The organism is Klebsiella sp. HC6 (assembly GCF_022605325.1).
GTDB lineage: Bacteria > Pseudomonadota > Gammaproteobacteria > Enterobacterales > Enterobacteriaceae > Klebsiella > Klebsiella terrigena.
The window spans coordinates 57672-112334 of record NZ_CP093277.1 but is presented as its reverse complement, the minus strand read 5'-3'; the positions used below and the strand labels follow the sequence as shown (position 1 = coordinate 112334).

The window sequence follows — 54663 nt, the reverse complement described above, 5'->3', positions numbered from 1 at the left end:
CCGGCGAATACAATACTCGTTGAGGTCCAGTTCTGATTCGGTGTAATCGGCTGCAGGGGAGGGGAAGCCTGCCGCGCATCGTTCAGTGAAAAGCGGAAGAGTAAGTATTCCGGGGTTGAGTGCTGCAGATGTGAATTTCACCGTTTTATTCCCTTTACTGTACATATATACAGTAATTATTTTACCGGCTGCTTGTTTTTGCAAGCCTCTTTACGCCTCCCCACGCTAACTCCCTGCTGTGATGGCGAAAAAAAGTGTCATGTAACAAAAACGCATGCCAGGACGGCACTGACCCCGTTATCCTGTAATATACTAATATCAAATGCATTTCATTCCCGAAGAGGTCTTTATGTCACCCGGCTTCAGAAATGTTCTCCGGTTTGCCGGCGTCCCGGTCGACAGCAGTGAACCTGTACGCAGAAAATACGGCAGTCAACTGATTGGCATTGTCACCGTGTGCCTGCTTCCGCTTCTGGTGTTCGACGTCCCGCTGTGGATCTTCGTGTTGTCACAGGTTATCTGGGGGGCGGGGGTTTATATCGGCCTGTCCCTGGTCGGAGACAAGCCCCGGCCACGCTGATATTCTTTTCACTCTGCTCAAAAAAAGAATAGTTAACGCGACGCCTGCCTTATGGCTCTTCTCCGCCAGCTGCCTCCAGGTTATCCACAGAGTTAAACAGACGCTCTGTGGATAGCGGGTTCCCGAAAGTTTCTTCCGCCGTTCACCCGTTCTCCTGTGCGTCCGCTGCCGCACGGTGCCTGTGTGGGCGCCTTTACCTTTCCTGCCCGGTACTTCAGAAAATAATGATGTCGCGCTGCTCCGCATCGATGCCGCGCCTGGCGCGGGAATAGTCACTGCCCGGAGCCAGTGTGCCGCGCCCGGGCGGACACGGGACGGGCGGCTTTTCCGCTCCTGTCCGGCGTTGTTGTGATTTTACGCCATCCACTCGCCTTTTGAGGAGCGCCCTTCAAGCCGCTTTCGCGGCATAGCCTTGCCGTCGGAAAGCCTGACGGCTGCGGTATTCCACGGTCAGCTTGACCCGTTACCGGTCGCGGCGTACAGGCTCCGGGCAGCAGGGAACGGACGTCGTACCGACGTCCTCCTGGGTGCCCCCTGTCACCACGAGGTATCCTTATGTCCCGTTTTATCCTGGGTAACTGTATCGATATTATGGGCGGCTTTCCCGATCGCGCCGTCGATTTCATTCTGACCGATCCCCCGTACCTGGTCGGCTTCCGTGACCGCGCCGGCCGCACCCTTGCCGGGGACAAAACCGACGAGTGGCTCCAGCCTGCCTGCAATCAGATGTATCGCGTACTCAAAAAAGACGCGCTGATGGTCAGTTTTTACGGCTGGAACCGCGTCGATCGTTTTATGGCCGCATGGAAAAGCGCCGGGTTCAGCGTGGTCGGGCATCTGGTGTTCACCAAAACGTACTCGTCCAAATCCGCGTTTGTCGGCTACCGCCATGAATGCGCCTATATCCTGGCGAAAGGGCGCCCGCCGCTGCCGCAGGACCCGCTGCCGGACGTGCTGAGCTGGAAATACAGCGGCAACCGCCACCACCCGACCGAAAAACCCGTTACCAGCCTGCAACCTCTGATCGAGAGCTTCACACACCCGAACGCCATTGTTCTCGATCCGTTTGCCGGCTCAGGCTCCACCTGCGTGGCAGCCCTCCAGTCTGGGCGCCGTTACATCGGCATTGAACTGATGGAGCAGTACCACAAAGCGGGGATTGCCCGCCTGTCAGCGGTACAGCGCGCCATGCAGCGCCCGGCCGCCAACGACGTCTTTTATCCGGAGGCCGCGTAATGAACTACGGCGGACACGAAACCCTGCGCCGCGATATGGCCGGGCTGGCGAACAACCTGTGCGACCTGAAAACCACCCTCACTGTGCTGGAAGAAAAGTATCACTACCGGCATGACGGGCTGCCTGAACGGCTGGCTGGCATGAGTCTGCGGCGTATCAGCGAACTGCTGGACAAGGCATTCAATATCGCCCTGATTCTGGATGAAAGTTTTCAGGACTGACAGCGGGCGGCGGTGCCGCCCCACAGAATCAACGGAGAAAAAATATGTACGGAACCTGTGAAACCCTCTGCCGGTTGCTGAATGAGCACTATCCCGCAGAAACCCCGCTGAACCTGATTGTCTGGTCCCCGGAGGATATCGAAGCGCTGGCCGGCGGGATGGAATGTGTCGTTTCTGAACAGGACATAAAGGCGGTGCTGGAGCGCATGGACGCCATACCGGAAGACCAGCGGCTTGAGTCGGGTGTGTCTGCCGGTGCGGTGATGGGCCTGATCGAGGAAGTGAAAGAGGCCGTTGCGGGAGTCCTGGTGCCGGCTGACCTGCTCGAAACCCTGCTGACGACCGCCGAACAGGCGTTATGGCACAGGGAATGGGCCGCCCGGGATGATAACCATCCGGTGCCGGAAAGCGTGACCCGTCGCCTTTCTGATACGGCGAAAGTGCGCGCATTACTGAAAAACTGAAATCTGCACGCCGCCCGGGCGGCGTGTCATTAACCTGTTTCGAGGACGATACCATGCAGGAAACCACCACACTAAACGCCCTGGTGATGCGCCGCGCGCGTGATCTGATAGCTGATTATGGATGGCCTGACCATACCGATGTTGATCAGCGTGATCCGGTAAACAAACCCGGATGGATAAGCATGTATGTCCGTCTGGATGCGGCAAATATGGTTCATCTGCTTCCTTTGCTTTGTACCGGTGGCGTACCCGCAGAGCTGCAAACTGCCATGACAAAAATAGCCGGGACGCCCGCGCAGATTATTTTATCCGGCAGCCGTTATGCAGACGCACCACAGCTTCCGGAGGACGGGACACAAATATCCTTTCCCTGGGCCGGGGAATGGCTGACGGAGCCGGAAATTCACGCTGTAACCGATTGTCTGTTTCATGCCGTCCGGAATATCTCCCGGCAGGTTCGGGAGGATGCTCGCCGGATAGAGGCCGCGCTGACCACTCGCGGGGAAACGCTGTTTTACCGCCAGACACGAAATTTCCGTCTGGTTGTGAAAGAAAATGATATGCCCTGCTGGCTGGACGAGGATGACGACAATGTACCGGTGGTGCTTGATGCCATCCTCAACAAAGGCGCGCGCTACAGTGCCGTTGAGTTCTTTGTTATCAGCGACAAAGTGGATCAGATCCTGGCGTGTGGGCAGATGTGCGATGTGTTACGTACTCCGGGAGAGCCTCCGCGCCGGTGGATGGATTTAACCCTGCTACATGAGGTCATGGCAGAAGCGCGCGCAGAAATCACCCTTGTCTGCAATGCATTTTCAACAATCCGATCAGTGTAAGGAACCGCCGGGGGGAGGAAAGGGGAGTCCTTCCCTTTTTTGCCTGCCGGCGTAAGAGGACCAGTGCTAAAAGGATGTCCCCGTGCCGGCTCCGCGTTCACCCGGCCCGGTTTCCGGGCCTTATCGGTGAAAACCACTCTCTGATATCACTGTGGCGTATGCGGGCTGTGCCGTGCCTCCATCGTAGCCGGGCTGTCGCGAATGCAAGGGTGCGCTTCGCCGCGGCGGTCACCCGGTCCCTCCTTCCCGTCAGCCGGGTTCTTCCGGTCGTTCGCCCGCTCAGTTTTCACGGACTCACCCTTCAGCTCCCGCCTGCCGTGTGCGTCAGGCTGCGGCTTCCCTTGCGCCCCTGCATTCCCGACTGACCGCCCGTCTGTTATGGAGGCACGGCACCGCCCGGTGTCGCAGTCCATGTGATTACGGAGGTTTTTACCATGCAGTTGAAAACGCGCGCGGTCCTGAATGTTGAAGAGTCCGATCGACTTTCCTTCCTGCCGTACATGTTCGGCAATGATTTTATGATCGCGGAGTTACAGGTGTACGCCCTGGCGAAAAAACTGATGCCGGAGTATGAAGGTTGTTTCTGGTACTTCATTCGGCTGCCGGAAGGCGGTGGCTACATGATGCCGGATTGTGGGCGAGTACATCTGGTTCACACGGAAAACTGGTTCGATCGTGCCGTCAGTGCCGACGCGGCGGGCATTATCCTGACCAGCCTGGCCGTTAACCGTCGTCTGGCGGCCTGGCATGATTGCAATAACCCGGCCCTGACCCACCTTTACATGCTGCGTGATGCCCAGCTCTGGAATCACATTACCTTTCACCCGGAATGCCACGCCATTTACGCCGCGCTGGAATGATTAACGACCTGGATGGCATGTTTTCAGAGACTGCATAATGCACGGCGGGGGAATCCCGCCGGTTAAGGATGATACGGATGAATATTGCGCCAGAATCCCGCGAAATACTGCGACAGTACAAAGCCCTGAACAATGCCCGCCGCCGTGATTCCGGCCAGCGGGAACTGACAACCGCGCAGGTCATGGATGAAATCTGCGAATATATGACCTGTCAGTGTGCCGTGTATCTCGGCGGTCATTTCATCTTACAGGGTGGAAAAGAACAGTAGACTGGATGCCAGGCGTCGGGCAGGAGGGCGCCTGTCAGCCCGCGCGAAAACCCGGGCAGGCCGCGCCTGCGGCGCCGCACTCGCGCTCTCCGTTACCAGGCGACAGGATCGGCGAAAGGGTATACTCTCCGCTAAGTTGTTTCTTACCCGGTAATGCCGATGTCAAAGTGGAATATCGCCTCTTTCTCAAAAGAAGATCAGGACAAAGTCTCCGTCGATAAAGCGGCCGCTGCCGTCGCATGGCAGGAGCGTATGAACAAGCCTGTTGTGCCCGAGCTCGCGGCGCGTGAACAGCCAGAGCATCTCCGTGAACATTTCCAGGAGAGATTGCGTATTCACAGGCTGAACAGCCAGCAGCTGCCGCGCGCAAATGCACCTGAATATCAGAAGCCAGAAGAAGGTTAAGGAGAGTGGGCCAGTGGAGGGAAAAAGTATGCGTATGTCAGTCATGTTTGCTGTCGTTGCTCTGTTTACCGGGATTAACCTTTTGTATAACCCGTTTCAGCCTGTCCCCGCATTATGGGGGGCAACCCTGGCCGTTGCTTTTGTCCTGATAAACGTAGTGGCAGATAAAATGCGTCTCTGGACTGGCGTGGCATGGATTATCGTTGCCGGCATCGTCATGACGATGATGCTGAAGGGGAAAGAACCGGGTAACGAATTAAGAATGGTGATTAACGTTTTTGCTTTCCTGAGTTCAGCCTGGTACAGCGTTGCGCTGTACAGAAAAGAAAAACATTTTCGTTCCTGACGTGCCCGTTTGCGTAATTGTATGTGACCTCACTACCCGTTTGCATTTTACTTGACCTTCGCCAACACAATGCAACCAGGTTGACAGGCAGCTAAGAGCGAAAAGCAGACGCCTGCATGAAGTGAACAGACGCCCGTTAAAATTACTTAACCCGTTTCCCTGTTTCGTCAATGACCTTTTCGCCATCTTCTTTGGTAAAAGCGCTTTTCTGAGCTTCAGGCAGAATATCCAACACAATTTCTGAAGGGCGGCAAAGACGAGTTCCAAGCGGCGTTACTACAACCGGTCGATTAATCAGGATCGGATGCTGAAGCATAAAATCAATCAACTGCTCATCAGAAAATTTGTCTTCATCAAGACCCAACTGCTCATAGGGTTCGACGTTCTTACGCAGCAATGCACGTACTCCAATATCCATATCTGAAATCAGTTTGATAAGTTCATCACGAGTCGGGGGAGTATCGAGATAATAAATAATGGTTGGTTCGTTACCGCTGTTACGGATCATCTCCAGCGTGTTACGTGAGGTCCCACAGGCCGGATTGTGATAGATGGTAATGTTGCTCATATCTGTATCTCATTACAAAGTGACGGAGAGCCGCAACGCCAGCGCGGCCAGAGTGACAAACAGCACGGGCAGAGTCATGATTATGCCGGTGCGGAAGTAATACCCCCAGGTGATGGTCATGTTTTTCTGTGCCAACACATGAAGCCATAACAGGGTTGCCAGACTGCCTATCGGGGTGATTTTAGGACCTAAATCGCAGCCAATCACATTGGCATAAATCATCGCCTCTCTGGCTATGCCGGACGCAGTGCTCCCGTCTATAGACAATGCGCCAATGAGTACCGTCGGCATATTGTTCATCACAGACGACAGGAACGCAGTCAGGAAGCCGGTACCGAACGTAGCGGCCCATAAACCTTTGTCTGCCAGCATATTGAGTACGGCTGAAAGAGACTCAGTCAGTCCAGCGTTACGCAGGCCGTAGACGACCAGATACATACCCAGCGAGAAAATCACTATCTGCCAGGGCGCACCGCGCAGCACTTTCCCGGTATTTATGGCATGACCACGCTTTGCTACCACGAAAAGCACCGCAGCCCCAACTGCTGCTATCGCACTTACAGGGATCCCCAGCGGCTCCAGAACAAAGAAACCGGTCAGCAAGAACAGTAAAATAACCCAGCCCGCCCTGAACGTCGCTGGATCTTTAATCGCGCTGGCAGGCGTTTTGAGCAGTGAAACGTCATATCTGGCCGGAATATCGCGGCGGAAGAAGAGATGGAGCATGGCCAGCGTTGCAGCGATGGCCGCAAGGTTCACAGGGACCATCACGGAGGCGTACTGCGTAAAGCCCAGATCGAAGAAATCCGCCGAGACAATATTCACCAGGTTGGAAACTATCAGCGGCAGGCTGGCGGTATCGGCAATAAATCCCGCAGCCATAACAAAGGCCAGCGTCGTCGCCTGGCTGAACCCCAGTGCGAGCAGCATTGCAATCACAATTGGCGTCAGTATCAGCGCGGCACCGTCGTTAGCAAACAGAGCAGCAACAGCTGCGCCAAGCAGTACTATCCAGGTAAACAGCAGGCGGCCGTGCCCGTTACCCCATCTGGAAACATGCAGCGCGGCCCATTCAAAGAAACCGGACTCATCGAGCAGCAGGCTGATGATGATCACCGCAATGAATGCCGCTGTTGCGTTCCAGACGATGTTCCAGACTACAGGGATATCATGAATGTGGATAACTCCCGTTCCCAGCGCCAACACTGCTCCGATACTTGCACTCCAACCGATGCTTAGACCTCTGGGCTGCCAGATGACCAGGACCAGCGTCAGTATAAATATACTCCCTGCCAAAATCATTTCAGGTTCCTTTGTATATGGTTATGTGTATGTGATTAAAAATTCTCAGCATGATGTACAGGCTGATTTTGACAGCCATTCACCCACATCTTCTCTCATACATTGCCAGGTCGTCGTGATCGTCTCAGCCGCCCACGCTGGCATGTGGGGAGACAGACGGTAGTGAATCCATTTGCCTTCCCGGCGGTCAAGCACTAACTCTGCTTCACGTAGGATAGCCATATGGCGAGATATTTTGGGCTGTGACTCAGTAGTGACCGCACATATATCGCATACGCATAGTTCGCCGGACTCCCGGAGAAGCATGACAATGGCGAGACGTGTTTCATCCGACAGGATTTTAAAAAGCTGAACAGGCTGTAGCATTGATTACTCCGTTCCCTTTAGAATATACATATGGTAAACCATATGCATTAGCTTTGAAATCACCGGAATATCCCGGAGGAGAAATAATGGAACACTTTCCTGCACTGAACGCTGATTGTTTCGATAAAAAGATTGCTGAGCACCTACAGCTCAATGAACCTCCACGCATTCTGATTCTGTATGGCTCGGTAAGAGAGCGTTCGTACAGTCGTTTTGCAGCAGAAGAGGCGGGTCGCCTGCTGACGGCGATGGGGGCGGAAGTCAGGCTGTTTAATCCTTCAGGTTTACCCCTGCCGGATGATGCTCCGGATACACACCCAAAAGTCATAGAGCTGCGCGGACTGGTCAGATGGTGTGATGGTATGGTGTGGAGCTCTCCTGAGCGGCATGGGGCAATGAGTGCGGTGATGAAGGCCCAGATCGACTGGATCCCGTTAAGCGAAGGCGCGGTCCGCCCTTCTCAAGGCAAAACTCTCGCTGTAATGCAGGTATGTGGCGGCTCGCAGTCTTTTAATGCGGTGAACCAGATGCGAATTCTTGGCCGCTGGATGAGGATGTTCACTATTCCTAACCAGTCTTCAGTCGCTAAAGCCTGGCAGGAATTCGATGAAAACGGGCGAATGAAACCTTCGTCCTGGTATGACCGCATTGTCGATGTCGCCGAGGAGTTATTTAAAATCACTCTCCTGCTCAAGGGGCAAAGCAGTTATCTTGCCGATCGCTACAGCGAACGAAAAGAGAGCCATCAGGAACTTTCGTCACGCGTCAATCAGGAGAAAATATAACTTTAGGGAGTTCAAAATGTCCGCTTATGGCACTGAGCGGACTGCCGCACAGAGTAAAATGTCACCTGCTCCCAGAGGGGGGAGGTGCTCATATCATTACCTGTAAGTTGGACGACAGCGTGCAAAGCTGGGCTTTGTGCGCTGTTGTCTGCAGGCAAACCGCAGGTGCGTCGCGGCAGATTCACATCCAATTCAGATAATGATTCTTTTCAAGGAAGCTGATCCACTCATGTTAGCCAGAACTGATTTAGCCCAGTGATGGCCAATATGTTGAATTAATGCAGCCGACTTCAATTTCTGCTTAGAGCGAACATTGCCCGCTATGAGCGATCAGCAGACATTAGCCTAACACTGACATAATCAGTTTGTTGGAAGATATCTAAAAGTGATTGGTTAGGATTACAGGGATACTTAGCTGACGTAGTTAACATCCTGTTGCATTAATAAATAGTGTGCACGTCAGATCATATTGGTAATGTCGATTGGCCACCAAACGAACCAGAAGAAAAGTTTTGGTGATATCGATACTAACAACTCTGATCATTTTCATGTGATGTTTCTCCCAGATTAATGTAGTCAGCAAAAGTATTGCATTGGCTACTTTAGCAAGGGCGTCCACTGCATAACTACACTCTTGAACGGGCAAGAAAATTGGTTAAACCGTCGCTGAAATACAAAACGCCCGATGCAGTTCATCAGGCATTTTACAGGCTGGTAAGTGCCAACCTATATCAGGGCTGGTCATGCCGATTGTGCAGGAATAATTCTATTCCCCGGTTTGAACATTTAGCGGGCTTCGACGAGGTTCACAATTCTGCTTTGCTTAACCAATTAAAATTGCACGTATATCATTAACATTCGTCAATGTTGGCCCCGTTTTAATAAGGTCATTGATTCCTGCGAAGAAAGTGTAGCTGTCGTGTTCAGCCAGCATATTTTTCCCGCTTAGACCTCTTTCAATTGCACGGGCAAGCGTGCTCGGGCTGACAAACGCACCGGCCGCATCCTCTGTTCCGTCGATTCCATCACTATCTCCGGCGAGAGCCCAAATATGTTCTTCACCTGCCAATGCATTCGCAAGGCTCAGCAGGAACTCAGTATTTCGGCCACCCTGCTTCGCAACGCCTGACCCAATTGTGACCGTCGTTTCACCACCGGACAGCAATACCGCAGGTGCCGTTACAGGTTGTCCGTGATATTTAACAGAACGCGCTATTCCAGCCATCACAATGCCCAGTTGCGCACTTTCACCTTCAAGTGCATCGCCGAGAATGATAGGTGTAATCCCCATCCGACGCGCAACTTCAGCTGCGGAATGTAGCGCTTTGGCCGGTGTCGCAATCATCCGCACATCAGTCTCAATGTCCCTTTCACTCACGGCATAGCGTTCTTCTCTCAGCACATGCGCCACAGACTCCGGCAATTCCATGGAATAGCGTCTTAGAATATCTAAAGCCTGCTCATAGGTGCTCTGATCGGGTACCGTTGGTCCAGAGGCAATATACTCAGGCTGGTCGCCTGGAACATCACTGATAACTAAGGTTACAACCTTCGCGGGAAGCGCGGCATATGCCAGCCTTCCCCCTTTAATATCAGACAAATGCTTCCGTACGGTGTTCATTTCCTGAATGGTGGCACCGCTTCGTAATAACGCTTTGTTGACAGCCTGTTTTTCGGACAGCGTAATACCATTACGCGGCAACGCCATCAAAGCAGAGCCACCACCTGAAATTAGGGCGATCACCAAATCATCTGACGTCAGATTTTTTACAGCGTCCAGGATAAGCATCGAAGCCACTTCACTCATCGAATCAGAAACAGGATGTGCGGCTTCTATAATACGAATGTGTTGCGTTGCTACGGCATGCCCATAACGGGTGACAACCACACCAGAAATCGGCACATCTGACCATGCCGATTCCAGTGCTGCTGCCATTGCGCCGGAAGCCTTACCGGCCCCCACCACAATGCATCGCCCCTTGGGTGGTTCTGGCAATGCAGCAGATAAATTCACATGAGGATCGGCACTTCTCACCGCAGCATTGAACATCTCAAGCAATGCACCTCGTGCCTTTTCGTCATTCCACGTTGCCATCTTCATCCTCTGTGCCTCAAGCTTTCATAATGGCAGAGATAACCGCGTCGGTAACATCTTGTGTTGTCGCTTTCCCACCCACGTCCGGCGTTTTAATACCGGCAGCACAAACTTCCTCTACTGCCTGCATCAGACGTTGTGAAGCTTCGTGTTCACCCAGATGATCCAGCATTTGTGCAGCAGTCCAGAAAGTTGCGACCGGGTTGGCAATACCTTTACCGGTGATATCAAATGCAGAACCGTGAATTGGCTCGAACATTGACGGGAAGCGGCGTTCAGGATCGATATTGGCTGTAGGCGCAACACCCAGGCTGCCCGCTAACGCGCCGGCGAGATCGGACAAAATGTCAGCATGCAGATTTGTAGCAACAATGGTATCAAGGGTTTTTGGATGCAATGTCATGCGATGCGTCATGGCATCAACCAACATTTTGTCCCACACCACATCTGGGAACTCTTTCGCCACTTCAGCCGCGATTTCATCCCACATCACCATACCGTGACGCTGAGCATTGGATTTCGTCACAACGGTGAGTAGTTTACGCGGACGTGACTGCGCAAGTTTGAAGGCGTAGCGCATGATGCGGGTAACCCCAACGCGGGTGAAGATTGAGACTTCGGTGCCCACTTCTTCCGGTAATCCGCGATGTGCACGGCCACCAATACCAGAATACTCACCTTCTGAGTTTTCACGAACAATCACCCAGTCGAGATCACCCGGGCCAGCATTACGCAGAGGAGACTCAATACCCGGAAGAATTCTAGTCGGACGGACGTTTGCATACTGATCAAAGCCCTGGCAGATTGGAAGGCGCAAACCCCATAAAGTGATATGGTCCGGAACGTCCGGCGCACCTACGGCACCAAAATAAATCGCATCAAAATTTTTCAGTGTTTCCAGGCCGTTCTCCGGCATCATCACACCATTTTTTTTATAATAATCAGAACCCCAGTCAAAATGCTCAATCTGGAAAGTGACATCGCCCAATTTTTTTTGCAGGGTTTCTAAAACACTTACGCCTGCGGCAATCACTTCAGTACCAATACCATCAGCAGGAATAGCCGCAATTTTGTAGTTACGCATGGTAAGACTCCTAAGTCTGATTATTTTGTGTTTTTTAAAAAAAAAGTTATATTTTGACAAAAAACGTTGTGCCATCCGTCGGTGCTATTATTAAATCTCTGTCACAGTTTCGGTGGATGTCATTAATAACTCATAGAGGACAACTATCATTATCCATAAAAAGTAATTAGTATCAGCAGCATCGGTTTATACAAAAAAATGATATAATCCTTGGGGGAATTTATGGAACTTACACAGCTTCGATGCTTCATTACCGTCGCAGATGAACTGCATTTCGGGCATGCCTCGCAGAAGCTGGAGATGCATCCGTCTGCACTCGGGCGTTATATCAAATTGCTCGAAGCCAGCCTCGGCACAAGGTTGTTGTCTCGTTCCACCCGCAACGTGGCCCTGACCGCTCACGGAGCACTATTTCTTGAAGAAGCACGAGAAATTGTCTCGAGAGCCGATCAACTCCAGCTACGTTTTCAGAAACTTGCCCGGCAGAATTCCGGACGTTTGCGTATTGGTGCCATCGACAGTGCTGCAATCAGTTTAATCCCTCTGCTCCTGCATATATTCCGTGAAAAATGGCCAGACGTTGAAGTTCAAATCATGGAAGACAAAACATCAAAACTGTTGCCCAAGCTGAAATCAGGACGTCTGGATTTAATATTTATTCGTCCACCGGAAAAAATGGATAGCGAACTGGAAAATAAATTCCTGTTTTATGAAGATGTCGTTCTGGCAATATATGAACAACATCCTCTTGCGCAGAAGAATGAAATACATGCTGACGATCTTATTAACATTCCAATGATTGTTCCTGAAAGAAAAATCCGCCCCCACAGCTATGATTTAACTATGGATTTATTTAATGATGTTGATTTTAAGCCACAGTTAATAAAAATTTCTGATGAAAAGCAGACCATTATTAATATGGTTGCCGCCGAATTGGGTGCTGCTATTATGCCGCGCTGGGTCAGTCGTATGTCGGTCCCGAGTGTGAAGTTCATTCCACTGGCGAAAGAATACGTCAGCATAAGAAAAAAATTACCGATTTCTGCTGTCTGGGTTAAGGATTCCCGTGATGAAACTCGCGATAACATGATGGTCATCGTCATGCAGGAACTTGAACGTATCTCGCGGCAATATTAAAAAAGTGCCATCAGGATGGCGCTTTATCATCCTCCACGTGACCTGCCCTTTGACTAACACACCATGATTTTAGTCATCCCTTCATAAGCAACATGAGGACATCACCGTAACTCATGTGTCAATATTTGAAGTACTTCACAGATATAAACGATATCACTGAATTTTATTTGTTAGCTTTCAAGAAGATTTTGGTTAAAAACACGTTACCAATCTCATTTTAATATCCATATTTTTGATCCGTGTTGTATTTTTCAGGGGAAATGGCACTCTACGGGTCAGTATTGCATTTTTTTATATAATCACAGTGGGATGATCCCGTCATTGGCCCAGCGCATATTTGATGCCACACCCTGCAGCTAAATGTAAGTGTGACATGACGCAACTTATTATTAATTAATAATACTGGAAGGTATGCCATGACAAATTCATTAGAACTATCTGCCCTCAAAAAAATAACATGGCGAATAATGCCATATGTAATGCTGGTTTATTTCATTGGTTTTTTTGACAGGATTAATATTGGTTTTGCTGCGATGACGATGAACCAGGAACTTGGTTTTTCAGATGCCGTTTTTGGCCTTGGCGCAGGACTGTTTTTCCTTGGGTATTTCTTAACTGATGTCCCATCTAATATCATTCTGCAAAAAGTTGGACCACGCATCTGGTTAGCAAGAATCCTGTTGAGCTGGTCAGTCATTACGTATTTTATGATGAATGTCGAAACGGCTACGGAATTTTATGTCCTCCGGTTCTTGTTGGGGGTTGCTGAAGCGGGATCCTTCTCAGGGATTATCCTTTATCTCAGCACCTGGTTCCCTATTAAACGTCGCGCACAAATGATTGCCGTATTTATGGCCGCAGCGCCAATATCTGCAGTGTTGGGTTCACCTTTAGCGGGAACTATTTTAACTCTGGATGGCGCATTTGGTTATAAAGGCTGGCAGTTAATGTTCCTGTTCTGCACAGTAGCAGCCGGTGTAGTGGGCATATTCACATTGTTCTATGTGAATGACCGTCCAGAAAAAAATAAATGGCTGACAGAACCAGAAACGAAATGGCTGGTAGATACGCTGGCTGCAGAAAAACAAAACCAAAATACAACTATTAAAACGAGCATCTGGAAAGGGTTGACAGATATTCGTGTGCTGACGCTGGCCGTTGTTTATTTTGGAACATCCGCCGGGTTGTATTCTCTTAATATCTGGTCACCACAATTTATAAAAACCTTTGACCTAAGCATGATGCAAGTTGGATTTGTTAACGCCATTCCACCTGCGTTTGCGGCCGTCGCTATGATTCTGTGGGCCAGACATTCTGATAAAACCAAAGAAAGAACCTGGCATGTTGTTGGCGCCTGTTCCCTGGCGTGTATTGGGTTTGTATTAGCTGGAGTTGCTCACTCATTCCCTCTCGCTATTTTAGCGTTGGTCATGGCAAATATGGGCATCTCTTCATGTAAACCGCCTCTGTGGAGTATTCCATCGCTGTTCCTCACTGGTCCAGCCGCAGCTGCAGGGCTTGGAGCAATAAATGCAATCGGTAATTTGGGTGGGTTTGTTGGCCCAGCCATGATCGGTTGGCTGAAAGAAACAACGGGCGACTTTAGTTACGCGCTGTATTTTATTGCTGGAATGCTGGTTATTTCCGCACTACTAACACTGTCCATTGAATTCAGGCGCCGTAAATTAGAAAAACAAATTGCCTGTTCATAACGTGGTTAATTGAATTTAATAAAGGAGTTTCATTGTGAGTAATCAGAAATCTATATCCCTGTTACAGGATGTTATGGCCCGGTTCACCGGTTATATCGGAAAACGCTTACCGGCTGATGTTATTAAAAAACTGGAAGAGCTGCGCGCTAATGAAGACGCGACACTGGCTAAAGTGGTGTATGACTCCATGGCCGAAAACCAGAAAAGAGCGGATGAGCTGGATCGTCCCTGCTGTCAGGATACGGGCGTCATTCAGTATTTCATTACCACGGGCGCGAATTTCCCTTATCTCGGGCAACTGGAAGAGGTGTTAAGAAACGCCACACTGGAAGCGACCAAAAAGTCACCATTGCGCCATAACGCGGTGGAAACCTTTATCGAAAAAAATACCGGCACCAACACTGGCTCGCGGATCCCGTGGCTCGACTGGGAAATTATTCCCGATGACGACCACTGCACCATCGAGGTGTATATGGCCGGTGGGGGTTGTTCACTACCCGGTGCAGCCAAGGTACTGATGCCAGGCCAGGGATACGAAGGCGTAAACCAGTTTGTGTTTGACGTGATCACCTCTTATGGGGTCAATGCGTGCCCGCCGCTGCTGGTTGGTGTGGGCGTGTCAACATCCGTGGAAACGGCTGCGCGTCTGTCCAAAAAAGCCATTTTACGCCCGGTGGATTCACAGCACCCGAATCCGGATGCGGCAAAAATGGAAAAGTTACTGGAAGATGGGTTGAACAGGGTTGGACTGGGTCCGCAGGGTCTGGGCGGGAATGCGTCAGTGATGGGGGTCAATATTGAGTCCTCGGCTCGCCATCCTTCCACCATCGGTGTCGCCGTGTCGACGGGCTGCTGGGCACACCGTCGTGGCGCAATCCGTTTTGCTGCTGATCTCTCCTATGAAATTCTGTCCCACGAGGGTGTTGTACTATGAAAAAAATCCTGACCACGCCAATCAAAGATGAAGATTTACTGTCACTCAGAACCGGTGATGTGGTGTACCTGACCGGGACATTAGTGACCTGTCGCGACGTTGCTCACCGTCGTCTGATTGAACTGGGACGTGAACTCCCTGTTGACCTGAAAGGGCTGGCGATTTTCCATGCCGGACCTATCGTGGTGGAAAAGGGTGAAAATGAATTTGAAATGATCTCGATTGGCCCGACCACCAGTATGCGCATGGAGAAGTTTGAAAAAGAGTTCATCGAGCAAACTGGCGTGAAACTGATTGTTGGAAAAGGCGGTATGGGACCGAATACCGAGGAAGGATGTCGCCGCTTTAAAGCCGTGCATGCCATCTTCCCTGGCGGCTGTGGGGTTCTGGCGGCAACCTGTGTCGAAAAAATAGAAGATGCCCAATGGCGTGATCTGGGGATGCCAGAAACCTTATGGGTCACCCGGGTAAAAGAGTTCGGGCCGCTGATTATTTCCATTGATACCGAGGGGAATAATTTGATTGAAGAGAATAAGAAAGTCTACAACGCCCGAAAAGTTTCTATTATCGAAGAAATAAATCAGCAGATTAAATTCATCAAATGATCATGGCAGCAAACGTGTTGTTACAGGAATAAATTATGAAGTTATTAAGTTTCATCAATCCGCGTTCCGGTAAAAAAACCTGGGGACATGTTGAAGGCGACCAGGTTTATGATTTTAGCAAACGCCTGTCTGCCTATTTCCCTGATTTGAAATCAGCAATTGCCGGTAATGCACTGAATGAACTGACACATATGAAAAAAGGGGAACCGGATTTCCATCTGAGTGAAATTCGTTTTCTTCCGGTGATTGAAAACCCGAGCAAGATATTCTGTGTCGGCATGAATTACATGGAAAAGCGCGTTGAGTTTGAGCAGACCATTGATGCACCAACGTTGTTTATTCGTTTCCCTGATTCACTCTGTGCCCATGGTGAAGCGCTCTATAAACCCGAAAGCAGTAATGAATTTGATTATGAAGGTGAGCTGGCCGTGGTGATTGGCAAGCGTACCGACAACGTCACACGGGAAGAGGCTTTGCAGCACGTTGCCGGTTACAGCTGTTTTATGGATGGCTCGGTTCGCGACATGCAATATTCCTGGTTCACGTCCGGTAAAAACTGGCGCAACACGGGTGCGTTTGGTCCGTGGATGGTGACGAGTGATGAAATTACCGATCCGCAGGATTTGGAAATTGGTACCTGGCTGAACGGAAATCGTGTGCAGAATGATTCTACTCACAGCATGGTAAATACTGTTGCTAAATTAATTGAATATATTTCCCGCTTTAGTCCGCTGGAAGCCGGTGATGTCATTATCACGGGTTCACCTGGTGGGGTTGGGAAAAAACGCACCCCGCCATTATTTATGAAAGAAGGCGATTTGATTGAAGTGGAAATTGGAAGAATAGGCCGTCTGGTAAACCGGGTTTCTGCTCACTCAGTGATCGGTCATTATTAAAATATAAAGCGCCGCTGCGGTGGCGCTTATTTTAATGCTGCTGAAAACAATCAAGGTACAATCCTATGCTAGAAGAAAACAATCAGCAACGTCCTCTCTATATTCCCCACGCCGGACCTGTTTTGCTGGAAATTCCGTTGCTCAACAAAGGCAGTGCCTTCACCAGTGAGGAGCGCAGCAGCTTCAACCTTAAAGGTCTTCTGCCCCAGAATATCGAATCCATTGAAGAGCAGGTCGAGCGCGCCTACCGTCAGTTCAGGGTCTTTGGTAACGACCTGAACAAACATATCTACCTGCGCAACATCCAGGATACTAACGAGACTCTGTTTTACCGATTAATAAACAGCCACCTGACTGAGATGATGCCGATTATTTATACTCCGACGGTGGGTAAGGCCTGTGATGAGTTCTCCAATATTTACCGCCGAGCCCGCGGTCTGTTTATCTCCTATCCGGACAAGGATCGGATTGATGACATGCTGCAAAATGCCACCAAGCAGAACGTCAAGGTTATCGTGCTCACCGATGGCGAGCGGATCTTGGGTCTGGGTGACCAGGGGATCGGTGGTATGGGTATTCCCATTGGCAAACTGTCACTCTACACCGCCTGTGGCGGTATCTCGCCAGCCTACTGTCTGCCGGTGGTGCTGGACGTGGGCACCAACAACCAGCAGTTGCTCGATGATCCCTTCTACATGGGGTGGCGCCATCCGCGCATCAGTGGCGAACAGTATGATGAGTTTGTCGATGCCTTCATCCAGGTCGCCAAACGCCGCTGGCCTAATATCCTGTTGCAGTTCGAAGACTTTGCCCAGGGTAATGCGATGCCGCTGCTCAATCGCTACAAAGACGAGCTGTGCTGTTTCAACGATGATATTCAGGGCACTGCCGCGGTAGCGTTAGGTAGCCTGCTTGCCGCCTGCAAAGCCTCCGGAACCCGGATTTCCGAAAAGCGCGTCGCCTTCCTTGGCGCGGGCAGTGCGGGTTGTGGCATCGCCGAACAGATAGTGGCACAGATGAAAGCGGAAGGGTTGACGGATGCACAGGCGCGTAGCCGGGTCTTCATGGTCGACAGATGCGGCCTCATCACCGACAAGCACCCGAACCAGCTCGACTTCCAGCGCAAACTCTCTCAGCCGCTGGAGCGGATCAGAGAATGGCCGGTGGAGGGCAACATCTCTCTGCTGGAGGTGATGGAGCATGGTCGCCCGGATATCCTGATCGGCGTCTCTGGCCAGCCGGGATTATTTAGCGAAGAGGTGGTGAAGACTATGCACAAGCACTGTGCCCGGCCTATCATCTTCCCGCTCTCTAACCCCACCTCGCGGGTGGAAGCGACTCCTGCGGATCTCATTCGCTGGACTGATGGCCAGGTGTTGGTGGCGACCGGCAGCCCGTTTGCACCGGTGGAATACAAGGGCAAGCGCTATGTCATCGCCCAGTGCAACAACTCTTACATTTTCCCGGGGATAGGGCTGGGCGTCATCGCCTCTGGTGCCAGACGGGTAACCGATGCCATGCTGATGTCAGCCAGTCGAGCCCTGGCGGAGTGCTCACCGCTGGTTAACGGGGAAGACGGCGCGCTGTTGCCGGATCTGGCAGGGATCCATCAGGTTTCTCGCCATATCGCCAGAATGGTGGCCAAGTGCGCCATGTCGCAGGGTCTGGCAGCAAAGCTCTCAGATGAAGTGCTCAACAAATCCATTGAGGCGAACTTCTGGCAACCGGAATACCGACACTATCGTCGCACTTCGTTCTAAGGTGTAGCACTGCGACATAACGTAAAAAGTGGAGTGGCCTAAAGATGCCTAACACCTCATCAGAAATATGATGTCTGCAACTGATGAGGTGGATGTGCACAGAATGGGGAACCTTTTCCCGGGTATCAGGTTGTTCCAGAAGTTAGTTGAGCACCGTCGCCATTTTCTGAATGCCAAAGAAGGCCCCGCTGTTGCATACACAGTGGAGCTGATCTGCTCCCCATTTAACGTACCGTGTTGTTAGCCATGTCCGCTTTTGGCACACAGCTGCCGGTCACGCAATGCCATGACTCCCCCTCAGCATCAGTGGCGATTTTTTGTTGGCGATGGACAAATAAAATGCAAACGGGTGGTCAAGTGAATGCAAATACCCACCCGTTTTCGCAACGGGCGTCCGGGCGGGCTGTCATGCTTCGCACAGAGCCAGCTGCGCTGTCTCTGCCCGGCCCCTCCGGGGCAGCGGGTTTCCATCCCATGACGCAACATCAACGGCGGCTTACAGCCTCCGTGCCGGAGGCGTCGCCCTGTCGCGCCGTAGCCTGCGCTCCCTGCACCCCGGCGAAAACCAACGGCCGCCGGGCTGTAAGGGGCACCGCCGTTTCGCGTGCCGCGCTCCGACGTTGCGGCGGGTCCCTGCTCTGTTCCGCTCCTGGTGCATCACCCCTTTAAGCACCTTTCGCCTGGGCTGATACAACCACAACCCGCTTGGCTGTCCAGGGACGGCGTGGCCTTTCGCAATAAATTTTTCCCGGCCATTTCGCTTCGCGCCATTAGACCGAAAAAAATTTCCCGCTCCCCCCCGGACATCTGCACCGGGCCGTGCTCGTTGACGCCCTTGCGGCGAAGGTTCTCAAACGGGTGAAGTTTATACCATCGGGAATATCGCAGCCGGTTCCCGCAAACGTCAAAACCGCGGCTCCCGAAACTCAACGGGTGATGTTCTTTAAAAATCAGGAAAAAAACGAGGCTGGTTAAAGGAGGCAGGAGAAGCAGACAACGAACCGCAGAAATGAAAAAAGCAGGGGAGCCCCTGCTTGATCCACGCCGTACAAATCGCGCTAACGGTTTTTACGGCTTCATTAACTACCAGAAGGAGTTAACGTAATGAACATGACCATTCTTTCATCTTCCGCAGAGGCTGTAAAGCCCCGTAGGCATCCGCGCATTTCCCGTGCCGAAATCCCCGCGCCGGAGATTGACCCCGCGTTAAAAGCTTTTGGCCGCCATATTGCCAGAAGTCACCGCAAGGGGCGCGGCGTTCATATCCCCGCGATGAAAAACGCCGCTTTCGGACAGCTGCTCCGCACCCTTGAACTGAAACGCGCATTTAACTGATGAGGTGAGCCGCCCCGCGAGGGGCGGCAACTGCAGGAAGGAGAAAAATCATGACTCAGGCTTTAGCACAGGCACTTAGTGCCGAAACCATCCCGCAAACCGATGCTGAAGAAGGTATCGGCCAGGCGTACCGGGGGACCTATTCCCCGGATGATAACAAGCTACGGCTTTATGCCTCGCTGCGCCTCGATGAAGAAACCTATAAGAAAGTGCACGATGCGGGGTTCCGGTGGGCGCCGAAACAGGGGCTGTTTGTTGCGCCAGCCTGGACGCCGGGTCGCGAGGATGTATTACTGTCCCTCGCCGGCGATATCGAGGACGAAGACAGCACGCTTTTTGACCGTCAGGAGCAACGCGCGGAACGCTTTAACGACTACAGCGATAAACGCGCCGGTGAATCTGAGCAGGTGCTTTCACATGTCGATGCGCTGGCATCCTCGATCCCCTTCGGCCAGCCGATTCTGGTTGGCCATCACAGCGAACGTCGGGCGCGTCGTGATGCGCAACGCATCGAAAACGGCATGAAGCGCGCGGTGATGCTGTTTGAACGCGCGGAATACTGGGAGGAACGCGCAGAGGCCTCACTACGTCACGCGAAATACAAAGAGCGTCCGGATGTACGTTACCGGCGTATCAAAAAGCTCGAGGCGGAATTACGCAAGGCAGAAAAGAACATCGCCGGGGAGCAGAAATTTATGACGATGTGGCGTGGCGAAACGCTCGATCTGAACAAGGCGCGGCTTATCAGTAACTATGACCACATTTCGGCCTGTTTCTCGCTCGATAAATACCCCCGCCCGGCACAGAGAAGCCAGTATGAAGGCCGGATGTCCCTGCATTCCGCGCTGGCAGAGGAAATCATTTCCTTTGAACAGGCCCGCGATATAGCGGTTCGTTGTCACGAACGCTCGATCCGCCATCAGCAACGCTGGGTTAATCATTACCAGAACCGCCTGGCCTACGAACGCGCGATGCTCAATGAAAGCGGCGGCGTCGTCACACGGACACAGGAATTTGCGCCTGGCGGTCAGGTGAAAAGCCGGGGCGAGTGGTTAACCATCATCCGCATCAACACGAGTCATGGTCAGGTGAGCTCGGTGGAAACGCCGTGTTACCGCTTTCTCGGGTATGGGGGAACCATGAAACTGACCCCGGATCGCATCACCGACTATAAAGCGCCGTCAGCCGAAGAGGTCAGCACCGCGAAACAGGCCGCAAAACGTCCACCGATCGTCAACTATCCGGGGGAGGGTTTCCGGGAGATGACAAAAGCCGAATGGGCCAAAATGCCGGGGGATTATAAGGCTGTCCGGGGCATGGCCGAAAATGAGACACACGGGGCGTACCGCTTCCGCCGCTGTATGACTCACGGTTGTACGTTGGTGAATGTCTATATCACCGACATGAAAACGGTACAAATTCCGCAAAAATAGCAAACAGACTCCCCGGCAGAGTGCCGGGGAGCTCAGGGAGGTTGACTTATGCGCAGCGAACTCAGGGTTCGCATCATGACGATGCGGGCCAGGCTGGATGGCCGAACACCGGTGACAGAAATCCGGGCAGGCTCTCAGCTGTTTGTCTCGCCCGATCCGGTTTGCCGTCGTCTGGTCAGTCTGGCGGAGGTTGTGGATTCTGATCACATTCTCGAGCCGGAAGCGGGAACCGGCGCCATTCTGCGGGCGGTCAGGGAAGCCGCGCCACGGGCACAGTGTGACGCCGTGGAGCTGAACGCGGATTTGGTCCGCCATCTGCGGGAAAATTTCCCGGGCGTCAGCGTCTGGCAGGGGGATTTTCTGGCGTACCGGCCGGAAAACCGCTACAGCAAAATTATCATGAATCCGCCGTTTAACCATGCGCAGGATATCCGGCATATACAGCGAGCAGTGACGCTGCTGGCGCCCGGCGGCGTTGTGACGGCGGTCTGTCTGAACGGGCCGCGGCAACAATCCATATTGAAGCCGCTTTCTGATGTCTGGGAGCCATTGCCGCGAGGCACCTTCACGTATACCGACGTTTCAACTGTGCTGCTCAGGATCGCCGTCTGAAAGCCCGGTTAGCCCGGCGGGGGAGTGAGCCCCCGTCTGGCCGCGCCGGAAAGGCCGCGCGCCTGCGGCGCAGGAAGAACGGGCCGCGCTGACGCGCCGCAGGCGCTTCCTCTTCGCGTTCATCCTGTCCCTCTCTTCCTTACAGTATGACGGTTAACGGTGACTCCTTTTCTCCTGTTCCGGCTGAGCAGCTGATGGCGAGTGGTAATACACCTGTTTCCGCCGGCTTTCCTTCTTCGTTTCCCGCGTATTTCTGGTCCTGATTGCTGGCCGCCATTCTGTTGTGTGAGCCGACTCCGGGCGTCCGGGCGGGCTGTCATGCTTCGCACAGAGCCAGCTGCGCTGTCTCTGCCCGGCCCCTTCGGGGCAGCGGGTTTCCATCCCATGACGCAACGTCAACGGCAGGCTTGCAGCCTCCGTTCCGGATGCGCCGCCCTGTCGCGCCGTGGCCTGCGCTCCCTGCACCCCGGTGAAAACCAACGGCCGCCGGGCTGTAAGGGGCAACGCCGTTTCGCGTGCCGCGCTCCGACGTTGCGGCGGGTCCCTGCTCATTTCATCTCCTGGTGTCGTTCACCCGTTTAAGCCCCTTTCGCCTGGGCTGATACAAGCACAACCCGCCTGGCTGTCCAGGGACGGCGTGGCCTTTCGCAATAAATTTTTTCCGGCCATTCCGCTTCGCGCCATTAGACCGAAAAAAATTTCCCGCTCACCCCGGACATCTGCACCGGGCCGTGCTCGTTTACGCCCTTGCGGCGAAGGTTCTCAAACGGGTGAAGGTCATACCATCGGGAACAAAACAGCAGGTTCCCGCAAACGTCAAAACCGCGGCTCCCGAAACTCAACGGGTGATGGTTTTTAAAAGCAAACAACGGATTAAGGAGATTCATCATGGCAGCTCGAGGCGTGAATAAAGTCATTCTGGTTGGGCATCTGGGGCAGGACCCGGACGTGCGTTATATGCCCAACGGCGGCGCGGTGGCCAACCTGACGCTGGCCACCTCTGAAACATGGCGTGACAAACAGAGCGGGGAACTGCGCGAAAACACCGAATGGCATCGTGTTGTCATATTCGGCAAGCTCGCGGAAGTGGCGGGCGAATACCTGCGTAAAGGCGCGCAGGTCTACATCGAGGGCCAGCTGCGTACCCGCCACTGGCAGGACGATGCCGGGATCACCCGCTATGTCACCGAGGTGCTGGTCGGGCAGAACGGCACCCTGCAGGTGCTGGGTGGCCGTCGTGAGGGTAATCCGTCTGAGAGCACCGCCCCTCAGCAACCCGCGCAGCCGCAGAGTCCTGCCGCCCCGGCACAACCTGCTGAAGCTCCTGTTAAATCCCCGAAAACGAAGGGCGGTAAAAAAGCCCCACAGAGTGCCGCACCGTCTCAGCAACCCCCGCAGCCGTCCCCGGATGATTACCCGCCGATGGATGACAATGCCCCCTTCTGAATCATGATGAATACGCCCCGTTAACGGCGGGGCAGAAAAAGGAGATGCACATGAACCACAACGTTATGCCCCCTCTGAAATCCCTGCCAGACGGCACGTTCACCCGTGAACAGGCGTCAGAGGTGGCATCGCAGTATCAGAATGTGGCGATTGAAGACGATGAGGGTACCCACTTTCGTCTGGTTGTTCGTCGGGACGGCGAGATGATCTGGCGCGTCTGGAATTTTGAACCCGGCGGTGAGTACTGGATGAATCGTTATATCCAGAACTACGGGAAACGTAAAACGCAATAAGCAGTAAGAGGTGCCGGACAGGTGGGCTGTCCGGCAGACAATCATCAATATCAGAGAGGTATCAATTATGTCAGTCACCGAGTCTAAAGCAAAAACACCGGCAAAAACCAGCAAAAAAGCGGCTCAGGCTGCAGCCGCTGAAACCCTTAAAGCCGCACTGGAAGCCGCTACGCTTGAATATGTGCCCCTGTCCGGCCTGGTCAAATCGCCGCTGAATGTCCGTGTGATCCCTTACCCGGAGGCCAGCGTACGCAGCATGGCCACCTCCATCAAAGCTGTGGGGCTGTTGCAAAATCTGGTTGTCCACACGTTGCCGGACGGAAAATCTGGCGTAGCGGCAGGAGGTCGTCGGCGCGAAGGGCTCAACCTGCTCGCCAGCGAAAAGGAAATTGACAGCGAGTATCTGGTGCCGGTTAAGCGTGTCAGCGACGAGGTGGCGCGGCTTGTTTCTTTTATCGAGAACGATGAACACCTCGCGATGCATCCGGCTGAGCAAATCTACGCCTTTCGCGACCTTTCAGCTCAGGGGATGACACCTGAGCAGATCGGTGCCCAGCTGGGTTACGGTGGCCGCCACGTTAAGCGCATGCTCAAACTCGCCGGGCTGGCACCGGAGCTTTTGGCTCAACTGGCAAAGGATGAAGTCACGATTGAGCAGTGTCAGGCGCTGGCTCTGGAAAATGATCCGACCCGTCAGCTGCAGGTCTATGAAAACGTCAAATCCGCCTATGGCCATACCGCGCCATATCTGCTGAAAAGTGCGGTGACAGATCGGGAAATTTCATTAACCAGTCCTGATTTTGAGTATGTCGGGCGTGAAACCTACGAAGCTGCGGGCGGTATCGTACGTGAGGATCTGTTCAGTGCGGAAGAGGGGGAGGGTACAGCGGACAAGGTGCTGATTGAGCGCCTGATCCAGACAAAATTGACCTCGCTGGCCGTCGAAATACAGCAAAGCGAAGGCTGGGCGTGGTCACAGGCCCGTAGCGCTCCCCTGCGGGCATGGGGAGATGACACGAAGCATTTCCAGCTGAGCTCCGTCCCCGAAGCAAATTTCACCACTGATGAGCAGCAGCGTCTCGATGAGCTTTATGCCACACAGGCGGCGACCGAAACACACGATGATGAATACGCTATTCAGGCACTGATTGACGAAATGGAGAGCGCGGCCATCAACCGTGAATGGACGCCGGACCAGAAAGCAGAATGTGGCGTGGTGGTCAGCTTCTGGGGCGCGGAAGTGAACATTCAGCGCGGTGTCCGCCAGATTGCCCCGGAGCGGGAGGAGGATGAACAGGCTGACCGGAAAAAAAACACCGTCATCACTAAAAAAATTGAGGAACCCGTGGACAGCATCAGCGAACCACTGCTGAAAAAAATGTCTTCCGAGCGCACCCTTGCCGTTCAGGCTGCGCTGATGCTGCAACCACAAAAAGCCGTGGCGATGATGGTCTGGCGACTGTGTTCCTGCGTGTTTGACTACGGTGGCATGTCAGCCAGTCATCCCTTCGACATGAAAGTCACTGAGCATCATACATCCCTTGTCAGCGAATCTCCTGCCGGAAAAACCGGAAAAGCCTGGCAGACGCTGATGCAGGAAAAAGCACGCCTGCAGGCACTGTTACCGGAGGGCTGGTCGAAGGATTTCACCACGTTTTTCACCCTCGACGGGGAAACCCTGATGTCCCTGATGGCGTTCTGTACCGCCAGTTCAGTGTATGGCGTGCAGACCCGAACAATGGGGCATACCACCCGTAGTTACCTTGATGGTGTGGAAACAGCGATCGGCTTCGATATGAGGGACTGGTGGACACCGACCGCAGACAATTTCCTCAGTATGCTCAGCAAACAGCAGATTGTTAATGCGCTTAACGAGGCAGGAAGAACAGGTGCAGCAGCTGATGCCGGGAAAATGAAGAAAAAAGATGCTGCTGAGCATGCAGAGCATGCCCTCGCGGAGACCCGATGGGTTCCTGAATGGATGCTGCCACCGGCCACAGTGAAACCCGTCATCACTGATGATGCAGCAGACGCTGATGATCATACGGCTCACGCAGCCTGATAACGGAGACGCCGCCCTGCGGGGCGGCCATAAGGAGAAGAATATGAACACGATCATTACTACCGATGTCCTGAAAACCATGTTCGCCGGAGAGCTTGAAGACTACCGCGCCGCCGGTGAAGATTTTCGCCGTGAACTCACCCATGCCGTGATGCGGGACCTGTCCTGTCCGGCGAGCTGGGACGTCAACGGAGAATATAAAAGCGAGTTCGGCGGATTCTTTCCGGTACAGATCCGTTTTTCCCCCTCCCACGGTCATTTTGATGTGGCGGTCTGCAGTCCGGGAGAGCTGAGTGCGCGCTGGATTGTCGTCTTTGTGACCCGTGGCGGCCAGCCGTTCTCCGTTGTTCGTAGCATGGAAGTATTTAACCCGGAGTTGATCTCCCACACGCTGGCATTGATAGCGTGTCTCGATACTGACGGTTATTCGTTTGCCAGCATCATCAGTACCCTGGCACAGGAGGGCGCACAATGATCCCCTCATCCCATGCCATTGTGACCCTAAAACCGGTACGACAGGCTGCTTTGCAGGCCATCATGTTCGTGGAAGACGCTCAGTTACGGGGGGCGCGTTTGCCCTCAATGCCCCATGTCCGGACATTTTTGCGAATTTTGACCAGGAACAGCCGCATGAACACGGCAGTGGCGCTGCGCATTCCCGGCCTGAACTGGGACCCGAAGCATCGCCTGAGCAGCCTCAAACAGGTGGAGGAGGCGCTCGATGAACTGATTGCCAGCCACGGGGAATGCTGCCCGCTGCCGCTGCCGGTGGATGTTCAGGCCGAATTGTTTCCGGAGGTGCAGCACACACGGACAGAACGCCGGTTGCAACGCAGAAACATCGCGTTTACCCGTAAGATGCGCCGGGAAGAACGGGCGCTGGCGCATCACTGGCGGTTACGGCAGAACCTGTTGGGACAGGCAGTCGCGGAGCTGAATTTTCAGTCGCCGGAGACGGTCAGCAACTGGTATCGCCGGTGGACCGACGAGTTTGACGCGCGGGAGCTGGAGCCTGCTTTCTGGCACTGGCGGTCGCGGTTTGCCTCGCTGGACTCCCTGGACTGGCTGCGTGACGCGAAGGAGCCACTGTACGGGGTCATTCATGAAATCGGCTTCATCGTGAGTGACTCCCCGGAGGCTGTCCGTCAGGCGGAACGCTGGCAGGTACCCAACAAACTGGCGCTGCAGAGGCGAGCGGTATGAGAAACAATCCCTGGAAAACAGAGTTGAAAGTGGCCCGCAGTCAACGCAACAAGCTGCAAACCATGTCTGCCCGCCTGACAGAGATGACCTGCGAATGGGACGGACTCAGTGGCTGGCTGGAGACCGAAAGCGAGCGACTGGTTGAGAGTATCGATCAACATATTCAGGCGCTGGATGAGCAAATCCGGGACTGGGGCAACGGGCGCAGTGACAGGGAGGTTGAATAAGTATTGTCAGCAGGCAATTCGATAAAAAGGAAGCAGGTACCGTGTTTCGCCATGCGGTATCAGGAAAACTGTTATGCCGGCTTGATGCAAAGCTGATGCGGGATGACTGGATGCTGTTACACGGTTTGCTCAGTCTGGTGTACCGGGCAGGCATGAGTACCGGCAGTGAACAGCGGGCTGCAGAGATAAGGGACGCTCTGGGGTATACGGCGGAGAACGAACAGAAAAAAGTATGAGGATATAGCCTTTTTTCAGATGGTTAGTCCTGGGTACATAATGGACTACACGGTATAATGGCGACGGCGCTTGAGGCTTTTTGCCTCATGACGTGCAGGTGGTTTGTTACCGTGTTGTGCGGCAGAAAGAAGAAAGCCCCGTAGGAAGTTAATTTTCATTAACCAACCACACGAGGCCATCTGCTTGACTAGACACCAACAGAATAGCCTCTTAGCAGCCGCAAGGCAAGGAGATGAAGGCTATGAAACTGCCACGAAGTACCCTGATCTGGTGTGTATTAATAGTGTGCCTCACACTGCTGATATTCACTTACCTGACCCGTAAATCGCTCTGCGAAATCCGGTACAGGGACACGAGCAGGGAGGTGGCAGCTTTTATGGCTTACGAATCCGCTAAGTAGCTAACCCCGGCGGGGGGAAACTCCCGCCATTCAGGGGCTGAGACTGTCTGGACAGGCCTGAAGCGCCTTTATGAAGGGGTTGCCGGTTCGCCGGTAGCCCCTTTTTCCCCTTCTGAGCGACCGCATGCATGAACAGCAGAAGGGCAGTTCCCCTCCGGGGAACGGGGCAGAGCGGCAGTGCCTCCGGCGCGGCCGCTCTCTTCCCTGTCCGTGCGACAAATGTGATATATGATAATGCTAATGTACGCGTCCGTTAGCATTAATCTCGAGGACTTAGTCCTCCTGCTTTCTGGCCGTGCGAATACCGGCCTGATAGTGCTTCCTGACGCTTTCAATATCGCTGAGGGTAGAGGCCCAGCAGGAGTGTGCTGCCAGTCGGTAGCGCTCTGCCACTTCACTTATGACAGAGGGCGAACTGTCACGGCTGCGGTGAATGCGACCTTTCTGGCCAAAGGTCGCCACAATAATATTCTGACTTCCTGAACGACCAAAAAGGGCGGTACACAGGCGTTTCACCACAAGGGGCGTGAAGTCCAGATCGACACTCTCCGCAATCTCAAAAATGAAGGACAGCATCCGGTAAGTTTTGTATCGCTTCACTGCTGCACTCAGGCGGGCTGCACGCTGCGGGTAGTCCCAGGTATCGTCACGATAGCGGAGCAACTCGGTGTCATAATCTCCGGCTAGGTCGTTACGTGTGTAAGAAAAATGACTGAAAAAATGGGCGCGTGCCAGCTCTGTTGATGAGTCATTTGCCACAGGACACTCCGTTAATTAACGCTAATGTATGCGTACGTTAGCATTAATTATTGTGCTTTGCGACAGATAACGGGCTCGTTTCTCATCTCCGTTTTGCTTCTCAAGGGCTTAGCAAAGAGGGGCTGAACCATAACCAAAGGCAGGGCAATGGACCCCTTCGGCTCCTGACCAGCTGCGCTGTCCAGTCGTCGAGCCACACTCCGCCAGGGCAGCTGCTGCGCACCTGCCGGGCTCCGCCGAACCCGCGGGGCGGTTTCGGGCCTGACGGCTAGTGTCTGATGTCTGACGTCAAGGTCAACGGCAGCGCTTGCTGCGTCCGTTCCGGTCGCGCCGCTTTCACCGTGCCGGCGATAAAGCTGCCGGCACTCTGATGGCGCCACGCCGTTCCGCCGTGTCGGGTGTGTGCATCCTGTTCCCCCGGTGAGGCCATCTCCCTGTCCGTTCTCACGCGGAGGGCTGGTCGTAGCACCGTCGTGTTGTCATCCGAAGGGTAAAGTGAACGCCGCCAAAACTTTTTGCCTGGGACCGCAAAAACTTTTGTCTGCGCCCTTCTCCTGCCACCCCGCCGTTGCTCCTTTGCCCTTTGCCGCGAGAGAACTCACCAGGGAGATGGACAACCATCACCACTTAGGAGAAAACCAGAATGCACACACGAAACGTCAACGTCAAAACCGCCGCTCAAGAATCTTCCAGGAAGATGGGGGGAAAACCCGTGTCATACACGATCCTCATTGCTGAGACGAAAAAAAACGTAGAGGAAGAACATGATGTCATGGAATTCAGCAGCCTGATGGCGCTGAAAAAATATCGGAGAAGCTATCCAGAAAAAATGGGCTTCAGCTATTTCTACGCGCTCAGCAGCGGCATTGATAAGCAGTTCCGTCATATCAACGTGGCAGAAGCTGATCACTTCAAACAGTTTGTGCGCCTGATTGAGCGAACAGGCTTCGATATCTAGGACATCAGTTCATTTGTATCGGTGCGGGAGAGTGATCGTGTCAATGACACTCGGTGAACCGCACCCCTGGCAGCTCAACGGGGGAGGGTTGTAAAAGACTGAAAACCAGACAAGAGGAAAAACAGGATGAGTACACGAAACACCAACATCAAACCCGCCGCACCAGAATCTTCCCGGAAGTTGGGGAAAAAAATTGCACGGATTATCGATCGTGGACACTACAACATGGCCTGTTCGCAGGAAGCTCATGCACACTACGGCGAGAAGTTCACACGTACCGATGCCTTTCTGTGCTTCATTCGTAGCGTACTGTCTGAATTTTTTAAAAAATTCTGAATCATAAACATCGACGCACTGAACACTGTATTACCTGAAGTTGCGTTTTTGGCGTTGATTTTCAGCCTTTAATCTGAAGAGCAAATCCGGTGCTTACGCCTGATAAGAGCTAACTTAGCTCTTGAGCTAACTTAGCTTTTAAGCTAATATATTGAGAGTTAATCAGGGAACGAATTAAATGTTTACTATCATTTTTCATGATGAAGCTGAAAAAGAGTTTGTTGCCCTGCCTGCTGCGATCCGTGCAAAAATGTCGCGCATACTCATGAAGCTGGAAGCAAACCCTCGCCAGCTTCGTGAGCCAGACACAAAGCCGCTTGGGAACGGTCTTTTCGAAATACGGACAATGGGTACTGATATCGCGCGTGGACTTTGGGTGTATCAGAGCGGAGAACGCATTTTTCTGCTCCGGATTTTCATCAAAAAATCGCCCAAAACTCCTCCGGGAGAGATAGAGCAGGCACTTCGCAGATTAGAGGAGATGCAGAATGAAATATAAAACCCTTAGCCAGATACATGCCGAATCGATGAGCGATCCTGAATACAGTGCGGCATATGAGGCCGAAGAATCCTCAGAGCAGCTTCAGGAAACATTAGCAACATGGCGAAAAGAGGCCGGGCTGACGTCGGCACAGGTTGCAGAGCGTATGGGTATCAAAGCACCCACTATCTCGCGTATAGAGAAGAACGCTTCACGGATGAGCATCCAGACGCTGATTCGTTATGCCAGAGCCTGCGGCGTTAACTTCAAAATTCAGCAGGTTTAACGATAAAGGGCGGGAATTCCAGGTGCCCTATGATGGCAATCTGACTCGCCCTGGTGGGTTCCTGTTTCTGCACCAGACACTCTGCCCGGTGCAATACTCTTATTCCGTTGACCTGCCCGACCGCTGAAAAAGGCCGCGCGCCTGCGGCGCAAAATAATACCGGCTGCGCTGACGCGCCGCCGGTATTAATATCGCGCGTTTTTATCTCCTCTCTTTTATTTTCTTACCGCCGCTTTCTGGCCATCTTCTTCCTGCTGTTTTTCTTTCTCGGTATTTATTTCGCTTTGCTGAAAATAATGCTTATTTCCCTGGGCGTACTGAATATGGCCACCTTCGGCTCCCGATCAGCTACGCTGCTCAGTCGTCAGCCCCACTCCGCCAGACAGCTGCTGCGCACCTGTCAGTCTCCGCCGAACCCGCGGGGCGGTTTCGGGCTAACGCTAGGGTCTGATGGCTAACGTCAATGGCACGCTTGCTGTATCCGTAAACGGATACGCCGCTTTCACCGTAGCGAAAATATTCGCTACTCTGAAGACCGTAACGATAATTCGTCTGGCGACCAATTTCCGTTACGGGTTGTGTGCATTCTCATCAGCTGTATCTCGTCCGTTTTCATCATTTCGCGGAGGGCTGCTTCTAGCATCAACCGCTAAATAAATACAGGGGTAAATGAACGCAAAGCGCCCCTGTATTTATTCATCGCCCGCTGCTCATTGCCCTTTGCCGCTCAGTGATGAAGTCGAACGAAACAATAAACCGCTAAGGAGTAAACCAGAATGCACACACAAAACGTCAACACCGCCACTCGAGAATCAGCCGAACAATTTAAAACAGATAAATATCATCGCTACTGTGTGACTGACAGTGAAGAGCGAGAGGATTTTATCCAGGCACTTTTTTTTACCCCGTCTGCAATAAATATGGCAGCCAGCTGGTTACGCCAGTATTCGGATTACAGTAACGGCGCATGGGATTACTGGATTATTCCGCAGGGTGTCGGTGGGAATGTGGCACCGAACCGGATTCAGTTCATTACAACACAGACGGGATATATTGCGCCGGCAGGTGAACAGTATTACAGAATGGTGATACCCGAAAATAATTTTGATAGCGACGTGAGTGCAGATGCTGCCGGGATCATCTCCACGCTGATGATAATGAACTGGTTGTCCTGGCAGGTTGCGGATATGGGGGCGGGATATACCCATGTATGTAAACATCTCATTGCCCGACAGGATGCGCTGAAAAGTTATCTCAGCATTATTCATCATCCGGAGAGTCATTTAATCTTGCGAGCAATTGATTGATTTCAATCTTAACATAAAGACCTCTTGATTGAGGTCTTTATCGTTGTGTCGGCTGAACCTGGCCCGCTTTGTTATTCGCCTTAATAGCCCGGTAAATGGCCTCGATCTTCCTGGCATACTGCAGACGTCTCATGGCCTGCTTGTCCGTTCTGCTAAACCCCGCATTGTAAGCTCCGACAGCCTCCCAGCTCACTCCCCATTTTTTAAACGCCAGTGCCAGGTAATAGGCGCCGGTGTAAATGTTCAGGCAGGCGTCCGTCAACAGGTGATCCGGTTTTATTCCAAAGCTCGACAGTTTTTCAAAATGCTGTGAGTCAATTTGCATCAGTCCTGAACCGTAGCCGGAGACAGGATTCTTTCCGATAGCGTCAATTTTGAATTTTGATTCCTGCCAGGATATAGCCCTGAGCAGATCCGGGTCGATTTTGTAATCGCGTCCGGCAAGGGTAAAACAATCAGCAGCGTGGGCGGTAAACGAGAATACAAAAAAAACGGCAATGATGATGTTCCGCATCCTTTTCCCCTCTAGGGTCGATTCCTGGAAATACGTTAACCCATCCCAGACACGGACTCAACAAATATGCACTCCTCACCACAAAATCACCACACCCCACGCAAAATTAAAATTTTGCAGATTTATCTTTTAAACCATGTGGTTAGTTCTTATTAAATTTCACTATGTTTCATTATGTAATATTAAAGCGATTCAGAGACGATTCATAATCGATTCACTAGTGACTTATGCGTGAGTCAGTAATGAATCAAGCTAGTTGAAACCTGACTTTAATGGCGGATTGACTCTAGATTCAATTCGTGATGTGATTCGCTACATGAATTGCAATTTTATTAGATGAATCTAGGGTTGGCTCACGAATTGAATCGTCAGTGAATCGTCATGTCTTCAGTTATAAAATTAAAGCTAGACATCCATTCTAGAATAAGGATTTATCATGGCAAAGATACAGGCATATGTTAGCGATGAGGTCGCTGAGAAGATTAATGCCATCGTGGAGAAACGGAAAACGGAGGGAGCTAAGGAGAAGGATGTTAGTTTCTCCAGTGTTTCTACTATGCTTCTGGAATTAGGTTTGAGAGTCTATGAGGTTCAGATGGAGAGAAAAGAGAGTGCCTTTAATCAGATGGCTTTTAATAAAGCACTTTTAGAGTCCGTGATGAAGACTCAATTTGCCACAAACAAAATATTAGGTATCTCTTCACAAAGCCCGCACATCATAGGAAATCAAAAATTCGAATGGCGGTATATGATTGAGAACATACGTGAAGATACTCAGCAGGCAGTACAGGCGTTCTTTCCTGACTTAGATGAATCGAATGAAGATAATGATAGTTAATTATCGATAATGAAGTTGATTAATCTAAAATATAATAAATAAGAGCGGAATGATCTGCGTTTTTTTAGTGACAGGGAAGTGGGCTGCATTTATCATTGTTTGAGAGACCAGTGGTCTCACAAAATTTGAGAAGCGCTGATGTGAAGGGTTGGCCCCCTTCACATCAGCTGTCCATAGAATCCTGTTAAGGAGGCTCCTATGTGTTCGATGGATCGTATTGAAAACACCCCTCGTAGTCAATTGGATTTCTTTCGAGAATTGCAGTCGACTGTCGATCTTTCCAGTCATCCTGCCTGTATCAGGCTGCGTGATGGTTCTTTCTCTCATTGCAATCATTCCTTTTCTACAACTTTTCTTCCAAATATTGAAGTTAACACTTGGTTTAAAAATATTGAAATTGCTTCTTCTTTACGTCTTTCAGCGCTTGATGCTGAAATCTACTCGGTAGGGCAACAAGTATTCATTGAGGAGAATTTATCAATCAATGGAGAAAGCTGGGATTTTATTATTGAAAGAATGACATTTGGAAATATTGAGTTTTCTTTATGGAAATTTTGCCATTTTCAAAGGGGAGGGTTCTTACTTTCTCCTGTTCGTTCTAATTTTGTGAAAAAAATAAATGCATTCAAAAATGCAATTGGTTTATTGAGTGAGGTTCAACTTGAAACACTTGCCTTATATTCTTTTGGTGCGTCTCATCATCACATATCAGAAATATTGAATATTGCTGAGGGAACTTCAAAAAACAGAATAAACAGAATATACGCCAGGTTACCTATCCAATCTAAAGAAGATGTATTCTATTTGATTTATGCAAGCGGCATGGCCTATTCATTTTTCAAAGTTACAAATGAAATAATTTCAAAGCGTGTTAATAAGCTGTTAAATAAACGGTGACTTTTAGGATATTGTAATATCACGAATATTTTGTGAGACTATTACTATTGAAATTTCGAATGGAGGTGTATGTGAGGAGAATGAATACTCGTCCAGCATTAGGGCCGTGTGTAAGTCTAAAAGTCGATGAGGATACTCACCAAAAGCTGCTAAATGCAAAAGAACGAAGTGGACGAAGTAAAGCTGGGGAGGTTGTATTAAGAATCAGGGATCATCTTTCACGATATCCAGACTTTTATCCTACGGTGACGTATCAAAATGTAAGCTTTGGTCCTGTTGTCATGGCTCGATTTGATGATGAGACAAATAAAAAACTTATCGCAGCCAAGAATAAAAGCAACCGAAGCAAATCGCATGAGGTGTTTCTACGGTTGCAGGACCATCTTGAACAGTTTCCGGATTTTTATAACTCAGAATCAATTGAACCAGGAGGTAAGTAGACCAGATATTTAAAATTTAACATCAAGTTAAGACAGGTAGTTCGAATCAACCATTCTATTTAAAGGAAATAATCATGAATGCTGTATTAAGTTTACAGGGTACTGCTGTATTTGAAGAAGCTAAGCCGTCTTTTATCTCACGCGTTTTCAATAAAAAGACAGCTCTGAAAGTGACCAAGGCTGCGCTGCCGTTGGCTGTTCTGGCGTCGTTCTTCCCGGACGTTGCTATGGCCACCACCACCGCAACAGACCTGATGAAATCCGGTGATACCACAGTTAAAGGTACCTTCGGTAAATCATCCAGCGTGGTCAAATGGGTTGTTCTGGCAGAAGTTATCGCGGGCGGCATCATGTACATGATGACCAAAAACGTGAAGTTCCTGTTCGGTTTTGCCATCATTTCGACCTTTATTACCATCGGTATGTCGGTCGCAGGTTACTAACAGGGTAAAGGTGATGACGGGAGACGAATTAAAAAAATACCGTTTCCCGGAAACACTGACAAACCAGTCCCGCTGGTTTGGTTTATACCTCGATGAACTTATCCCGACCGTCATTTGCCTCGGCTGGGGTTTTTGGTCCAGTAAGTTCATATTTGGTATGGCTGCAGCGGCACTGGTTTTCTGGGGTATTAAGAAACTGAAAAAAGGACGGGGCAGTACCTGGTTACGTGACCTTATTTACTGGTATCTGCCGACCTCCCTTCTTAAAGGATTTTTTCACGATATTCCGGACTCCTGTTTCCGGCAGTGGATCAAGTAAACGGTGGGGAAATAATTATGGAACACGGCGCACGACTCAGTACTACCCGTGTTATCGCAATAGGATATGTGTGCCTGGGAGCGGTCGCCGCTCTTAGCCTGACGACGAATATCATTCAGGGGATTAATAACTACCGCCTGCAGAACGAACAGAAGGTGGCTATTACTCCCATGCTGTTCAATGCGCCTTTCGCTGTTTCTCAGAACCAGGCGGATGCATCCTATCTTGAACAACTGTCCCTCAGCTTTATTGCTTTACGCCTGAACGTTACACCTGAAACTGTGGATGCGCAGCATGCACAGCTGATGAAATACGTTTATCCCGCCTCACAGAACAGCCTGAAGGTTCAGCTGGCTGAAGATGCGAAACGGATAAAAGATAACAATGTGAACGCCACCTTTTATATGACGTCAATTCGATCGTACCCGGCCGAAAATCGTGTCGATATCCGGGGGGAACTGAAAACATGGATCGGCGATTCATCTCCATATACTGAAATCCGTCACTATGTTCTGCAGTTTTACCGTATGGATGGCATCAGCTGGTTATCCCGCTTCGGGGAGATAAATAATGAAAAAAATTAAGCCGTTATTATTTATTTCCGGATGCGTTTTTTTTATGGCGCCGGCGATATCTGCAACACTGAGCGGTACGCTGGCACCGACTGTTGTACCCCTGGCCAACGGCGGACAGGCGAACATCGCTGTTAGCAATACTGACCCAAACCTCTTCACGGTACCTGGCGATCGGATCACTGCCATTAACAGTCTGGATGGCGGGCTGACGAACCAGGAGCAAACCGACAGTGGCGGAGCGATCCTTGCTACGGTCAGCAAAAAACCGTTCACGTTTATTGTGGAAACTGAGCGCGGCCTGAACTTTTCTATCCGTGCTGTGCCGCGCGCCGGAGTGGGCAGGACTATCCAGCTGGTATCCGAGCTCATTGGTACACCCGGGCCGGCAAAATCGTGGGAGGAATCCAACCCGTATGAAAGCGTCCTGGTTTCGCTGAACCGCGCTGTTCGCCAGGGGCAGATCCCTGATGAATACCAGTCTATCCCTGTCACATCAGAAGTGTTATCCGTGCCTGCCGGCCTTCGCGCCACGGCCGCCCGGGTCTGGACCGGTCACCACCTGAAAGTTGTCCGGTATGACGTTGAAAACGTGACGCTCTCGGCACGCGCCATCCGGGAAAGCGATTTCTGGCAGGCGGGAACGCGGGCCATCATGCTCAGTGGCTCCGTGGGCCAGCTGGTTGGCGGTGGCCGCCTGCAGGTCTGGGTCACTACGGCAGAGGAGTCACGTTGATGGCCAACTTTAATACGCTAATCAAACGTAAACAGTACCTCTGGCTGGCCCTCATTCTTGTCGGTGGTGCATGTGCGATTGCTGGCGGGATGTATCTGTCCGACCTGAATATGAGTTCAGAAGAAGAAGCCCCCGCGCAGGGAGAGCCGGCACCGGATATGACCGGGGTGGTTAACAGCGAATTCAACACTAAAGTGGAGCAACATGCGACCACAGAAATGCAGGCCACTGCAGCGGATCTGAATAAGCGATTTGGAGACCTGCAGGGGGAAGTGGATTTGCTGAGTAAGGGCCGTGCCAGCGATCAGGTCCGTCTCGAAAAACTCACCAATGAAAATGCGGCCATGCTGGAACAGCTGAAGGTATTGGGCGTCAAACCCGCGACCTCCGGCGGAGAACCTGCCCCGGTTCCCCCGTCACCGGCCCCTGGCCCCGAAGGTGAGCCGCAGCCGGCAAATTTCCCCGCGCAGTCTGGTGGCGCAGTACCTCCGCCAACGGCGTTTTATCCTGGCAATGGCACCGTGCAGGCTCCACAGGTCAGCTATCAGTCCGTGCCGGTACCGAATCAGATACAGCGCAAAACGTTCAGCTATGACCGCGGTAAGAAAACGAAGTCACTGCCGTACATTCCGTCAGGCAGCTTTGCCAAAAGCAAGCTGATCGAAGGTGCTGATGCCAACGCTTCCGTTACCGGGAATGAATCAACCGTACCGATGTCGCTGAGAATCATTGGGCATGTGGAAATGCCGAACAGCAAAACCTATGACCTGACTGGTTGCTTTGTCGGCCTCGAAGCCTGGGGGGACGTATCGAGTGAGCGCGCCATCGTTCGCACCCGCAATATCAGCTGTATCAAAGGCGACAAAACCATCGACCAACCCATTAACGGCCATGTTTCGTTCATGGGCAAAAACGGCATAAAAGGGGAAGTGGTGATGCGTAACGGAAAAATCCTCGGCTGGGCCTGGGGGGCTGGGTTTATTGACGGGATTGGTCAGGGGATTGAGCGAGCTTCGCAGCCAGCTGTTGGTCTGGGTGCCACAGCCTCCGTTGGCGCCGGTGATGTCCTGAAAATGGGGATTGGCGGCGGATCATCGAAAGCTGCACAGACGTTAGGCGATTACTACATCAAACGAGCTGAGCAGTATCACGCGGTGATCCCGATCGGCGCGGGCAACGAAGTCACCATAGTGTTTCAGGACGGTTTCCAGCTGAAAACCATTGAGGAGCTCGAAGCGGAGAAGAATGGCCAGCAGCAGGCGCAGAACCAGGAGCAACCCGAACAACCTGAGAGCAGGTCACAGCAATCCGGCGGGAACCTGAATGGTTTTAATACCGATGAGATGCTGAAGAAACTGGGCAAGCTCGACCCGCATCAGTTCTCGCCGGGCGCAATGTCGGGGGGCGAAAACTCAGGTCAGTAAGTCAGGGCATGAACAAGGGTTAATCACCGTAAATAACCCACAAGGAATATAAAGGGGAATATATGAAGGAATTAATACTGTTAATTCCTCTGGGCAGCGCTTTGCTCTTAACTGGGTGCGCGGGAACAGAGTCAGATTTTGAATGTAATGCCACAACATCCGATACCTGCATGACGATGGAGCAGGCGAATGAGAAAGCGAAGGCCCAGGAGGAAAACTCGTCAGCAAAGCCGGCTGCGGCCGGGTTGCCACGACTGGCTGACGGAAATTTTAGAACGACGTCGCCAAACTCATACCCGCTGCCGCCGCAGCCAGTAATTAATCCAGGGCGTAATACAGCGCCATCTGTGACGGTGAGTAATAAATCCGGGTTCCTGAATACGGTACCGGTCAATCATGATGACGTCCTGAGAACGCGGACCGCTCCGGTATATATCAGGCCGGTTAGTCCCAGTACTTATACCTCTCCGTCTACAGTGCCCGGTAATTATCCAAGGCCATTAAGAAAGGGTGAGCAAACAGCGTCATTATGGATAGCGCCTTACGTTGATTCCGATGATGTCTATCACCAACCCACAACGGTTGTATTTGTGGTTACGCCACCGGCATGGGGCCAGCCCCGCATTAACTAATCAACAGCGCCGTTAAAGGCGCTGTGAATACTGAATGAATACCGGATTTAAAACGAGTGCCCTGTGCGTTGAAAGGGATGGGCGGTAGCGTGTTTTCTGGCACGGTTATTGAACTTAAATGGCTTAATAGAGGGGTTTGGTAAGCAAGGTATGTCCGATAAAATTATATATTTATTATCTGGGCTGTCAGGGTTGTTGATAATGGCATTGTTTGTTTACCAAGGATCTCAATCTGGCAATGAAGATTTAATTAAGGAGGGTAAATACTGGTCGACTGACTGCATTCTGAAGGAGGTTGACATTCCTACCGGGTTTTTAACCAGTAACATTAATCGACTGGACTGCTCCGGGGTCATTGTAAATGTGATGACAGATAAGTATGACAGTGCAGTATCCGCTTATAACAAATCAAAATAGTAGAGGTGAAGAATGGTTAAATTTAAAGACTTTGAACACGACAGAGATGAAAAAGATCGGCGGTATTGGGATTATGGCGAAAGTCAGGCACTTGTTAATATGAATGAATGGATTGGAAGTAATGATATTGAAGTGGTCACCGTTGAAACCATGGTCACTGTTCGGGGGAGTGTGGCCAGTACGTTTAGCATGTTTAATGCATTTAGACTTTGGTATAAAGAAAAATAAATAACCTTCTATAAGGAAATGACAATGCATACATTTATTTTTTTATTGTTAATTATGCAGCCTGGTGGCCATAGCAGTTGGACCATTACTCCGATGCCCAATACTGATGTTTGTATGAAAATGCTGAAGGCAGTCGAGGCCCGTGGTGGGCGTGGGGGAGGGGACAATAAAGGCGAATGCATTGAAATCAAAACCAGTGAGCCTTTGAATGATGCGATGGATACACTAAAAGGAGGCAGGCAATGAGAGCCTACTATCTGGAGGGTAATAATATTGCCTGGCTTAATGGTGTGTGCTTATTGCTTATCCTTATCGGGGTTGTCGGGGCACTGGCCATGTTTGTTATTCCTGAAAAAATTAATTTGCGAGTCAACAGAGGTAATACATTTATCTTTAGTGTGCTTATAACGTTGGCTGCGTTTGCCATGCTTATCGTCTTCTTAAGTAGGTCATTCACGATGGATGAGCTTGAGGCAGGAAGGCACTGGAAAAACGACTGCAAGCTACTGGAGATAAACATCCAGACAGGTTCATCTCCTACTTCTGTAAACAAACTGGACTGTGTCGGCATCATCATTAATGTGCCGAGGATTCAGTATGATGAGTATATCCGCCAGTGGGAGCTGTATAAGGTTAAAAATAAATGAAGATATTTTTTTTAAAGCTTCCCTTGATTTTTATATTAGTTTGCATCCCTGGTGCGTTACTCCTTTACAAGGATTATCTTGAAACACAACCAGCTACTCCAGAACAACTGAGCGAAATTTCGAAAGAAACACCCTGTGCGGGTAAAGTATTACAATTGGCCCTTGAATCTAACGATGATGATTCATCGGAACCGTTAACTCTCGGTTACGCAAATGAACTCGCGTCAGGGTGTAAAGAAAAAGAAAGACTAATGGAAAGCAAAAAAATCCGTGAGGGTGAAATGACTACATTCCGCGAAAAACAGCTGAAAGCTCTGAACGGTATCACTAAATGAAAGAGGGGATGAAAATGGTGTTTATCAAAAATAATAGGTTTCTGCTTGTTCCTACAGTGTACTGGCTCATCTATCTTGGCGTCAGATTAGCTTATAATGGGCTGGCGGGAGAGTACGCGCCTGATTTCATTAAGAGCATTAGTCATGATGGTGTGTTTATTATCTGTAGCTTAATTGTTTTTTATATTGCTTGTTTACGAATTAAAGGCAGTGGTAGTGAAATCTCAGCAGTACTCTTCTGGTCTATTATCGGTTTTCATGTGGCCGCGTTAGTTATTACGTTTCTTATCTGTTTATGGCAAGGGGCGATTTTGTGGGGTGTTATTTTCATCTGGCAATTGGGAGCCTCAATGTTATTGCTGTTTTTTATCCCTGCTTACCTTTTTCTGCGGTGATTAAATCGTTAATGCTGATATTTTCACGATAATCTGTTTTCTATTTTAGATGGTTAATTTACACCCTCATTAAGGAACGCTCGCATGAGTAATAACCTGATGGATACCGTTGCTCAGGCCGTGAATTCGCTTGTGTCTGCACTTAAATTGCCCGACGAATCCGCTAAAGCCAATGACATGCTGGGCAGCATGAATTTCCCGCAGTTCAGCCGGGTTTTGCCCTATAAGGATTATGACTCTGCGACCGGACTGTTTATTAATGCTAAAACCGTCGGTTTTATGTTTGAGGCCCGGCCTTTACCGGGCGCTAACGCGCATATCGTGGCCTCGCTGGAAAACCTGCTGCGAACCAAACTTCCCCGCGGCGTGCCTGTGACCATTAATCTTATCTCGAGCAAGCTGGTCGGGGACGATATTGAGTATGGGTTACGGGAGTTCAGCTGGAGTGGTAAACAGGCAGAGAAATTCAATGCCATTACCCGGGCTTACTATCTTCAGGCGGCAGAAAAACAGTTCTCGCTGCCACCGGGTATGGATTTACCGTTGACCCTGCGTAATTACCGGGTATTTATCTCCTGCTGCGTGCCCCGAAAGAAACATTCGAAAGCGCAGATTGTTGAGCTGGAGAACCAGATAAAAATCATCCGGGCTTCCCTGCAGGGGGCGCAAATTCCAACGCGGATACTGGATGCCCAGGGGCTTGTCGATATCGTGCGCGAGCAGGTGAACCCTGATCCAGGTGAAATGTACCGTAAGCCTTACAAGCTGGACCCGTACCAGGACCTGAATTATCAGTGTGTGGATGACAGTTTTGATATGCAGGTCACCGCAAACCACCTGAAAATTGGCCTGCTGGACCGCAACGGTAAAGAGAAAGTCACCCGGGTCACCAATTATCATCTGGCCCGTGATCCGGAGATCGCCTTCCTCTGGACCAACGCGGACAACTACGCCAACCTGCTGAACCCGGAGCTCTCCATTTCCTGCCCGTTTGTCATCACGCTGACGTTAATGGTGGAGGACCAGGTGAAGACCCAGAACGAGGCCAACCTGAAGTACCTCGATCTGGAGAAAAAAAGCAAAACCTCCTATGCGAAATACTTCCCGTCCGTGGAAAAAGAGGTTCAGGAATGGGGGGACATCCGCCAGCGGCTGGCAACCAATCAGTCCTCGCTGGTGAGTTACTTTTTTAATGTCACTGCTTACACCGACGATAACGCCGAGGCCTCTCTGGCTACCGAGCAGCAGATCCTCAACAGTTATCGTAAAGGCGGCTTTGAGCTGCTGCCCGCACGTTACCACCACCTGCGAAACTACCTGGCCATGCTGCCGTTTAAATCCGGTGAGGGGCTTTTCAAAGAGCTTCAGGCCGCAGGCGTCGTCAAGCGGGCAGAAACCTTTAATGTGGCCAACCTGCTGCCGGTTGTTGCGGACAGTCCGTTAGCGCCAGCCGGATTACTGGCGCCCACCTATCGCAACCAGCTGGCGTTCATCGACCTGTTCTATGAGGGAATGAACAACACCAACTTCAATATGGCAGTTTGCGGTACCTCCGGCGCGGGTAAAACCGGCCTTATTCAGCCACTGATCCGCAGCGTGCTGGACTCAGGCGGTTTTGCCTGGGTATTCGACATGGGTGATGGCTATAAGTCCTTGTGCGAGAACATGGGCGGGGTTTACCTCGACGGTGACTCTCTGAAATTCAACCCGTTTGCCAACATTCTGGATGACGCCAATTTTGACCTGTCGGCAGAGCGTATCCGCGACCAGATGTCGGTGATGGCGAGCCCGAACGGCAACCTGGATGAGGTGCATGAAGGTCTGCTGCTGCAGGCGGTGCAGGCGGCCTGGCTGAGTAAGCGCAATAAGGCCCGTATCGATGATGTGGTCGATTTTCTCAAAACGGCGAAAGAGAGTCAGGAGTATGCCGAGTCACCGACCATCCGCAGTCGCCTGGATGAAATGATTATCCTGCTTGACCAGTACACAGTCGGCGGGATTTACGGTGATTACTTCAACTCCGATGAACCGTCATTGCACGATGATGCACGGATGGTGGTCCTCGAGCTCGGTGGCCTTGAATCGCGGCCTTCTCTGCTGGTTGCGGTGATGTTCTCGCTGATTATCTATATCGAAAACCGGATGTACCAGTCCCCGCGCAGCCTGAAAAAACTCAACGTGATTGATGAAGGCTGGCGATTGCTGGACTTCAAAAACGAAAAAGTCGGCACCTTTATTGAGAAGGGATACCGCACCGCGCGCCGCCACCTGGGGTCATATATCACCATCACCCAGAACATCGTCGACTTCGACTCACCCACCGCATCCAGTGCGGCCCGCGCGGCCTGGGGTAACTCCTCGTACAAAGTCATCCTTAAACAGTCTGCCAAAGAGTTTGCCAAATATAACCAGCTCTACCCGGATCAGTTTGCGCAGATGCAGCGGGACATGATTAACAGCTTTGGCTCAGCCAAAGATCAGTGGTTCAGCTCTTTCATGCTGCAGGTGGAGGCACATACGTCCTGGCATCGTCTGTTCGTCGATCCCCTCAGCCGCGCAATGTATTCCTCAAGCGGTAAAGACTTTGAGTACATCAAAGGGCGCAAAAAGGAGGGGACCGACATTCACGACGCGGTGTATGACCTGGCCTGCAGGAATTTCCCGGAGGAGATGGCGATCCTGGAAGCCCGAATTTCTGATGAAAACGTAAGGAAAGTAGCCTGATGGAAAACAACACAGAGCAGCAAGCCGGCACGACGTTCTTCACTTTTCGTCGGAGCCTAGTGCTTATTCTGCTGGTCAGCCTGGTCCTGACAATAAGCGCCGGCATGACGCGGCTTATGCTGACGTACACCACACCGCGGGTGGTGGCTTTTAACATGAAAAAAACGCTGGACAGTTTTATGGACAGCGTCAGCCAGAAACAGCTGTCTGAGGCGCAGTCGAAAGCGCTCTCAGAACGTTTTAACGCTGCGCTGGAGGAAAGCCTGGCCGACTATCAGAAAAAGAATCATGTCCTGATCCTGGTTTCACCGGCCGTGGTTCAGGGCGCACCCGATGTGACCCTGAAAATCCAGACCGACATTGCCACCCGAATGAAGGGAGCGCGGGAATGAAACGCACCGGTATTGCCTTGCTGGCGTTCTGCCTGATGTCACCGGGGGTGCCGGCGGCTGACCTCGGAACCTGGGGTGATCTGTGGCCGGTTCAGGAGCAGGACATGCTGACGCTCATTACTCAGCGTCTTGAGGCGTTACAGAAGTCGGGGAAATGGGCGCAGGAAATGGCGTCTTTCAAAGGCCGCGTGATTGAGCACAGCCAGCGACCGGCGCCGGTTGAGGGGATAGGGAAAGCGGATAAGTATGCGCAGCGCTGGTTCGACCCCAGTATCCGGCTGACTGAAGACCTGAAAGATCACAACGGGCGGGTATTCGCGCGCAAAGGCGACGTCCTGAATCCGCTGAAAACGGTCCCCTTTATGCAGACGCTGTACTTTATCGACGGTGACGATCCGGACCAGGTCGCCTGGATGAAACGGCAGGTCCCCGACACCCTGATAAGCAAAATTATTCTGGTGAAAGGCAGCGTACCGGATACGTCAGTGGCGCTCGATGCCCGAATTTATTTCGACCAGAACGGCGTGCTTTCAAAACGGTTCGGCCTGACCAGTGTGCCGGTGCGCATTACCCCGGCGCCCTCTGGTGAGCGGATGAACATCGAGACGTTCCCCGCTCATCAATAAGGATGTTGACGTGAAACCTTTACTTCTTTTCTTCACCGCCGTGCTGTTGTGGGGGCAAAGTCTGAATGCCTTTGCCGACCCGTCCTGCGAAGGCCGCTTTGTTAATCCGATTTCAGATGTGTGCTGGCAGTGCATTTTCCCGATGTCTATCGGCAGTGCCTCTGTGGCGGCCGGTGGCGGCCCGGACACGGTGAACCCGGCCAGCCCTATTCAAACCTGCCCCATGCCGCCGCCCATTTTTTACCGTATCGGGATGGCGATCGGTTACTGGGAGCCAATGGCCATGACGGATGTCAGCCGCTCTCCGGGCTGCATGGTGAATATGGGCGGGTTTAGCCTAAACCTGGGCAAAACCGGGATGGGAACCGCGAAAAAGGACGATAAGCAGGTCAACGGGGCCTTCTATCACGTGCACTGGTACAAATATCCGCTGACCAGCTGGCTTAGCATCATTACGTCGGCAGGATGCCTGCAGGGCGGAGATATGGACATTGCCTACCTTTCGGAAATTGACCCGACCTGGGTGGACAGCAGCCTGACCACTATTCTGAACCCCGAAGCCGTATTGTTTGCGAACCCGATAGCCCAGGGCGCCTGTGCCGCTGACGCCATTGCCAGCGCATTCAACAAGCCGCTGGACATCCTCTTCTGGTGTGCCGGCTCTCAGGGCTCGATGTACCCCTTTAGTGGCTGGGTCAGTAATGAATCCAGTCCGCTGCAGTCATCGCTGCTGCTGAGTGAACGCATGGCCTACAAGCTCCACCGGCAGGGGCAGATCCTGGAGACCGTTGGTGCCGATGTCGCGGTCTGTTACGAATACCCGTCACCGATTATTCCCAAGGAGCGCTGGCGGTACCAGATGGTGAATATGTACCCCGACAGCGCGCAGTGCCATCCCCTGGGGCGAACGGTCACGCGCTGGGAGGTCGGGAAAAACCCGCCGATTACCCGAAAGAACTTCGGCTATCTGATGTGGCGAAAACGTAACTGTGTCTACTGAAAGGAGTCTACTGTGAAATTACTGAACATACTGACGGTGATGCTGTTACTGACCCGTACCGTCGCCGCGACAGAGGGCGCAGTCTCGTCAGACCCGATGGCGGCAGATCGTCAGTGGCTTAAGCAGCAGGAGGATTTCAGCGAGCAGTTGCGCCGGCAACCGGATAAGGCGCTGCAGCAGGAGCTTGAAGCTCAAATTAGCCGTAACCCTCTTACCCGTTCGGATCAGCAGTTCATCGATAATCTGGCCAGCCAGCAGCGGGAGTCGACCCGGGATAAACCAGCGGAAGGTGCTGTGTATTTCATCTCCTTCTCAATACCGGACGAGGGGTTAAAACGGATGCTGCATGAAACCCACCGCTACGGTATTCCCGCCACGCTCCGGGGGCTCGTCAATAACGACATGAAAGCCACCACTGATGCGGTGATGGGATTGGTTAAAGCGGGGATCACCGAAGGGGTGCAAATCGATCCGACGCTCTATTCACAGTACGGCATCCGCAGTGTTCCCGCGTTGGTTGTACGCTGCAAAGCCGGCTTTGATGTTATACAGGGCAACATCCGCCTGAAGCAGGCTCTGGAGAAGGTCGTTGAGAAAGGGGATTGTGCAGACACAGCCCGAAAATTGCTGGGAGGTGCCTGATGAGATCACTCCCCCTGATCCTGATGCTGCATATGTTTGTGCTCGGGACATTTATCTGGTTTACGGTACCAGCCTGCGCTGACAGCACGTCCGATTACAAAGCCGGCGCTGATTATGCGAAGCAGATACAGGGAAGCGGGACTGACTCGCTGAAGAACTTCAACGGTGCTGACACGCTGCCAGGGTATACCAGCAAACCGGCGCAGACGAAGTATTACGGCGGTGTCTCAGCCAGTGGTGACAGTAATCTGAAAAGCGACTCTGCAGCCGAATGGGCCAACAGTGATGTGGGGAACAGCATCACGGAGTCGTTTACTAACAGTCCCCCGGACAGTATTTCGGCCGACGCGCCGTTCATTCAGGCGGCGAAAGAGACCGAGTCCAGAGCGGATTCGATTGTGGGGAATACCGGTCAGGCCTGTAAGGCACAGGTAGTTAATCGCAGCGAGTTTACGAACCAGACGTGCGAGCGGGATTTGCAGGTAGAGAACTTCTGCACACGGGAGGCGACGCTGAAAGACAACGCCACGACGCAAAAGGTGAACCGCACGTATCAGCAGGCCGTCCCGCTGTCCTTCACCCGAAACAGCAACCGATGGGACGGGAAACTGACGATCCCGTCTACAGGACGCCTGTTAAGCGTTTCCATTGATGGAGAACCTCTTCCCATTCCCTGGATTGACGAGTGTGACAGCGAGGGAACGGTAAGAGATAGCTGCAAGATTGCTGTCAGCGAAAAAATCAGCCTCTTTGATAAAACGTTCCCTGTCGACGTGATGACCTGGCCCAACACGATGACGACGTGTTCTGGCGGTCAGAATACGCACTGTACCCACCATTACTACGATGGTACCGGGAAAATTCATCAGTCTTTCAGCATGGACCGCAATGTGGCTGCCGGACAGACCGTTGCGGTCACCAAAACGTCGAAAACCCAACCGTCAGTGAATGTTAAGTCCATTCAGGTGACGGTCATACTGGTTATGGAAGAGACGGAAACCGTGTTTGCACCAGAGGTGGTCTGGGTTGAAAGCTGTCCGTTCAGCAAGGACGAGGGCACGAAAACTGGCGAAGAATGTATCAGCCCGGGCGGGACAAAAACTCTCAACCTCGGCGGGAAAGAGTACACCTTTACGGAGGCCTGCTGGAAATATAAAGACACCTGGCTGACTCAGCCGGCGGATAACGGCTCCTGTGAAAACCTGATGAGTAATGCGGCATGCACGTTGTCATCACGCCAGTGCGCGTTCAGCGCGGAGGACGGGACCTGTCTGCACGAGTATGTCACGTTCTCCTGCGAAACCCGGACCAGCGGAAAGCAGATGGTTTGTGGTGGCGATATGTTCTGCCTCGATGGCGAGTGCGATAAAGCGGTCAGCGGCACGAACAACAGCTTTGGACAGGCGGTTTCTGAGCTCGCGGCGCTGGCGGCGGCAGGGGAGGATGTTGCTAAGTTGAACGGCGTGGATGTGAAGGCGTTCACCGGTAAAGCGAAGTACTGCAAAAAATTCGCGGCCGGATTCAGTAACTGCTGCAAAGACAGTGGGTGGGGGCAGGACGTTGGCCTGGCACGCTGCAGCAGCGAAGAGAAGGCACTGGCCAAAGCAAAAACGAACAAGCTGACGGTCAGCGTGGGGGAGTTTTGCTCGAAGAAGGTATTGGGGATCTGCCTGGAGAAGAAACGCAGCTACTGTCAGTTTGACTCCAAGCTGGCTCAGATCGTTCAGGAACAGGGCCGCAACGGACAACTGCATATTAGTTTCGGGGGCGCCAGCAGCCCGAACTGCCGGGGGATCACGATGGCTGAACTCCAGGGCATTAACTTTAACCGGCTGGATTTTGCGAACTTCATGGAGGATTTAATGAATAACCAAAAAATCCCGGATAATGCGGAACTGACAGAGAAAACAAAACAGCGAATTAAAGAACTTCTCACGCAGTCATCATCCAAATAAATAAAGGAAAGTAAACATGAAAACACATGACCTTTTTAATAAGTTGAGTAAAGGAAAAGTACTTTATCCGTTTATCCTGGTCTTTATCGCATTAAGTGCGATGTCGTGGCTGAGCACCGGCGCGATGCCAACGTTAAAACCCGTCGTGCTCTTTATTATTATCCTGGCGACTCCGCTGATGATGGCCTTGCTGGCCATGACACGTGGGGCGCTGATGTTCTTCCTGGGTGCGCTGGTCACCCAGGTTACCGTCGCCATGCTGGTCACGCTGTTTACCGCGCACAGCCTATCCGCGGCTGCTGGATTTGGTGCCGTTTCTATTGTCATCTACGTCCTCATCACGGGGTTCAGTGATGAAAAGGCCGACGTCGGTAAGGAGGATAAAAGTGATAGTTAGCTTTGCTAAACATCCTAGCGTGGACTTCTGTGTAAGGTTGCTACTGACAGCCGTTATTATTTCCCCCGTGGTTTACTTTTCCTGGGTCGCGGTTATTGGGACCACGGCCAGTGATTATATCGCGAGTGTCATTTTTATTTTTGCTACGGGGTTTATCTGGTTTTTGCTTAATCTGTTTTTATCGGTCTTTAAGGTGCCATTGAAAAAAACGAAATAGGGAGTGGAAAGCATGGAGGAGAAAAAAGCGTACGGTCTGGTTATGACGTTTGTCGCGGTGTTTGTCGTTTTTCTGGCCAGCGTCATGTCTTACAGCTTGTGGCGGGATAAACAGATTAATGCGTTTATGGCCACCAACCGGGCCTGGGGTATTCAGTGTGACAGGAGCTCGCAGGCTGCGTGGGTTATCAGGAACGGCGAGCGTACGGCATTAGAAATGAATAATATGACACTGTACTGCCACGGTTTCCGGTTTGAGGGACGCACTGACCCTGAAACGAAAACAGTCAACCTCGATAAATACACCGTTTATCAACATATTTCGCGCCTGCCGAATTAATTCAGTCATAAAGGTATTCATTATGGGAAAACTACATGCCGCCATACTGGCGGGGTGCCTTTGTTGCACCCTGATGCCGGCCTGGGCGAAAGATGCGGGCTGGCAGTGGTACAACGAGAAGCTGAAAAGACCAGACCCGGAGACGCGAGCCACGCCACCGCTACCACCGGCAAAGCAGGACATCCTGGAGAAGCTGGCGCAGCTGCAGGCGGCCACAAAGCGCTCGCTTTACGAGGCTATTCTTTACCCCTCATCTGATAATTTCGTGAAGTATTTTCGGCTACAGAACTACTGGACGCAGCAGGCTGGCCTGTTCTCGATGAGCGCGAAGAAGGCCATGCTGGAAAACCCGGAGCTCGATTACAACCTGCAGTACAGCCACTACAACGGCACGGTGAAAAACCAGCTGGCTGCCGACTACGCCGAACAACGCAAGGCTATCTCCTCCCTGGCCCAACACTATGGCGTGATGTTTTTCTACCGCGGCCGGGAGGCCATCGACGGGCAACTGGTCCAGGTCATCAAAAACTTCCGCGAAACCTACGGTCTGAGCGTGATACCGGTCTCCGTCGACGGCGTGGTGAATCCCTTGCTCCCCGACAGCCGGATGGACCAGGGGCAGGCACAACAGCTCGGGGTGAAGTACTTCCCCGCAATGATGCTGGTCAATCCCAAAAGCGGACAGGTTAAACCCCTCAGTTACGGCTTTATCAGCCAGGACGACCTGGCGAAACAGTTCCTCTATGTCTCCAGCGACTTTAAACCCAATTTTTAAGGAGTGTGTCATGCGAAAGATTCGGTTCCCCGATTTAGACATTACGGGAATGTGGGTACTGGCTGTGGGCGTGTTTTTCCACCTGATTGCCAGGCTCGTCAGAAAACAGCCTGAGCTGGCCATTCAGGCCGGGGAAGTTCTGGGGTTGGGTATGGTGATATTTGGTGGATACCGAATTCTCAATGCCCTGATTGCTGAAGTTGAAAAACAGGAGAAGGCCCGTGAAAAGCAACCTGAAGACAATTAGGGCGGGTATCACAACGGCTGCTTTGCTGTTGGCGCTTTCTCCCGTGACCTGGGCTGGTACGCTCGATGAAGTAAAATCCCTCTGGGACCCACAGGGCATAACAGGCACGACGCCGGCGCCATCTGCTGGCGTGTCCGCACCCGTGAAGCCGGTCTCTCAGGCCCGCTGGTACCGACTCAGCAACGGCCAACAGGTTAATCTCAGCGACTGGAAAGTGGTGCTGTTTATGCAGGGGCACTGCCCGTACTGCCATAAGTTTGACCCGGTTCTGAAGCAGCTGTCCGGACAATATGGATTCTCGGTGTTCTCTTACACGATCGACGGGCAGGGGGACGAGGCGTTCCCTGAATCCCTGCCGGTACCGCCTGACGTGATGCAGACTTTTTTCCCGAATATCCCGGTAGCTACCCCGACCACATTTCTGGTGAATGTGAATACGCTGGCGGCGTATCCGATTCTGCAGGGGGCCACCGATGCTCCGGGATTTATGGCCAGAATGGATACGGTATTTCAAATGATGGGGGCACCTGATAATGGATAGTCTCAACAAAATATATTCTTCGTTACCCGTACTGGAAAGAAATAAACGCCTGAAGCTATCACGGCAAAAGAGATTCGATGTTTATTATTGTCTCGCTTTTATGTTTGGTTTTTCCGGATTGTGCCTGTGGTGGGGAAGCCATGCGTATTTCGGTTTATTGTCTGACCTGTTAACCCCGCCGGAAAAACTGGGGACGGCAAAGAACGTAATGGATATTTTGAATGCCCTGATGTATTTCGTGCCCTTTATTCTTTTTTCACTTTCCATTGGTTGTCTGGCAACGGCTTTGCTGGGAGTACTGATGGCTGAACTGGCTTTCTGGTTTGAGTATGCCTTTGAAAAAAGCTTCCAGCGATATTTAAACCGCGTCCACGGACGGAAAAATAAAATGAAAGAAGGAGGGCCTCATGCTCATTCGTAAACCATTATCAGTGCTTTGCGGGATGTTGCTGGGGATGTCATTTACGGCGGCCGCAGATGTTAACGGCGACATGAACAACTTCTTCAATAAGCTCGGGTTTGCCTCCAATACGTCTCAGCCACAAGTCTGGCAGGGGCAGGCGGCAGGTTACGCTTCCGGCGGTTCGCTGTATGCAAGGACGCAGGTGAAAACCATCCAACTGGTCAGCATGACCCTGCCGGATATTAACGCTGGCTGCGGTGGTATCGATGCGTATCTGGGCTCGTTCTCCTTTATCAACAGCGAGCAGATACAGCGATTCGGCAAACAAATTATGAGTAATTCCGTTGGTTACTTTTTTGATCTGGCACTGCAGACGACTGTTCCTGAGATTAAAACCGCGAAAGATTTTCTGCAGAAGATGGCCAGCGACATCAACAGCATGAACCTCAGTTCCTGCCAGGCCGCACAGGGCATTGTGGGCGGTCTGTTTCCTCGCACTCAGGTGGCGCAGCAGAAAGTCTGCCAGGACATCGCCGGCGAGAGCAACATCTTCTCGGACTGGGCTGCTTCTCGGCAGGGCTGTTCGGTGGGCGGGCAGATGGACAAGGTACAGGACAAAGCCAGCGACAAGGACAAGGAGCGGGTCATGAAGAACATCAATGTCATGTGGAATGCCCTGTCAAAAAATCGCCTCTTTGATGGCAACAAGGAATTGAAAGAGTTTGTGATGACACTAACCGGCACCCTTATTTTTGGCGAAAACAGTGAAATTACGCCGCTGCCGGCACGCACTACGGACCAGGACCTGATTAAGGCAATGATGGAGGGCGGGACAGCCAGGATTTACCACTGCAATGATTCGGATAAGTGCCTCAAGGTTGTCGCCGACGCCACGGTCACCATCGCTGCAAACAAGGCGCTCAAGAACCAGATCTCCACCCTTCTGAGTAGTATCCAGAATAAGGCTGTGGCGGATGAAAAACTCACGGAGCAGGAGAAAGGGTTTATCTCCAGCACCACCATCCCGGTATTCAAATACCTGGTCGACCCGCAGATGCTGGGCGTATCTAACACGCTTATCTACCAGCTGACGGACTATATCGGCTACGACATTTTGCTGCAGTACATCCAGGAGCTGATCCAGCAGGCCCGCGCAATGGTCGCAACCGGGAATTATCCCCAGTCGACAATGGATATGATCCTCGAAAACCTGAACCAGGCCAGTGTGCAGATTGCCGCCTTCCAGCAACGTGTCCAGGTCCAGCAGGACGCGTTACTGGTTGTTGACCGGCAGATGAGTTACATGCGTCAGCAGGTCTCTGCCCGTATGATGACCCGCTACCAGAATAACTATCACTTCGGAGGAAGCCTCTGATGCTGGAAATCTACACGATAGCCGGCGGGGACTGGTTTCGGGGAAACCTGAATGCCATTGCTGCTTTCATGAGTACCGGTACCTGGTCTTCCATCGAGAAAATGTGTATCGCCTTTTCCGTGCTGATTGTCGCCAGCAGTTGGGTGAAACAGCATAACATCATGGATTTGGTTGGTTGGGTGTTTGCCCTGACGCTGGTCTCGATGCTGGTCGTCATTCGTAAACCTGTGCAGATTATCGATTACAGCAATGTCTCTCAGGTCTATCAGGTCGACAACGTCCCGATAGGTCTGGCTATTCCCGCGTCACTCACCACGCGTGTCGGGAACGCCCTGATACAGGGCTATGAGATGATTTTCTCGCTGCCCGACAGCGTGACATACAGCAAGACGGGGATGTTGTTTGGCAGTAATCTGGTGGCAAAAAGTACCGACTTTATCTCTCAGAACCCGGAGATTACCACTCTGTTCTCCGACTATGTGCAGAACTGCGTGATGGGCGATATTTTCCTGAACCATAAATACTCGTTTGAAGAACTACTGAACTCCCCAGATCCGTACACCATTATTTTTTCAAATCCCAGCCCGCTGCGCGGGGTGTTTGATAAAAACAATCAGTTCAGGACCTGCCAGGAAGCCTCACGGGATTTGAAGGCAGCTCTGGCGCTGGATACCCAGACTGGCGGGAAAACCTGGAGCTACTACGTTCGTCAACTGTTTGGTGGAAAACCTAATTCGGACGTACTGTTCAGCCAGATGATCGGTGATTCCTATAACTACTTCTACAGCTCCGGGCAGAGTGCGGGACAGATTATCCGTCAGAACGTCACCATGAATGCCCTTCGCAGCGGTATACAGAGCTATGCGGCCCGCAGCGGGGATACGGCCAGCCTGGTCAACATTGCTAACACCTCTTCGCTGGAAAAGCAGCGCCTGGCCCAGGCGACTATGGGACACCAGGCGTTACGCTCCCTGCCGATGATGCAGACGGTAGTGATGGGAATTATGATTGGTCTGTTTCCAATCATGGTGATGGCCGCCATGTTCAACATGATGACGATGCAGGTGCTGAAAGGGTACATTTATGCCCTGATGTGGCTGCAGTCATGGCCCCTGCTGTATGCCATTTTGAACAGTGCGATGGCTTATTATGCAAAACAGAATGGCGTACCAGTGGTGTTGTCCGAGCTCTCTCAGCTCCAACTGAAGAACTCAGATATTGCCACGACCGCGGGCTACATCTCCATGATGATCCCTCCGTTAACCTGGGCGATGATCAAAAGCATGGGAGCGGGCTTCTCCAGCGCGTACAGCCATTTTGCTTCGTCCGGTCTCAGCTCCACGTCGCAGGCTTCATCCAGTGTGGTGGACGGGAATTACTCGTTCTCAAATATGCAGACGGATAATGTCAGCGGAAACAGCTGGAACACCAACAGCAACACAGCCTTTGGGCAGATGTCCCGGCAACTGGGGAACGGTGGCATGGGTACGCAGACCCGGGATGGATCGATGGTCTGGGACAGCAGCGGCGCCATGTCAAAACTCCCAGTGGATATCAATGTTGGCCGACAGATAGCCAGTGCACAGCAGCAGATGGCACGTGAATCTGACGTCCAGGCAGAGAGCTCACTGCAGGGCTATAACAGCAGCGTAACGAGCGCCTGGAACCGCCTGAAGCAGTTTGGCACCAATATGGGAACCAGCGCGTCAACCACCACCGGGGCCGATAATACCGAATCATCGCAGGATTCGATGGCGAAAAGCAAAATGTGGAATGCTGTTGATTCATATGCTAAATCAAACCACATAAGTAGAGATGAAGCATTTAGTCAGCTTATGGATAAATCAGTTAAAGGTGCTGTTTCCGGCGAAATGTATGGCGGTGCCAGTATGAAGGGTGGCATGGAGTTATTTGGAAATGGTGGACATATTGAAGGCGGTGTAAGGGCTTCAGTAAGCGGTACTGCGAGTTCGGGCTCACAAGACAATGTTAGTGAATCCGGTCGTAAAACAAATACTGATAATCATGATACCAGTAGTCAGGCAGTAAAAGATTTCAGAGAGTCCTCTGATTACCTTACTAGCAAGAAAACCAGCACATCAGGAAATGCGACAGATAATAATGCCAGCTCCCGCGTGGACCAATTCTCTGCTTCACTTTCAAGTGCGAAAAACAGCTACGACCAATATACAAACAGCCGTACACGCAGCCATGAATTCAGTGAAATGGCGTCACGTACCGAAAGCATGAGTGGCCAGATGAGCGAGAATCTGACGCAGCAGTTTGCAAACTTTGTCCAACAGCGCTCTCCGCAGAATGCGGAAGCTATCCTGACAAATACCAGTTCGCCGGAAGTG

69 protein-coding genes and 2 pseudogenes (2 of these 71 running past the window's edge) are annotated in these 54663 nt (G+C 51.8%); 62 read left to right on the top strand and 9 right to left on the bottom strand.

The window, feature by feature from the left end:
- Nucleotides 1-165, bottom strand: partial view of a translesion error-prone DNA polymerase V autoproteolytic subunit gene (umuD, locus tag MMW58_RS29225; RefSeq protein ID WP_064360957.1) — the start only. Its footprint begins 285 nt before the window's first position; only the first 165 of its 450 coding nucleotides appear in the window; it begins with the start codon at nucleotides 163-165; its stop codon lies beyond the left edge, outside the window.
- Nucleotides 166-349: 184 nt separating this feature from the next.
- Here umuD and MMW58_RS29220 point away from each other — a divergent pair, with 184 nt between their 5' ends.
- The 9 genes from MMW58_RS29220 to MMW58_RS29180 all read left to right on the top strand — a co-directional run bounded on the left by MMW58_RS29220 (nucleotide 350) and on the right by MMW58_RS29180 (nucleotide 5217).
- Nucleotides 350-580: a hypothetical protein gene (locus MMW58_RS29220; RefSeq protein ID WP_064360969.1), complete on the top strand. Its 231-nt coding sequence runs from the start codon at nucleotides 350-352 to the stop codon at nucleotides 578-580.
- 555 nt (nucleotides 581-1135) lie between these two features.
- Entirely contained in the window at nucleotides 1136-1816 is a 681-nt protein-coding gene (locus MMW58_RS29215) for a DNA methylase (protein WP_064375853.1), read from the top strand.
- Nucleotides 1816-2037, top strand: coding sequence for a hypothetical protein (locus MMW58_RS29210; RefSeq protein ID WP_241723800.1), 222 nt, complete (start codon nucleotides 1816-1818; stop codon nucleotides 2035-2037). Before MMW58_RS29215 ends, MMW58_RS29210 begins: the two co-directional genes overlap by 1 nt.
- Before the next feature lie 44 nt (nucleotides 2038-2081).
- Nucleotides 2082-2501: a DUF1380 family protein gene (locus tag MMW58_RS29205; RefSeq protein ID WP_241723799.1), complete on the top strand. Its 420-nt coding sequence runs from the start codon at nucleotides 2082-2084 to the stop codon at nucleotides 2499-2501.
- Nucleotides 2502-2554: 53 nt separating this feature from the next.
- Nucleotides 2555-3337, top strand: coding sequence for a hypothetical protein (locus MMW58_RS29200; RefSeq protein WP_110277162.1), 783 nt, complete (start codon nucleotides 2555-2557; stop codon nucleotides 3335-3337).
- A gap of 434 nt (nucleotides 3338-3771) precedes the next feature.
- A complete protein-coding gene (locus tag MMW58_RS29195) occupies nucleotides 3772-4197 on the top strand; it encodes an antirestriction protein (protein WP_241723798.1) in 426 nt (141 codons plus the stop codon).
- Between the two features lie 77 nt (nucleotides 4198-4274).
- On the top strand, nucleotides 4275-4466 hold the full coding sequence (locus tag MMW58_RS29190) for a hypothetical protein (RefSeq protein ID WP_064360958.1): 192 nt from the start codon (nucleotides 4275-4277) through the stop codon (nucleotides 4464-4466).
- Between the two features lie 159 nt (nucleotides 4467-4625).
- Nucleotides 4626-4871, top strand: a complete 246-nt coding sequence (locus MMW58_RS29185) for a DNA polymerase III subunit theta (protein ID WP_241723797.1) — start codon at nucleotides 4626-4628, stop codon at nucleotides 4869-4871.
- Between the two features lie 28 nt (nucleotides 4872-4899).
- On the top strand, nucleotides 4900-5217 hold the full coding sequence (locus MMW58_RS29180; protein WP_064349935.1) for a hypothetical protein: 318 nt from the start codon (nucleotides 4900-4902) through the stop codon (nucleotides 5215-5217).
- A gap of 142 nt (nucleotides 5218-5359) precedes the next feature.
- Here MMW58_RS29180 and arsC read toward each other — a convergent pair whose 3' ends face one another.
- From arsC to MMW58_RS29165, 3 genes are read right to left on the bottom strand one after another with little or no spacing between them, the layout of a single operon-like run.
- Nucleotides 5360-5785 (bottom strand): glutaredoxin-dependent arsenate reductase, encoded by a 426-nt coding sequence (arsC, locus tag MMW58_RS29175; RefSeq protein ID WP_064349936.1) that lies wholly within the window; start codon nucleotides 5783-5785, stop codon nucleotides 5360-5362.
- Nucleotides 5786-5797: 12 nt separating this feature from the next.
- A complete protein-coding gene (locus tag MMW58_RS29170) occupies nucleotides 5798-7087 on the bottom strand; it encodes an arsenic transporter (protein WP_241723796.1) in 1290 nt (429 codons plus the stop codon).
- Between the two features lie 45 nt (nucleotides 7088-7132).
- Entirely contained in the window at nucleotides 7133-7453 is a 321-nt protein-coding gene (locus tag MMW58_RS29165; RefSeq protein ID WP_064407404.1) for a transcriptional regulator, read from the bottom strand.
- An 86-nt stretch (nucleotides 7454-7539) separates the two neighbouring features.
- Between MMW58_RS29165 and arsH the strand changes: the two genes are divergently transcribed.
- Nucleotides 7540-8238 (top strand): arsenical resistance protein ArsH, encoded by a 699-nt coding sequence (gene arsH, locus MMW58_RS29160; protein WP_128878523.1) that lies wholly within the window; start codon nucleotides 7540-7542, stop codon nucleotides 8236-8238.
- Nucleotides 8239-9061: 823 nt separating this feature from the next.
- On the opposite strand, the gene MMW58_RS29155 is transcribed toward arsH, so the two are convergent.
- Entirely contained in the window at nucleotides 9062-10333 is a 1272-nt protein-coding gene (locus MMW58_RS29155) for a glycerate kinase type-2 family protein (RefSeq protein WP_064407409.1), read from the bottom strand.
- Between the two features lie 16 nt (nucleotides 10334-10349).
- Nucleotides 10350-11417: a tartrate dehydrogenase gene (locus MMW58_RS29150; RefSeq protein WP_064407402.1), complete on the bottom strand. Its 1068-nt coding sequence runs from the start codon at nucleotides 11415-11417 to the stop codon at nucleotides 10350-10352.
- 222 nt (nucleotides 11418-11639) lie between these two features.
- On the opposite strand from MMW58_RS29150, the gene MMW58_RS29145 reads away from it, so the two are divergent.
- The 6 genes from MMW58_RS29145 to MMW58_RS29120 all read left to right on the top strand — a co-directional run bounded on the left by MMW58_RS29145 (nucleotide 11640) and on the right by MMW58_RS29120 (nucleotide 18461).
- Nucleotides 11640-12554: a LysR family transcriptional regulator gene (locus MMW58_RS29145; RefSeq protein ID WP_064407408.1), complete on the top strand. Its 915-nt coding sequence runs from the start codon at nucleotides 11640-11642 to the stop codon at nucleotides 12552-12554.
- Nucleotides 12555-12970: 416 nt separating this feature from the next.
- The gene (locus MMW58_RS29140; protein WP_064407401.1) at nucleotides 12971-14266 is read left to right on the top strand and encodes an MFS transporter; all 1296 of its coding nucleotides are present in this window, start codon (nucleotides 12971-12973) and stop codon (nucleotides 14264-14266) included.
- 73 nt (nucleotides 14267-14339) lie between these two features.
- Nucleotides 14340-15200, top strand: a complete 861-nt coding sequence (gene ttdA / locus MMW58_RS29135; protein WP_064407407.1) for a L(+)-tartrate dehydratase subunit alpha — start codon at nucleotides 14340-14342, stop codon at nucleotides 15198-15200.
- Nucleotides 15197-15805: a L(+)-tartrate dehydratase subunit beta gene (gene ttdB, locus MMW58_RS29130; protein WP_064407400.1), complete on the top strand. Its 609-nt coding sequence runs from the start codon at nucleotides 15197-15199 to the stop codon at nucleotides 15803-15805. The genes ttdA and ttdB overlap by 4 nt, the downstream gene beginning before the upstream one ends.
- Before the next feature lie 35 nt (nucleotides 15806-15840).
- A complete protein-coding gene (locus tag MMW58_RS29125; protein WP_128878521.1) occupies nucleotides 15841-16701 on the top strand; it encodes a fumarylacetoacetate hydrolase family protein in 861 nt (286 codons plus the stop codon).
- A 65-nt stretch (nucleotides 16702-16766) separates the two neighbouring features.
- On the top strand, nucleotides 16767-18461 hold the full coding sequence (locus tag MMW58_RS29120; protein WP_241723795.1) for an NAD-dependent malic enzyme: 1695 nt from the start codon (nucleotides 16767-16769) through the stop codon (nucleotides 18459-18461).
- A 523-nt stretch (nucleotides 18462-18984) separates the two neighbouring features.
- Here the strand turns inward: MMW58_RS29120 and MMW58_RS29115 are convergent.
- Nucleotides 18985-19096 (bottom strand): annotated as a pseudogene (locus MMW58_RS29115) (hypothetical protein); the annotation flags it as partial.
- A gap of 469 nt (nucleotides 19097-19565) precedes the next feature.
- On the opposite strand from MMW58_RS29115, the gene MMW58_RS29110 reads away from it, so the two are divergent.
- From MMW58_RS29110 to MMW58_RS29050, 12 genes and pseudogenes are all read left to right on the top strand, one after another.
- Entirely contained in the window at nucleotides 19566-19796 is a 231-nt protein-coding gene (locus MMW58_RS29110; protein WP_064349748.1) for a CCDC81 family HU domain 1-containing protein, read from the top strand.
- 50 nt (nucleotides 19797-19846) lie between these two features.
- Entirely contained in the window at nucleotides 19847-21229 is a 1383-nt protein-coding gene (locus tag MMW58_RS29105; RefSeq protein WP_064360963.1) for a DUF3560 domain-containing protein, read from the top strand.
- Between the two features lie 48 nt (nucleotides 21230-21277).
- A complete protein-coding gene (locus MMW58_RS29100; protein WP_064360964.1) occupies nucleotides 21278-21841 on the top strand; it encodes a class I SAM-dependent methyltransferase in 564 nt (187 codons plus the stop codon).
- Nucleotides 21842-22560: 719 nt separating this feature from the next.
- Nucleotides 22561-22700, top strand: a pseudogene (locus MMW58_RS29090) (single-stranded DNA-binding protein).
- A gap of 29 nt (nucleotides 22701-22729) precedes the next feature.
- Nucleotides 22730-23287 carry a single-stranded DNA-binding protein gene (ssb, locus tag MMW58_RS29085; protein ID WP_115191624.1) on the top strand — a complete coding sequence of 186 codons (558 nt, stop codon included), beginning with the start codon at nucleotides 22730-22732 and terminating at the stop codon, nucleotides 23285-23287.
- A gap of 50 nt (nucleotides 23288-23337) precedes the next feature.
- Nucleotides 23338-23580 carry a DUF905 domain-containing protein gene (locus MMW58_RS29080; protein WP_064349741.1) on the top strand — a complete coding sequence of 81 codons (243 nt, stop codon included), beginning with the start codon at nucleotides 23338-23340 and terminating at the stop codon, nucleotides 23578-23580.
- Between the two features lie 67 nt (nucleotides 23581-23647).
- Entirely contained in the window at nucleotides 23648-25642 is a 1995-nt protein-coding gene (locus MMW58_RS29075; protein WP_064349739.1) for a ParB/RepB/Spo0J family partition protein, read from the top strand.
- 43 nt (nucleotides 25643-25685) lie between these two features.
- Nucleotides 25686-26117, top strand: coding sequence for a conjugation system SOS inhibitor PsiB (gene psiB / locus MMW58_RS29070; RefSeq protein WP_064349758.1), 432 nt, complete (start codon nucleotides 25686-25688; stop codon nucleotides 26115-26117).
- On the top strand, nucleotides 26114-26845 hold the full coding sequence (locus MMW58_RS29065; protein ID WP_241723794.1) for a plasmid SOS inhibition protein A: 732 nt from the start codon (nucleotides 26114-26116) through the stop codon (nucleotides 26843-26845). Before psiB ends, MMW58_RS29065 begins: the two co-directional genes overlap by 4 nt.
- Nucleotides 26842-27072: a hypothetical protein gene (locus MMW58_RS29060; RefSeq protein WP_064349736.1), complete on the top strand. Its 231-nt coding sequence runs from the start codon at nucleotides 26842-26844 to the stop codon at nucleotides 27070-27072. The genes MMW58_RS29065 and MMW58_RS29060 overlap by 4 nt, the downstream gene beginning before the upstream one ends.
- A 339-nt stretch (nucleotides 27073-27411) precedes the next feature.
- Nucleotides 27412-27633: a DUF5431 family protein gene (locus MMW58_RS30400; RefSeq protein ID WP_313770196.1), complete on the top strand. Its 222-nt coding sequence runs from the start codon at nucleotides 27412-27414 to the stop codon at nucleotides 27631-27633.
- The gene (locus MMW58_RS29050) at nucleotides 27572-27709 is read left to right on the top strand and encodes a type I toxin-antitoxin system Hok/Gef family toxin (protein ID WP_227629320.1); all 138 of its coding nucleotides are present in this window, start codon (nucleotides 27572-27574) and stop codon (nucleotides 27707-27709) included. Before MMW58_RS30400 ends, MMW58_RS29050 begins: the two co-directional genes overlap by 62 nt.
- A gap of 273 nt (nucleotides 27710-27982) precedes the next feature.
- Here the strand turns inward: MMW58_RS29050 and MMW58_RS29045 are convergent, their stop codons facing one another.
- Nucleotides 27983-28468 (bottom strand): cytoplasmic protein, encoded by a 486-nt coding sequence (locus MMW58_RS29045; protein ID WP_143992707.1) that lies wholly within the window; start codon nucleotides 28466-28468, stop codon nucleotides 27983-27985.
- Nucleotides 28469-29111: 643 nt separating this feature from the next.
- On the opposite strand from MMW58_RS29045, the gene MMW58_RS29040 reads away from it, so the two are divergent.
- From MMW58_RS29040 to MMW58_RS29020, 5 genes are all read left to right on the top strand, one after another.
- Nucleotides 29112-29426 (top strand): hypothetical protein, encoded by a 315-nt coding sequence (locus MMW58_RS29040; protein WP_064349727.1) that lies wholly within the window; start codon nucleotides 29112-29114, stop codon nucleotides 29424-29426.
- A 126-nt stretch (nucleotides 29427-29552) separates the two neighbouring features.
- A complete protein-coding gene (locus MMW58_RS29035; RefSeq protein ID WP_064349726.1) occupies nucleotides 29553-29762 on the top strand; it encodes a hypothetical protein in 210 nt (69 codons plus the stop codon).
- Nucleotides 29763-29940: 178 nt separating this feature from the next.
- On the top strand, nucleotides 29941-30261 hold the full coding sequence (locus MMW58_RS29030) for a type II toxin-antitoxin system RelE/ParE family toxin (RefSeq protein ID WP_064349725.1): 321 nt from the start codon (nucleotides 29941-29943) through the stop codon (nucleotides 30259-30261).
- Nucleotides 30251-30529 carry a helix-turn-helix domain-containing protein gene (locus tag MMW58_RS29025; protein WP_077265715.1) on the top strand — a complete coding sequence of 93 codons (279 nt, stop codon included), beginning with the start codon at nucleotides 30251-30253 and terminating at the stop codon, nucleotides 30527-30529. The genes MMW58_RS29030 and MMW58_RS29025 overlap by 11 nt, the downstream gene beginning before the upstream one ends.
- Nucleotides 30530-31305: 776 nt before the next feature.
- Nucleotides 31306-31836, top strand: coding sequence for an antirestriction protein (locus MMW58_RS29020; RefSeq protein WP_064360985.1), 531 nt, complete (start codon nucleotides 31306-31308; stop codon nucleotides 31834-31836).
- Between the two features lie 37 nt (nucleotides 31837-31873).
- Here the strand turns inward: MMW58_RS29020 and MMW58_RS29015 are convergent, their stop codons facing one another.
- Nucleotides 31874-32350 carry a transglycosylase SLT domain-containing protein gene (locus tag MMW58_RS29015; protein ID WP_064349718.1) on the bottom strand — a complete coding sequence of 159 codons (477 nt, stop codon included), beginning with the start codon at nucleotides 32348-32350 and terminating at the stop codon, nucleotides 31874-31876.
- Between the two features lie 436 nt (nucleotides 32351-32786).
- On the opposite strand from MMW58_RS29015, the gene traM reads away from it, so the two are divergent.
- From traM to traG, 29 genes are all read left to right on the top strand, one after another.
- Nucleotides 32787-33188, top strand: a complete 402-nt coding sequence (gene traM / locus MMW58_RS29010; protein WP_064360986.1) for a conjugal transfer relaxosome DNA-binding protein TraM — start codon at nucleotides 32787-32789, stop codon at nucleotides 33186-33188.
- A 198-nt stretch (nucleotides 33189-33386) separates the two neighbouring features.
- Entirely contained in the window at nucleotides 33387-34085 is a 699-nt protein-coding gene (locus tag MMW58_RS29005) for a conjugal transfer protein TraJ (protein WP_227629319.1), read from the top strand.
- An 80-nt stretch (nucleotides 34086-34165) separates the two neighbouring features.
- Nucleotides 34166-34525, top strand: coding sequence for a TraY domain-containing protein (locus MMW58_RS29000; protein WP_077266358.1), 360 nt, complete (start codon nucleotides 34166-34168; stop codon nucleotides 34523-34525).
- 74 nt (nucleotides 34526-34599) lie between these two features.
- Nucleotides 34600-34968: a type IV conjugative transfer system pilin TraA gene (gene traA, locus MMW58_RS28995; protein ID WP_064360988.1), complete on the top strand. Its 369-nt coding sequence runs from the start codon at nucleotides 34600-34602 to the stop codon at nucleotides 34966-34968.
- 13 nt (nucleotides 34969-34981) lie between these two features.
- Entirely contained in the window at nucleotides 34982-35287 is a 306-nt protein-coding gene (gene traL / locus MMW58_RS28990) for a type IV conjugative transfer system protein TraL (protein ID WP_241723818.1), read from the top strand.
- 17 nt (nucleotides 35288-35304) lie between these two features.
- Nucleotides 35305-35871: a type IV conjugative transfer system protein TraE gene (gene traE, locus MMW58_RS28985; RefSeq protein WP_064349707.1), complete on the top strand. Its 567-nt coding sequence runs from the start codon at nucleotides 35305-35307 to the stop codon at nucleotides 35869-35871.
- Entirely contained in the window at nucleotides 35858-36595 is a 738-nt protein-coding gene (traK, locus tag MMW58_RS28980) for a type-F conjugative transfer system secretin TraK (RefSeq protein WP_064360989.1), read from the top strand. Before traE ends, traK begins: the two co-directional genes overlap by 14 nt.
- On the top strand, nucleotides 36595-38019 hold the full coding sequence (traB, locus tag MMW58_RS28975; protein WP_064360990.1) for an F-type conjugal transfer pilus assembly protein TraB: 1425 nt from the start codon (nucleotides 36595-36597) through the stop codon (nucleotides 38017-38019). Before traK ends, traB begins: the two co-directional genes overlap by 1 nt.
- Nucleotides 38020-38081: 62 nt before the next feature.
- A complete protein-coding gene (traV, locus tag MMW58_RS28970) occupies nucleotides 38082-38651 on the top strand; it encodes a type IV conjugative transfer system lipoprotein TraV (RefSeq protein ID WP_072351833.1) in 570 nt (189 codons plus the stop codon).
- Between the two features lie 429 nt (nucleotides 38652-39080).
- Nucleotides 39081-39296, top strand: coding sequence for a hypothetical protein (locus MMW58_RS28965; protein WP_241723817.1), 216 nt, complete (start codon nucleotides 39081-39083; stop codon nucleotides 39294-39296).
- Nucleotides 39297-39320: 24 nt separating this feature from the next.
- The gene (locus MMW58_RS28960; protein ID WP_064360991.1) at nucleotides 39321-39542 is read left to right on the top strand and encodes a hypothetical protein; all 222 of its coding nucleotides are present in this window, start codon (nucleotides 39321-39323) and stop codon (nucleotides 39540-39542) included.
- Entirely contained in the window at nucleotides 39539-39943 is a 405-nt protein-coding gene (locus tag MMW58_RS28955) for a hypothetical protein (protein ID WP_241723816.1), read from the top strand. The genes MMW58_RS28960 and MMW58_RS28955 overlap by 4 nt, the downstream gene beginning before the upstream one ends.
- Nucleotides 39940-40278, top strand: a complete 339-nt coding sequence (locus MMW58_RS28950; protein ID WP_064360993.1) for a hypothetical protein — start codon at nucleotides 39940-39942, stop codon at nucleotides 40276-40278. Before MMW58_RS28955 ends, MMW58_RS28950 begins: the two co-directional genes overlap by 4 nt.
- Nucleotides 40275-40673 (top strand): hypothetical protein, encoded by a 399-nt coding sequence (locus tag MMW58_RS28945; protein ID WP_371823029.1) that lies wholly within the window; start codon nucleotides 40275-40277, stop codon nucleotides 40671-40673. The genes MMW58_RS28950 and MMW58_RS28945 overlap by 4 nt, the downstream gene beginning before the upstream one ends.
- Nucleotides 40674-40757: 84 nt before the next feature.
- Nucleotides 40758-43397, top strand: coding sequence for a type IV secretion system protein TraC (traC, locus tag MMW58_RS28940; RefSeq protein ID WP_064360994.1), 2640 nt, complete (start codon nucleotides 40758-40760; stop codon nucleotides 43395-43397).
- Entirely contained in the window at nucleotides 43397-43789 is a 393-nt protein-coding gene (gene trbI / locus MMW58_RS28935) for a type-F conjugative transfer system protein TrbI (protein WP_064360995.1), read from the top strand. Before traC ends, trbI begins: the two co-directional genes overlap by 1 nt.
- On the top strand, nucleotides 43786-44415 hold the full coding sequence (traW, locus tag MMW58_RS28930) for a type-F conjugative transfer system protein TraW (protein WP_064360996.1): 630 nt from the start codon (nucleotides 43786-43788) through the stop codon (nucleotides 44413-44415). Before trbI ends, traW begins: the two co-directional genes overlap by 4 nt.
- A gap of 40 nt (nucleotides 44416-44455) precedes the next feature.
- Nucleotides 44456-45415 (top strand): conjugal transfer pilus assembly protein TraU, encoded by a 960-nt coding sequence (traU, locus tag MMW58_RS28925; RefSeq protein WP_233428435.1) that lies wholly within the window; start codon nucleotides 44456-44458, stop codon nucleotides 45413-45415.
- A gap of 12 nt (nucleotides 45416-45427) precedes the next feature.
- Entirely contained in the window at nucleotides 45428-46057 is a 630-nt protein-coding gene (trbC, locus tag MMW58_RS28920) for a type-F conjugative transfer system pilin assembly protein TrbC (RefSeq protein WP_064360997.1), read from the top strand.
- Nucleotides 46057-48012: a type-F conjugative transfer system mating-pair stabilization protein TraN gene (traN, locus tag MMW58_RS28915; RefSeq protein ID WP_064360998.1), complete on the top strand. Its 1956-nt coding sequence runs from the start codon at nucleotides 46057-46059 to the stop codon at nucleotides 48010-48012. Before trbC ends, traN begins: the two co-directional genes overlap by 1 nt.
- 16 nt (nucleotides 48013-48028) lie before the next feature.
- Nucleotides 48029-48409 carry a hypothetical protein gene (locus tag MMW58_RS28910; protein WP_064360999.1) on the top strand — a complete coding sequence of 127 codons (381 nt, stop codon included), beginning with the start codon at nucleotides 48029-48031 and terminating at the stop codon, nucleotides 48407-48409.
- Nucleotides 48366-48626 carry a conjugal transfer protein TrbE gene (gene trbE / locus MMW58_RS28905; RefSeq protein WP_227629323.1) on the top strand — a complete coding sequence of 87 codons (261 nt, stop codon included), beginning with the start codon at nucleotides 48366-48368 and terminating at the stop codon, nucleotides 48624-48626. Before MMW58_RS28910 ends, trbE begins: the two co-directional genes overlap by 44 nt.
- Nucleotides 48627-48638: 12 nt before the next feature.
- Entirely contained in the window at nucleotides 48639-48965 is a 327-nt protein-coding gene (locus MMW58_RS28900) for a hypothetical protein (RefSeq protein WP_064361001.1), read from the top strand.
- Between the two features lie 22 nt (nucleotides 48966-48987).
- Complete coding sequence (traF, locus tag MMW58_RS28895; RefSeq protein WP_241723815.1) at nucleotides 48988-49740, top strand: type-F conjugative transfer system pilin assembly protein TraF; 753 nt, start codon at nucleotides 48988-48990, stop codon at nucleotides 49738-49740.
- Nucleotides 49741-49750: 10 nt separating this feature from the next.
- The gene (traQ, locus tag MMW58_RS28890) at nucleotides 49751-49987 is read left to right on the top strand and encodes a type-F conjugative transfer system pilin chaperone TraQ (protein ID WP_064361003.1); all 237 of its coding nucleotides are present in this window, start codon (nucleotides 49751-49753) and stop codon (nucleotides 49985-49987) included.
- On the top strand, nucleotides 49962-50528 hold the full coding sequence (gene trbB / locus MMW58_RS28885; RefSeq protein WP_064361004.1) for a type-F conjugative transfer system pilin assembly thiol-disulfide isomerase TrbB: 567 nt from the start codon (nucleotides 49962-49964) through the stop codon (nucleotides 50526-50528). Before traQ ends, trbB begins: the two co-directional genes overlap by 26 nt.
- Complete coding sequence (locus tag MMW58_RS28880) at nucleotides 50521-50949, top strand: conjugal transfer protein TrbF (RefSeq protein WP_032700808.1); 429 nt, start codon at nucleotides 50521-50523, stop codon at nucleotides 50947-50949. Before trbB ends, MMW58_RS28880 begins: the two co-directional genes overlap by 8 nt.
- A complete protein-coding gene (traH, locus tag MMW58_RS28875; protein WP_032700807.1) occupies nucleotides 50936-52306 on the top strand; it encodes a conjugal transfer pilus assembly protein TraH in 1371 nt (456 codons plus the stop codon). The genes MMW58_RS28880 and traH overlap by 14 nt, the downstream gene beginning before the upstream one ends.
- Nucleotides 52306-54663: the 5' portion of a conjugal transfer mating-pair stabilization protein TraG gene (gene traG / locus MMW58_RS28870; protein ID WP_241723814.1), read on the top strand. It continues 465 nt past the right edge of the window; only the first 2358 of its 2823 coding nucleotides appear in the window; its start codon is at nucleotides 52306-52308; its stop codon lies off the right edge, out of view. The genes traH and traG overlap by 1 nt, the downstream gene beginning before the upstream one ends.

Excerpts from the sequence above, each read along its gene's own strand:
- MMW58_RS29220 (WP_064360969.1), top strand. The coding sequence starts at position 350 with ATGTCACCCGGCTTCAGAAATGTTCTCCGGTTTGCCGGCGTCCCGGTC.
- MMW58_RS29215 (WP_064375853.1), top strand. The coding sequence starts at position 1,136 with ATGTCCCGTTTTATCCTGGGTAACTGTATCGATATTATGGGCGGCTTT.
- MMW58_RS29210 (WP_241723800.1), top strand. The coding sequence starts at position 1,816 with ATGAACTACGGCGGACACGAAACCCTGCGCCGCGATATGGCCGGGCTG.
- MMW58_RS29205 (WP_241723799.1), top strand. The coding sequence starts at position 2,082 with ATGTACGGAACCTGTGAAACCCTCTGCCGGTTGCTGAATGAGCACTAT.
- MMW58_RS29200 (WP_110277162.1), top strand. The coding sequence starts at position 2,555 with ATGCAGGAAACCACCACACTAAACGCCCTGGTGATGCGCCGCGCGCGT.
- MMW58_RS29195 (WP_241723798.1), top strand. The coding sequence starts at position 3,772 with ATGCAGTTGAAAACGCGCGCGGTCCTGAATGTTGAAGAGTCCGATCGA.
- MMW58_RS29190 (WP_064360958.1), top strand. The coding sequence starts at position 4,275 with ATGAATATTGCGCCAGAATCCCGCGAAATACTGCGACAGTACAAAGCC.
- MMW58_RS29185 (WP_241723797.1), top strand. The coding sequence starts at position 4,626 with ATGTCAAAGTGGAATATCGCCTCTTTCTCAAAAGAAGATCAGGACAAA.
- MMW58_RS29180 (WP_064349935.1), top strand. The coding sequence starts at position 4,900 with ATGCGTATGTCAGTCATGTTTGCTGTCGTTGCTCTGTTTACCGGGATT.
- arsC (WP_064349936.1), bottom strand. The coding sequence starts at position 5,785 with ATGAGCAACATTACCATCTATCACAATCCGGCCTGTGGGACCTCACGT.
- MMW58_RS29170 (WP_241723796.1), bottom strand. The coding sequence starts at position 7,087 with ATGATTTTGGCAGGGAGTATATTTATACTGACGCTGGTCCTGGTCATC.
- MMW58_RS29165 (WP_064407404.1), bottom strand. The coding sequence starts at position 7,453 with ATGCTACAGCCTGTTCAGCTTTTTAAAATCCTGTCGGATGAAACACGT.
- arsH (WP_128878523.1), top strand. The coding sequence starts at position 7,540 with ATGGAACACTTTCCTGCACTGAACGCTGATTGTTTCGATAAAAAGATT.
- MMW58_RS29155 (WP_064407409.1), bottom strand. The coding sequence starts at position 10,333 with ATGGCAACGTGGAATGACGAAAAGGCACGAGGTGCATTGCTTGAGATG.
- MMW58_RS29150 (WP_064407402.1), bottom strand. The coding sequence starts at position 11,417 with ATGCGTAACTACAAAATTGCGGCTATTCCTGCTGATGGTATTGGTACT.
- MMW58_RS29145 (WP_064407408.1), top strand. The coding sequence starts at position 11,640 with ATGGAACTTACACAGCTTCGATGCTTCATTACCGTCGCAGATGAACTG.
- MMW58_RS29140 (WP_064407401.1), top strand. The coding sequence starts at position 12,971 with ATGACAAATTCATTAGAACTATCTGCCCTCAAAAAAATAACATGGCGA.
- ttdA (WP_064407407.1), top strand. The coding sequence starts at position 14,340 with ATGGCCCGGTTCACCGGTTATATCGGAAAACGCTTACCGGCTGATGTT.
- ttdB (WP_064407400.1), top strand. The coding sequence starts at position 15,197 with ATGAAAAAAATCCTGACCACGCCAATCAAAGATGAAGATTTACTGTCA.
- MMW58_RS29125 (WP_128878521.1), top strand. The coding sequence starts at position 15,841 with ATGAAGTTATTAAGTTTCATCAATCCGCGTTCCGGTAAAAAAACCTGG.
- MMW58_RS29120 (WP_241723795.1), top strand. The coding sequence starts at position 16,767 with ATGCTAGAAGAAAACAATCAGCAACGTCCTCTCTATATTCCCCACGCC.
- MMW58_RS29110 (WP_064349748.1), top strand. The coding sequence starts at position 19,566 with ATGAACATGACCATTCTTTCATCTTCCGCAGAGGCTGTAAAGCCCCGT.
- MMW58_RS29105 (WP_064360963.1), top strand. The coding sequence starts at position 19,847 with ATGACTCAGGCTTTAGCACAGGCACTTAGTGCCGAAACCATCCCGCAA.
- MMW58_RS29100 (WP_064360964.1), top strand. The coding sequence starts at position 21,278 with ATGCGCAGCGAACTCAGGGTTCGCATCATGACGATGCGGGCCAGGCTG.
- ssb (WP_115191624.1), top strand. The coding sequence starts at position 22,730 with ATGGCAGCTCGAGGCGTGAATAAAGTCATTCTGGTTGGGCATCTGGGG.
- MMW58_RS29080 (WP_064349741.1), top strand. The coding sequence starts at position 23,338 with ATGAACCACAACGTTATGCCCCCTCTGAAATCCCTGCCAGACGGCACG.
- MMW58_RS29075 (WP_064349739.1), top strand. The coding sequence starts at position 23,648 with ATGTCAGTCACCGAGTCTAAAGCAAAAACACCGGCAAAAACCAGCAAA.
- psiB (WP_064349758.1), top strand. The coding sequence starts at position 25,686 with ATGAACACGATCATTACTACCGATGTCCTGAAAACCATGTTCGCCGGA.
- MMW58_RS29065 (WP_241723794.1), top strand. The coding sequence starts at position 26,114 with ATGATCCCCTCATCCCATGCCATTGTGACCCTAAAACCGGTACGACAG.
- MMW58_RS29060 (WP_064349736.1), top strand. The coding sequence starts at position 26,842 with ATGAGAAACAATCCCTGGAAAACAGAGTTGAAAGTGGCCCGCAGTCAA.
- MMW58_RS29040 (WP_064349727.1), top strand. The coding sequence starts at position 29,112 with ATGCACACACGAAACGTCAACGTCAAAACCGCCGCTCAAGAATCTTCC.
- MMW58_RS29035 (WP_064349726.1), top strand. The coding sequence starts at position 29,553 with ATGAGTACACGAAACACCAACATCAAACCCGCCGCACCAGAATCTTCC.
- MMW58_RS29030 (WP_064349725.1), top strand. The coding sequence starts at position 29,941 with ATGTTTACTATCATTTTTCATGATGAAGCTGAAAAAGAGTTTGTTGCC.
- MMW58_RS29025 (WP_077265715.1), top strand. The coding sequence starts at position 30,251 with ATGAAATATAAAACCCTTAGCCAGATACATGCCGAATCGATGAGCGAT.
- MMW58_RS29020 (WP_064360985.1), top strand. The coding sequence starts at position 31,306 with ATGCACACACAAAACGTCAACACCGCCACTCGAGAATCAGCCGAACAA.
- MMW58_RS29015 (WP_064349718.1), bottom strand. The coding sequence starts at position 32,350 with ATGCGGAACATCATCATTGCCGTTTTTTTTGTATTCTCGTTTACCGCC.
- traM (WP_064360986.1), top strand. The coding sequence starts at position 32,787 with ATGGCAAAGATACAGGCATATGTTAGCGATGAGGTCGCTGAGAAGATT.
- MMW58_RS29005 (WP_227629319.1), top strand. The coding sequence starts at position 33,387 with ATGTGTTCGATGGATCGTATTGAAAACACCCCTCGTAGTCAATTGGAT.
- MMW58_RS29000 (WP_077266358.1), top strand. The coding sequence starts at position 34,166 with ATGAATACTCGTCCAGCATTAGGGCCGTGTGTAAGTCTAAAAGTCGAT.
- traA (WP_064360988.1), top strand. The coding sequence starts at position 34,600 with ATGAATGCTGTATTAAGTTTACAGGGTACTGCTGTATTTGAAGAAGCT.
- traL (WP_241723818.1), top strand. The coding sequence starts at position 34,982 with ATGACGGGAGACGAATTAAAAAAATACCGTTTCCCGGAAACACTGACA.
- traE (WP_064349707.1), top strand. The coding sequence starts at position 35,305 with ATGGAACACGGCGCACGACTCAGTACTACCCGTGTTATCGCAATAGGA.
- traK (WP_064360989.1), top strand. The coding sequence starts at position 35,858 with ATGAAAAAAATTAAGCCGTTATTATTTATTTCCGGATGCGTTTTTTTT.
- traB (WP_064360990.1), top strand. The coding sequence starts at position 36,595 with ATGGCCAACTTTAATACGCTAATCAAACGTAAACAGTACCTCTGGCTG.
- traV (WP_072351833.1), top strand. The coding sequence starts at position 38,082 with ATGAAGGAATTAATACTGTTAATTCCTCTGGGCAGCGCTTTGCTCTTA.
- MMW58_RS28965 (WP_241723817.1), top strand. The coding sequence starts at position 39,081 with ATGGTTAAATTTAAAGACTTTGAACACGACAGAGATGAAAAAGATCGG.
- MMW58_RS28960 (WP_064360991.1), top strand. The coding sequence starts at position 39,321 with ATGCATACATTTATTTTTTTATTGTTAATTATGCAGCCTGGTGGCCAT.
- MMW58_RS28955 (WP_241723816.1), top strand. The coding sequence starts at position 39,539 with ATGAGAGCCTACTATCTGGAGGGTAATAATATTGCCTGGCTTAATGGT.
- MMW58_RS28950 (WP_064360993.1), top strand. The coding sequence starts at position 39,940 with ATGAAGATATTTTTTTTAAAGCTTCCCTTGATTTTTATATTAGTTTGC.
- MMW58_RS28945 (WP_371823029.1), top strand. The coding sequence starts at position 40,275 with ATGAAAGAGGGGATGAAAATGGTGTTTATCAAAAATAATAGGTTTCTG.
- traC (WP_064360994.1), top strand. The coding sequence starts at position 40,758 with ATGAGTAATAACCTGATGGATACCGTTGCTCAGGCCGTGAATTCGCTT.
- trbI (WP_064360995.1), top strand. The coding sequence starts at position 43,397 with ATGGAAAACAACACAGAGCAGCAAGCCGGCACGACGTTCTTCACTTTT.
- traW (WP_064360996.1), top strand. The coding sequence starts at position 43,786 with ATGAAACGCACCGGTATTGCCTTGCTGGCGTTCTGCCTGATGTCACCG.
- traN (WP_064360998.1), top strand. The coding sequence starts at position 46,057 with ATGAGATCACTCCCCCTGATCCTGATGCTGCATATGTTTGTGCTCGGG.
- MMW58_RS28910 (WP_064360999.1), top strand. The coding sequence starts at position 48,029 with ATGAAAACACATGACCTTTTTAATAAGTTGAGTAAAGGAAAAGTACTT.
- trbE (WP_227629323.1), top strand. The coding sequence starts at position 48,366 with ATGAAAAGGCCGACGTCGGTAAGGAGGATAAAAGTGATAGTTAGCTTT.
- MMW58_RS28900 (WP_064361001.1), top strand. The coding sequence starts at position 48,639 with ATGGAGGAGAAAAAAGCGTACGGTCTGGTTATGACGTTTGTCGCGGTG.
- traF (WP_241723815.1), top strand. The coding sequence starts at position 48,988 with ATGGGAAAACTACATGCCGCCATACTGGCGGGGTGCCTTTGTTGCACC.
- traQ (WP_064361003.1), top strand. The coding sequence starts at position 49,751 with ATGCGAAAGATTCGGTTCCCCGATTTAGACATTACGGGAATGTGGGTA.
- MMW58_RS28880 (WP_032700808.1), top strand. The coding sequence starts at position 50,521 with ATGGATAGTCTCAACAAAATATATTCTTCGTTACCCGTACTGGAAAGA.
- traH (WP_032700807.1), top strand. The coding sequence starts at position 50,936 with ATGCTCATTCGTAAACCATTATCAGTGCTTTGCGGGATGTTGCTGGGG.